The sequence below is a fragment of the Moritella sp. genome (assembly GCF_013215705.1).
Classification (GTDB): Bacteria; Pseudomonadota; Gammaproteobacteria; order Enterobacterales; family Moritellaceae; genus Moritella.
Map to the genome: position 1 here is coordinate 115,343 of NZ_JABSQR010000011.1, position 51,331 is coordinate 166,673.

43 protein-coding genes (1 of these 43 only partly in view) are annotated in these 51,331 nt (G+C 41.6%); 17 read left to right on the top strand and 26 right to left on the bottom strand.

The features are described from left to right. Together HRT96_RS09240 and HRT96_RS09245 are read left to right on the top strand one after the other, a co-directional pair. Positions 1 to 36 carry the 3' end of a hydroxymethylglutaryl-CoA lyase gene (locus HRT96_RS09240; protein ID WP_293155327.1) on the top strand. 933 nt of this gene lie to the left of the window's left edge, so the window shows 36 of its 969 coding nt (coding positions 934-969); the start codon falls outside the window, past its left edge; its stop codon occupies positions 34 to 36. A gap of 7 nt (positions 37 to 43) precedes the next feature. Further along, positions 44 to 2,179, top strand: a complete 2,136-nt coding sequence (locus HRT96_RS09245) for an acetoacetate--CoA ligase (protein ID WP_293155330.1) — start codon at positions 44 to 46, stop codon at positions 2,177 to 2,179. A 346-nt stretch (positions 2,180 to 2,525) separates the two neighbouring features. Here the strand turns inward: HRT96_RS09245 and HRT96_RS09250 are convergent, their stop codons facing one another. Next, positions 2,526 to 3,977, bottom strand: a complete 1,452-nt coding sequence (locus tag HRT96_RS09250) for a catalase (protein ID WP_293155333.1) — start codon at positions 3,975 to 3,977, stop codon at positions 2,526 to 2,528. 379 nt (positions 3,978 to 4,356) lie between these two features. Between HRT96_RS09250 and glgC the strand changes: the two genes are divergently transcribed. Next, a complete protein-coding gene (gene glgC, locus HRT96_RS09255) occupies positions 4,357 to 5,574 on the top strand; it encodes a glucose-1-phosphate adenylyltransferase (protein WP_293155337.1) in 1,218 nt (405 codons plus the stop codon). A gap of 109 nt (positions 5,575 to 5,683) precedes the next feature. Here the strand turns inward: glgC and HRT96_RS09260 are convergent, their stop codons facing one another. Both HRT96_RS09260 and HRT96_RS09265 read right to left on the bottom strand, forming a co-directional pair. Beyond that, positions 5,684 to 6,703 carry an FAD-binding protein gene (locus HRT96_RS09260; RefSeq protein ID WP_293155340.1) on the bottom strand — a complete coding sequence of 340 codons (1,020 nt, stop codon included), beginning with the start codon at positions 6,701 to 6,703 and terminating at the stop codon, positions 5,684 to 5,686. Then, positions 6,704 to 7,456, bottom strand: coding sequence for an electron transfer flavoprotein subunit beta/FixA family protein (locus tag HRT96_RS09265; protein ID WP_293155343.1), 753 nt, complete (start codon positions 7,454 to 7,456; stop codon positions 6,704 to 6,706). It abuts the gene before it with no gap. A 237-nt stretch (positions 7,457 to 7,693) separates the two neighbouring features. On the opposite strand from HRT96_RS09265, the gene HRT96_RS09270 reads away from it, so the two are divergent. After that, a complete protein-coding gene (locus HRT96_RS09270; protein WP_293155346.1) occupies positions 7,694 to 7,942 on the top strand; it encodes a hypothetical protein in 249 nt (82 codons plus the stop codon). A gap of 228 nt (positions 7,943 to 8,170) precedes the next feature. Here HRT96_RS09270 and HRT96_RS09275 read toward each other — a convergent pair whose 3' ends face one another. Next, positions 8,171 to 9,067, bottom strand: coding sequence for a LysR family transcriptional regulator (locus tag HRT96_RS09275; protein WP_293155349.1), 897 nt, complete (start codon positions 9,065 to 9,067; stop codon positions 8,171 to 8,173). 103 nt (positions 9,068 to 9,170) lie between these two features. Between HRT96_RS09275 and HRT96_RS09280 the strand changes: the two genes are divergently transcribed. Continuing rightward, entirely contained in the window at positions 9,171 to 9,455 is a 285-nt protein-coding gene (locus HRT96_RS09280; protein WP_293155352.1) for an antibiotic biosynthesis monooxygenase, read from the top strand. An 85-nt stretch (positions 9,456 to 9,540) separates the two neighbouring features. Here HRT96_RS09280 and HRT96_RS09285 read toward each other — a convergent pair whose 3' ends face one another. Next, a complete protein-coding gene (locus tag HRT96_RS09285) occupies positions 9,541 to 9,981 on the bottom strand; it encodes a pseudoazurin (protein WP_293155354.1) in 441 nt (146 codons plus the stop codon). 245 nt (positions 9,982 to 10,226) lie between these two features. Between HRT96_RS09285 and HRT96_RS09290 the strand changes: the two genes are divergently transcribed. Continuing rightward, positions 10,227 to 10,739 carry a methylated-DNA--[protein]-cysteine S-methyltransferase gene (locus tag HRT96_RS09290; RefSeq protein WP_293155357.1) on the top strand — a complete coding sequence of 171 codons (513 nt, stop codon included), beginning with the start codon at positions 10,227 to 10,229 and terminating at the stop codon, positions 10,737 to 10,739. Between the two features lie 8 nt (positions 10,740 to 10,747). Here HRT96_RS09290 and HRT96_RS09295 read toward each other — a convergent pair whose 3' ends face one another. Beyond that, positions 10,748 to 11,350 carry a uracil-DNA glycosylase family protein gene (locus HRT96_RS09295; RefSeq protein WP_293155360.1) on the bottom strand — a complete coding sequence of 201 codons (603 nt, stop codon included), beginning with the start codon at positions 11,348 to 11,350 and terminating at the stop codon, positions 10,748 to 10,750. 283 nt (positions 11,351 to 11,633) lie between these two features. Here HRT96_RS09295 and HRT96_RS09300 point away from each other — a divergent pair, with 283 nt between their 5' ends. From HRT96_RS09300 to HRT96_RS09330, 7 genes are all read left to right on the top strand, one after another. Next, positions 11,634 to 12,185 carry a hypothetical protein gene (locus HRT96_RS09300; RefSeq protein ID WP_293155363.1) on the top strand — a complete coding sequence of 184 codons (552 nt, stop codon included), beginning with the start codon at positions 11,634 to 11,636 and terminating at the stop codon, positions 12,183 to 12,185. 63 nt (positions 12,186 to 12,248) lie between these two features. Beyond that, on the top strand, positions 12,249 to 12,644 hold the full coding sequence (locus HRT96_RS09305; protein WP_293155366.1) for a hypothetical protein: 396 nt from the start codon (positions 12,249 to 12,251) through the stop codon (positions 12,642 to 12,644). Between the two features lie 650 nt (positions 12,645 to 13,294). Beyond that, positions 13,295 to 13,702, top strand: coding sequence for a hypothetical protein (locus HRT96_RS09310; RefSeq protein WP_293155369.1), 408 nt, complete (start codon positions 13,295 to 13,297; stop codon positions 13,700 to 13,702). A 103-nt stretch (positions 13,703 to 13,805) separates the two neighbouring features. Further along, positions 13,806 to 14,270, top strand: coding sequence for a hypothetical protein (locus HRT96_RS09315; protein ID WP_293155372.1), 465 nt, complete (start codon positions 13,806 to 13,808; stop codon positions 14,268 to 14,270). Positions 14,271 to 14,347: 77 nt separating this feature from the next. Further along, positions 14,348 to 14,641, top strand: coding sequence for an immunity 53 family protein (locus HRT96_RS09320; protein ID WP_293155375.1), 294 nt, complete (start codon positions 14,348 to 14,350; stop codon positions 14,639 to 14,641). A gap of 137 nt (positions 14,642 to 14,778) precedes the next feature. Continuing rightward, positions 14,779 to 15,246, top strand: a complete 468-nt coding sequence (locus tag HRT96_RS09325; protein ID WP_293155377.1) for a thioredoxin family protein — start codon at positions 14,779 to 14,781, stop codon at positions 15,244 to 15,246. Between the two features lie 130 nt (positions 15,247 to 15,376). Continuing rightward, positions 15,377 to 15,709 (top strand): YnfA family protein, encoded by a 333-nt coding sequence (locus HRT96_RS09330; protein WP_293155380.1) that lies wholly within the window; start codon positions 15,377 to 15,379, stop codon positions 15,707 to 15,709. Here the strand turns inward: HRT96_RS09330 and HRT96_RS09335 are convergent. From HRT96_RS09335 to HRT96_RS09360, 6 genes are all read right to left on the bottom strand, one after another. After that, the gene (locus HRT96_RS09335) at positions 15,684 to 16,415 is read right to left on the bottom strand and encodes a GMP synthase (protein ID WP_293155383.1); all 732 of its coding nucleotides are present in this window, start codon (positions 16,413 to 16,415) and stop codon (positions 15,684 to 15,686) included. The two genes, HRT96_RS09330 and HRT96_RS09335, sit on opposite strands and share 26 nt — an antisense overlap. A gap of 26 nt (positions 16,416 to 16,441) precedes the next feature. Continuing rightward, entirely contained in the window at positions 16,442 to 17,611 is a 1,170-nt protein-coding gene (locus HRT96_RS09340; RefSeq protein ID WP_293155386.1) for an iron-containing alcohol dehydrogenase, read from the bottom strand. Between the two features lie 57 nt (positions 17,612 to 17,668). After that, the gene (locus HRT96_RS09345) at positions 17,669 to 19,066 is read right to left on the bottom strand and encodes an aldehyde dehydrogenase family protein (protein ID WP_293155389.1); all 1,398 of its coding nucleotides are present in this window, start codon (positions 19,064 to 19,066) and stop codon (positions 17,669 to 17,671) included. A gap of 14 nt (positions 19,067 to 19,080) precedes the next feature. Beyond that, entirely contained in the window at positions 19,081 to 20,451 is a 1,371-nt protein-coding gene (locus tag HRT96_RS09350) for a glutamine synthetase (RefSeq protein ID WP_293155392.1), read from the bottom strand. A gap of 377 nt (positions 20,452 to 20,828) precedes the next feature. Then, a complete protein-coding gene (locus HRT96_RS09355) occupies positions 20,829 to 21,035 on the bottom strand; it encodes a cold-shock protein (protein WP_293155395.1) in 207 nt (68 codons plus the stop codon). Positions 21,036 to 21,328: 293 nt separating this feature from the next. Further along, the gene (locus HRT96_RS09360; protein WP_293155398.1) at positions 21,329 to 22,213 is read right to left on the bottom strand and encodes an AraC family transcriptional regulator; all 885 of its coding nucleotides are present in this window, start codon (positions 22,211 to 22,213) and stop codon (positions 21,329 to 21,331) included. A 157-nt stretch (positions 22,214 to 22,370) separates the two neighbouring features. On the opposite strand from HRT96_RS09360, the gene HRT96_RS09365 reads away from it, so the two are divergent. Then, positions 22,371 to 23,519, top strand: a complete 1,149-nt coding sequence (locus HRT96_RS09365; RefSeq protein ID WP_293155401.1) for an iron-containing alcohol dehydrogenase — start codon at positions 22,371 to 22,373, stop codon at positions 23,517 to 23,519. A 432-nt stretch (positions 23,520 to 23,951) separates the two neighbouring features. Further along, positions 23,952 to 27,050, top strand: coding sequence for an ABC transporter transmembrane domain-containing protein (locus HRT96_RS09370; protein ID WP_293155404.1), 3,099 nt, complete (start codon positions 23,952 to 23,954; stop codon positions 27,048 to 27,050). A gap of 231 nt (positions 27,051 to 27,281) precedes the next feature. Here HRT96_RS09370 and HRT96_RS09375 read toward each other — a convergent pair whose 3' ends face one another. Next, positions 27,282 to 28,298: an ABC transporter substrate-binding protein gene (locus tag HRT96_RS09375; RefSeq protein WP_293155407.1), complete on the bottom strand. Its 1,017-nt coding sequence runs from the start codon at positions 28,296 to 28,298 to the stop codon at positions 27,282 to 27,284. Between the two features lie 220 nt (positions 28,299 to 28,518). Here HRT96_RS09375 and HRT96_RS09380 point away from each other — a divergent pair, with 220 nt between their 5' ends. Further along, positions 28,519 to 30,231, top strand: coding sequence for an electron transfer flavoprotein-ubiquinone oxidoreductase (locus tag HRT96_RS09380; protein ID WP_293155452.1), 1,713 nt, complete (start codon positions 28,519 to 28,521; stop codon positions 30,229 to 30,231). Positions 30,232 to 30,351: 120 nt separating this feature from the next. Here the strand turns inward: HRT96_RS09380 and glpD are convergent, their stop codons facing one another. The 13 genes from glpD to HRT96_RS09445 form a co-directional block, all read right to left on the bottom strand. Then, positions 30,352 to 31,911, bottom strand: coding sequence for a glycerol-3-phosphate dehydrogenase (glpD, locus tag HRT96_RS09385; protein WP_293155410.1), 1,560 nt, complete (start codon positions 31,909 to 31,911; stop codon positions 30,352 to 30,354). Positions 31,912 to 32,258: 347 nt separating this feature from the next. Then, positions 32,259 to 33,791, bottom strand: coding sequence for a glycerol kinase GlpK (gene glpK, locus HRT96_RS09390; protein ID WP_293155413.1), 1,533 nt, complete (start codon positions 33,789 to 33,791; stop codon positions 32,259 to 32,261). 233 nt (positions 33,792 to 34,024) lie between these two features. Continuing rightward, on the bottom strand, positions 34,025 to 34,882 hold the full coding sequence (locus HRT96_RS09395) for an MIP/aquaporin family protein (protein WP_293155416.1): 858 nt from the start codon (positions 34,880 to 34,882) through the stop codon (positions 34,025 to 34,027). A gap of 424 nt (positions 34,883 to 35,306) precedes the next feature. Further along, the gene (locus tag HRT96_RS09400) at positions 35,307 to 36,476 is read right to left on the bottom strand and encodes an MFS transporter (RefSeq protein WP_293155419.1); all 1,170 of its coding nucleotides are present in this window, start codon (positions 36,474 to 36,476) and stop codon (positions 35,307 to 35,309) included. Positions 36,477 to 36,887: 411 nt separating this feature from the next. Beyond that, the gene (locus HRT96_RS09405) at positions 36,888 to 38,363 is read right to left on the bottom strand and encodes a diguanylate cyclase (RefSeq protein WP_293155422.1); all 1,476 of its coding nucleotides are present in this window, start codon (positions 38,361 to 38,363) and stop codon (positions 36,888 to 36,890) included. Positions 38,364 to 38,805: 442 nt separating this feature from the next. Continuing rightward, entirely contained in the window at positions 38,806 to 39,741 is a 936-nt protein-coding gene (locus HRT96_RS09410; protein WP_293155425.1) for a DUF5692 family protein, read from the bottom strand. Between the two features lie 602 nt (positions 39,742 to 40,343). Then, positions 40,344 to 40,916, bottom strand: a complete 573-nt coding sequence (gene yeiP / locus HRT96_RS09415) for an elongation factor P-like protein YeiP (RefSeq protein WP_006032209.1) — start codon at positions 40,914 to 40,916, stop codon at positions 40,344 to 40,346. A gap of 200 nt (positions 40,917 to 41,116) precedes the next feature. Next, positions 41,117 to 41,713, bottom strand: a complete 597-nt coding sequence (locus HRT96_RS09420) for a GNAT family protein (RefSeq protein ID WP_293155427.1) — start codon at positions 41,711 to 41,713, stop codon at positions 41,117 to 41,119. A gap of 187 nt (positions 41,714 to 41,900) precedes the next feature. Further along, positions 41,901 to 42,296 carry a hypothetical protein gene (locus tag HRT96_RS09425; RefSeq protein WP_293155429.1) on the bottom strand — a complete coding sequence of 132 codons (396 nt, stop codon included), beginning with the start codon at positions 42,294 to 42,296 and terminating at the stop codon, positions 41,901 to 41,903. Between the two features lie 6 nt (positions 42,297 to 42,302). Beyond that, a complete protein-coding gene (locus HRT96_RS09430; protein ID WP_293155431.1) occupies positions 42,303 to 42,926 on the bottom strand; it encodes a glutathione S-transferase in 624 nt (207 codons plus the stop codon). 201 nt (positions 42,927 to 43,127) lie between these two features. Then, positions 43,128 to 47,792: a hemagglutinin repeat-containing protein gene (locus tag HRT96_RS09435; protein WP_293155433.1), complete on the bottom strand. Its 4,665-nt coding sequence runs from the start codon at positions 47,790 to 47,792 to the stop codon at positions 43,128 to 43,130. A 17-nt stretch (positions 47,793 to 47,809) separates the two neighbouring features. After that, positions 47,810 to 49,468: a ShlB/FhaC/HecB family hemolysin secretion/activation protein gene (locus HRT96_RS09440; RefSeq protein ID WP_293155435.1), complete on the bottom strand. Its 1,659-nt coding sequence runs from the start codon at positions 49,466 to 49,468 to the stop codon at positions 47,810 to 47,812. Positions 49,469 to 50,042: 574 nt separating this feature from the next. Further along, positions 50,043 to 50,501 (bottom strand): HPP family protein, encoded by a 459-nt coding sequence (locus HRT96_RS09445; RefSeq protein ID WP_293155437.1) that lies wholly within the window; start codon positions 50,499 to 50,501, stop codon positions 50,043 to 50,045. Between the two features lie 93 nt (positions 50,502 to 50,594). Here HRT96_RS09445 and HRT96_RS09450 point away from each other — a divergent pair, with 93 nt between their 5' ends. Further along, positions 50,595 to 51,167, top strand: a complete 573-nt coding sequence (locus HRT96_RS09450) for a TetR/AcrR family transcriptional regulator (protein ID WP_293155440.1) — start codon at positions 50,595 to 50,597, stop codon at positions 51,165 to 51,167. Positions 51,168 to 51,331: the final 164 nt, after the last annotated feature.

Below are 51,331 nucleotides of genomic sequence, written 5' to 3' on the forward strand. Positions count from 1 at the left end.
CCAGCCGCACAAGCGCGGTTTCAATCATTAATATGAGGTGGTAATGGCAGCACAATCAACAGATCCAATTTGGACACCAAGCCAAGCGCGCATTGATGGCAGTAACATGGCGCGTTATCTACAGTTTCTACGCGATGAATACAGCCTTAAATTTTCCCATTATCAACAATTACACCTATGGAGTATCAATAACACGGCTATTTTTTGGGGCTCGTTAGTGCGTTTTTTCAAACTCAAAGGCAGCTTCAATCTTAATCGTATTTTTGTCGAAAAGGACTGTTTTTATCATTGCCAATGGTTTCCAGATTCGACATTAAACTTTGCCGAAAATCTGCTATATCCCGACAACATTTCAGCTAATGAAAACAATATCTCGACTGATAACAACAATAATGCCAATCCAGACAAGCTTGCCATCATCAGCTGTGGCGAAGATGGTCGGCGAGCGCAGCTTAGCTATCGACAACTACGTGAGGAAGTCACCCGTATTGCTGCGGCTATGCGTGAGTTAGGTATTGTAAAAGGCGATCGTGTTGCGGGGTTATTACCCAATTGCAGCGAGGCAATTGTGGCCATGCTAGCGACAACCAGCATTGGCGCAATCTGGTCATCCTGCTCGCCCGACTTTGGTCATCAAGGCGTGCTCGACAGGTTTATTCAGATCCAGCCTAAATTATTATTCGCCTGTAACGGTTACCACTACGCCGGTAAGCAAATTGATATTAACGAAAAAATGCATTCGATTGCGAATGCCCTGCCAGACTTATCAAAGCTCGTCATCATTCCCTATTTAAAATTAGATACACAAGTACCAACGAACACGACACCCTCTTCATTAAACAAAACCACTGCCTGTCACTGGCAGCATTTTTGTGCGGCGATCCCACGCTCTTTAATCTTCGAGCCTGTGGCCTTTTCTGATCCGCTGTATATTCTTTATTCCTCAGGCACAACAGGCATGCCTAAATGTATTGTGCACAGTGTTGGCGGGACTTTATTACAACATGTAAAAGAATTGGCATTACATACCGATGTGCAAGTTGATGATCGTATTTTTTATTACACGACTTGCGGCTGGATGATGTGGAATTGGTTAATAAGCAGTTTATCTCAGGGCGCTACCTTAGTGCTATTCGACGGTTCGCCTTTCCATCCTCATCAACAAATACTGTTTGAACTGGCTGACACAGAAAACGTGTCTATTTTTGGCGCCAGTGCCAAGTATTATTCAACCTGTGATAAAGCTCAATTACGCCCTGCACAGTCCTATGAATTCAGTAATTTAAAAACCATATTATCCACTGGTTCTACCTTATCCCATGAAAGCTATGATTATATTTATCAATATATTAAACAAGATATTTGTCTATCTAGCATCTCTGGCGGTACCGACATTATTTCCTGTTTCATGCTCGGCATGCCAACCTTACCTGTGTACCGTGGTGAACTGCAATGCATAGGTTTAGGTATGGACGTTGCGTTTATTCAAAACCAGGATGTTACAGCAACAAACATAACAAACACGCAATCGCTAACACCACTTATCCATGGCAAAGGCGACCTTGTATGCCGACAACCCTTTCCCTCTATGCCAACTGGATTTTGGCAAGACCCGGAAGATCGAAAATACCACAATGCGTACTTTACGCGCTTCCACAATATCTGGGCGCACGGTGATTATGGAGAACTGACTTACCATTATATTAATACACCAGATATCGCGATTAATAACATAACAAACATCTGTATCAATCAAGTAGGTGTGATTATCCACGGCCGTTCTGATGCGGTATTAAACCCCGGCGGAGTACGCATTGGCACTGCCGAAATATACCGACAAGTCGAGAAACTAGCCGCTATTCAAGAATCCATCGCCATTGGTCAAAAATGGCATGATGATGTACGAGTGATCTTGTTTGTCCGTTTATCAGAGGGTGTTGAGTTAGATCCCCCCTTAATCAGCCAAATAAAACAGGTCATTCGCACCAATACCACACCCAGGCACGTACCTGCTAAAATCATCGCCGTGACAGATATTCCCAAAACCATCAGCGGTAAGATTGTCGAATTAGCCGTGCGTAACGTGGTGCATGATATTCCTGTCACCAATCAAGATTCGCTAGCCAATCCTGAAGCATTAACCTTGTTTGCTGACTTAGCTGAACTACGATGTGAGTAATTACAGTCCAACACCGCTATAACTGAATTGGGTGCATATACCCATGGCCATTCAAAATGCTAATTCAGAGGCCAGCTTGAACACCAGAATAAGGCGCAATATGCAGAGAATGGTTATTCCCTTTTCAAATATTGCAACGCAGTGCTGGTTTTCAAGCTGGTCTCCCGCAGGGCAAGGCGAGAGGTAACCATCTTCGGTGTTATGAAGTCTTGATTTAGAATAACTAGATCATCAACTTCATGCCTTGAATCTGGTCACCTCTCGACTTGCTGATTTCTACATTTTTAATGGTCATGGGTATATACATGCACCCAACGTTTATTTTCACTCTCGTTATTGCTACCAGCTAGTTTTGATATTTACTCACATCAATCCCCAGCAATTTGGCAATGCCATGGCCATAATCAGGGTCTGCTTTGAAACAATGTCTTAAATGCCTGATTTGAATTTCTTCTGGTACGCCACCTAAGTTACGCGCGGTATTATCGAACAAAATAGCTTGTTTCTCTGGCGTCATCAATCGGAACAGATCACCGGGTTGACTAAAGTAATCATCATCTTCGCGGTGATCCCAATGTGCTGCTGCGCCATCTAAACTTAACGGTGGCTCAGAAAAATCAGGTTGTTCCGCCCATTCACCTTGATCATTTGGCTCATAACCCAGCGTACCGCCATAGTTACCATCAACACGCATAGCCCCATCTCGGTGATAACTGTGTACTGGACATCGTGGCGCATTAACCGGAATACTGTGATGATTAACCCCTAAACGATAACGTTGTGCATCGCCATATGAAAATAAACGCCCTTGCAACATTTTATCCGGTGAGAAACTAATACCCGGCACCACACTCGCAGGGTTAAAAGCAGACTGTTCTACTTCAGCAAAGAAGTTTTCTGGGTTACGATTTAGTTCTAATTCACCGACTTCAATCAGTGGATAATCGCTATGCGGCCAAATTTTAGTCAGGTCGAACGGGTTATAAGGTACTTTCGATGCATCGTCTTCTGGCATGATTTGCACTTGCAGCGTCCACTTAGGGAAATCGCGGTTATCAATGCTTTCTAACAAATCACGGTGATGACTTTCTCGGTCTTTACCTATCAATGCTTCTGCTTCAGCATCGGATAAGTTCTTAATACCCTGCTGAGATTTAAAGTGGAACTTCACCCAGAAACGTTCGTTATCACTGTTGATAAAGCTATAGGTGTGACTACCAAATCCGTGCATATGTCGATACGTTGCCGGAATACCACGGTCGCTCATTACGATGGTGATTTGATGCAACGCTTCAGGTAATGATGTCCAGAAATCCCAGTTGTTTTTTGCACTGCGCATATTCGTTCTAGGGTCGCGTTTTACCGCATGATTCAGATCGGGAAATTTCAGCGGATCGCGTAAGAAGAATACCGGGGTATTATTACCCACTAAGTCCCAGTTGCCTTCTTCGGTGTAGAACTTCATGGCAAAACCACGGATATCACGCTCTGCATCGGCGGCGCCACGCTCACCTGCTACTGTGGTAAAACGCGTGAATAGTTCGGTTTTTTTACCGATGGCAGAGAATATCTTCGCTTTAGTAAATCGAGTAATATCATGAGTCACGGTAAAGGTGCCATAAGCGCCAGAGCCTTTGGCGTGCATCCGGCGTTCAGGGATCACCTCTCGATCAAAGTGGGCGAGTTTTTCCAGAAACCACACATCTTGTAGCAGCTGAGGCCCTCTTTTACCCGCGGTCTGAACATTTTGATTGTGTGCAACAGGGCAACCTGCTGCTGTCGTTAGTTTTTTACTCATCGCAAATTCCTTCTCTAAGGTTATTTATTATTTTAGAAATGAACTTCTATACTTTTATTACATCTATTACTTCAGTGTGTAAACTTAGTAGTAAAACAATAAGTCCAGATTACCGCGGTCTGAATACAAATGAAAAAGGGTTTAACCGAAATGTTTAATAGCCTTTAACTATCAACATGAGCTATCAAGATAAACAAACATCTGTATCAATTTGGTGCAACTTAAATTAACAGTGCATTAATCTGGTGACATATTAGTCTACCCCTTTATAAATAATTTCATATATCAAACATTTAACTTTTGGCTCGATTTTTGATATAAAAACTACATACCTACCTCGTAACTATTTGAATAAAAACAATTAGGGAATGATTGACATATGCAAGATACATTAACGGTAATCCTCGCAGGTGGCATGGGAGCACGCCTTGCCCCACTCACTGATAACAGAGCAAAACCTGCGGTGCCTTTCGGTGGAAAATATCGAATCATCGACTTTACCTTAACCAATTGCCTTCACTCCGGTCTAAGACGTATTCTGGTGCTTACCCAATATAAATCGCATTCATTGCAAAAACATCTACGCGATGGTTGGTCTATCTTCAACCCTGAACTCGGTGAATACATTACCGTTGTCCCACCACAAATGCGTAAAGGAGATAAATGGTATAGTGGTACTGCAGATGCTATTTATCAAAACCTGTGGCTGTTATCACGTAGCGATGCTAAATATGTCGTGGTACTCTCAGGCGATCATATCTATCGAATGGATTATGCGCCCATGCTACAACGTCATAAGGAAACAGGCGCAGACTTAAGCATAGCTTGTATGGAAGTACCTGTTGCAGAAGCGCCAAATTTCGGGGTGATGGCAATCGACGAAAACCAACGCATTGTCGAATTTACTGAAAAACCGACACAGCCATCGCCGTTATCCAATGATCCAGAAAAGAGTTTAGCGTCAATGGGGATCTATATTTTTACTACGGATGCCCTAATCGATGCGTTAGAACAAGACGCTGACAACCCCGGTTCTAACCATGATTTCGGTCAAGATATTATTCCAAAACTGATTGATAAAGAGAAAGTCTACGCACATCAATTTGGCGGTTCGACAGGACGGGTGTCGGAGGATGATTACTGGCGTGATGTGGGTACTATCGACTCGTTATATCAAGCCAATATGGATTTGCTACAACCCGTTTCACCCATCGATTTATATCAACGCGACTGGGGAATTAGAACCTACGAACCACAACTGCCACCAGCAAGAACAACGTCATCAGATACCGGTAATGAAGGGATATTTATCAATTCGCTTATTTCTAACGGTGTACTTATTGCAGGTGGTTCTGTGCAGAACTCGGTTTTATCATCGAATGTAAAAATCAACGACGGCGCAACTGTTTCGGCCAGTATCCTGTTTGATGATGTTGAAGTCGGTGAATACAGCCAGCTACTGAATTGCATTATTGATAAACATGTAAAAATCCCACCAAGAACAAAAATAGGGGTGAACAGAGCAGAAGACGCTGCGCGATTCACCATTTCAGATCGCGGTATTGTTGTCGTACCTGAATCTTATAAATTCGAGTGAGCGCATTACATAAGTAACAAGTGTTATTCCAGCTGACCACAGCACTTGTTCATATGTAACCACCATTATTGTTCATCAAAATCTTAGCTATCGTTTATAAAAATGATAGCTAATTTTTCACCTTCAAGACAGCAGTTAACTCTGGTAGCACATCAAATAAGTCTGCCACTAAACCATAGTCTGCGACATCAAAAATGGGCGCATCGGCATCATTATTAATGGCAACAATCACCTTGCTGCCAGTGATACCCGCTATGTGTTGGATCGCACCAGATATACCTACGGCAATATACAGATCGGGGGCAATTATTTTACCTGTTTGCCCTATTTGTAAATCATTCGCCACAAACCCGGCATCAACCGCCGCACGACTCGCGCCTACTGCCGCATTAAGCTGATCGGCGAGAGTGTAAAGCAGCTCAAAGTTATCGGCGTTTTGCATCCCTCGTCCACCCGAAATAACAACCTTAGCCGTGGTTAATTCTGGCCGAGTTGATTGCGTTAATTCCGCTTTAATAAATTCAGATTTGCCACTGTCCGCTTGCGCAGCTAACTCAACAACAGGCACTTGACTCTCTAATGCTAATGGCTCTGTTGTTAACGACTCTTTATTTAACGAATCGGCAGTTAATGACGCTGCTGTAAACGCACTAGTACGCACAGTTAAAACCTTGATTGCATCGCTCGATTGCACCGTCGCAATGGCTTTACCCGCATAGATAGGTCGTTTAAAGGTATCTGCAGATTCAACACTGATGATATCTGAGATCTGCGCCACATCTAACAAGGCCGCCACTCTGGGCTGATAGTCTTTACCTGTAGTGCCTGCAGACGTCAGTATATGGCTATATTGATACTGTGCTTGGTCTTGCACTAACGACACAATTAACGGGGCAATATTCTCAGCTAAGGGATATTGATGAATATGATGATCGGCTACCAATATTTTACTCAAACCTGTTATGCCCTGTGCTATAGCAACAACAGGCTGACATTCATGGCCAATAATAAGCAAGTGCAACTCCCCATCGCGAGTATGCGCCGCGATCGTGGATGCCGCAGTCAATACACTTAACGTCGCAGGTTGAATGGAATGGTTATCATGCTCTGCTACTATCAGTATCGCCATTTAGGTCACCTTCGCTTGCAGCTGTAATTTTTCTACTAGGTCTGCGACATCAGCCACTTTAACCCCAGCTTGCCGTACTGGTGGCGATTCAACTTTAAGCGTAGTCAGTCGCGGGGATAAGTTCACTCCGAGCTTTACAGGCGCAGTCATGGTGATGACTTTACGTTTGGCTTTCATAATATTAGGCAGTGAGGTATATCGAGGAGTGTTTAAACGTAAATCGACAGTAATAACAGCGGGTAAGTTTAAGACTAGCGTGACTAAACCACCGTCTACTTCGCGGGTTACTTGGACTTTATTCGGGACGGTAAAGACGATATCAGAAGCAAATGAGCCTTGTGGCATACCAGTGAGTGCCGCTAGCATTTGCCCGGTTTGATTATTGTCGGTATCAATCGCTTGTTTCCCCAGTAGCACGAGATCGGGTAGTTGTTGTTGCACGACTTTATGCAGTAATTTAGCGACATCAAGGGATTGAACTTCTTCATCGGTTCTAATCAGAATGGCGCGATCTGCACCTAATGCAAGCCCTGCCCGTAATTGCACTTCCGCCGCTTTGGGACCAATGCAAACCAAGACAACTTCGTCGGCCAAGCCCTGCTCTTTAAAACGTACGGCTTGTTCAATCGCGATCTCACAAAATGGATTAATCACCATTTTTACATTCGCGGTTTCAATGCCCGTTTCATCCGTTTTAACCCTGACGTTGACCTTATGATCGACAACCCGCTTCACCGCGACCAATATCTTCATAACTTCCCCACCACCTGCTTATGTTTATTGCATCAGCCTGTTTGTGTTTAATTAATCAAACAGTTATGCATTAATAATAGTGGTGTTATGGGGTATGGCAACTTACTTGCTCACTGCTTAAACATCAATAAACCACAGCGAGGGTTTAAATCATCGGTTATAATCTGTAAAGTACGCTGCATATTATAACGAGTGACTTTGCTCCCTGTGAGCAGCTAGAAATAAGAGTATTAAACTATGAATAACGAACTTGATATCATTGATAATTTAGCCGAACTAAAACGCTTTTTATTAAGCGTTGAACTTGGTGGTTTAGGCCTGCAAGGTGTTGCTGGCATAGGCATGGCAACAAATAACAAAGATGGTCGCCACTTTATCGCCGTATTTGATGATAACCAAAAACTACTGTTATCGCGTTATGTGACTGACGACGTTTATGAAAACGGTAAAGACATGGTACGTAACGGTGTGCAAAAGAAACACTAAGATCTTGCCATTCAAAGCATAGCTATTTATTACCGCACGATCGTAACGGGGGCTGAACGAATAGTTTAGACCCTGCTATTATTTCTCTCATGCATGTATAAAGCCGATGAGCTCACTACCGTACACAATACCAACCACCTTACCTAGCATTTCGCGGTATCAGTGAATGACTCCTTCGATCGTTCAGCCGTGACTATACGCTAATGATTCTGACTATAATTAAGTGCTTCAACAAGCTAATTCATTTAACGCAACTTTCATATATCGCTGAATATGTTCTTTCAAACACTTTGCTTTCGCACTTAATAACTTACCTGAGGGCCAAATCAAAAAAATATCTCTAGCTGGACCTTGCCAATCAGGTAATGGCATGAATAGTTGTTCACGGTGTAAATATTCAAGTACTTCACTTGGTGGCAATAATGCAACGCCATGGCCATCTTTAGCAAACTTACTTGCAATACTAATATCGTTTACTTTTAAAGAGGCCTCTGGGTTAATTGTTTGTTTTAATTTGGATTTAGTATGTTGGAATTTCCAAGTCGGCATATGGGAAACGGTTATACACTTATGATGTTTTAAATCCTCTAAACTATTTAATGGCGCTGACTGTGCTAAATAGTTATGGGAGGCGACTAATACACTAGGTATAGAGCCCACTTTGATTTGATACAAACTAGAATCTCTCTGAGGGCCGATCCTTAAGGCTATATCTGCATGCTCCTCCACCATATCTTTATTATCGTTATTTAATTTTAAATTCAGCTGAATCTCAGGATGATCACCAATAAATTGTGACCACATTGGCTGAAGATAGCCAATAGAGATATTGGTGGGCGCTAATACGGTCAAGCTGCCTTCTAACGAATTGGCCTCAAAACTTAGTTCCTTCGATACCGATTCAAAACGCTCGACCAAATTAGCAAAGGATTCAAAATAAACCAGCCCTTCCGCCGTTAACCTAAACTGCCTCGCTGAACGGTGAATTAGCTGGCATCCTACTTTTCCCTCTAATTTTTTTAAACGACGAGTCACAGTCGCGGCAGGAATTTTCAGTTGCTTAGCAGCGCCTGACAATCCCTGAGATTTCACTATATGGATGAATAATGCGATGTCGTCAATCATGATCTCATTAATGGAATTATTAATTGTGTTATTAACCATATAAAAAAAACATAAAATTATCTATTCTTTTCTGGTATTCAATATCACTCTAATAAGGATCATCATGACTATTTTATTCATTAGTGCCGGATTAAAATTAACTAACAACTCTGACCGTTCATATACAATTGAACAATTAAACAAATTAGTGAAAGAAACGGTTAAAGAAAAAGGATGTCAGCATTTTCAAATTCTTGCGAACAAAGAAAACCCAAACCATTTCACGCTATGGGAACGTTGGGATAACGAAGATTACTTAAAATCCCACTTTGAAAAACCTCACACCAAAGCCTATTTAGCTAAGAAACTAACCGAGATCATGTACATCGAAAAATTAGAAGCTATGTAAGGATATTGGGATGGTAAAGGACTAGCTCCAGCGGGGGCAAAGTAACGTTACCTCTCCCCCGTTAACGCCTGATTAAATACCTTGGTTATTTGATCTGCGCAATATAACTAGCTAAACGCTCTTTATTCATCACAATTTTTGTTGATAGCTGAGCTACTGCGGTAGTCGTTTGTTCGATATTAACAGCTGAACCAACTTGAATAACCCCAACCATCCCAAGCGCCAAATGAGGAGTACAATTATAAATATAGACACCTTCATTTTTAAAATTAACGGTTTCTGTTTTACCCATTGGCGTATTAAACTTTGCAGCTCCGGCTGGAACTGAATAAGCACTCGCATTATGGCTTGCATCCGAAGGCACAAATTTCACGCTGTCGCCTGACGCGATTTTAAGATAGCCAGGTTCCATAACCATCATGCCATTAGCAGATGAAGTGAGTAGTTTGACAGTATGTTCAGCGGCTTGCAGTGCGGTACTACATGCCATTAATGCTACGACAGCAAGAATTTTTCGGTTAATCATATTAAAGAAACTCCAGTAATTAAGTGTGGTAAAAGATTAGATTCTAAATATAAGACGCTCAAACATAGTAAAGGCGAATACAAATAATATATTACGAATGATAATCATTATCAACTGATAGTTTGCAAGTGTCACATCGAGTTTTCACCTTAACTCACTAATAATCTAGATATATAATGCTAAGATAGGTGTGCAATTTAAGCTTTCAAAGCTATGTTATGACCAACTCAAAACAAGGATACGTGATGACGAATATCAACATTCAATACTTTAAACACCCTTATGCCGAATTTGTACTTGGCTCGTATGAAGGCAAACTGTGTTTGTGTGATTTTCGTTATCGGAAAATGAGAGAGTCGGTTGATAACCGTATTCAGCGAGGCCTTAATGCTACCTTTGTCGAACAAAATGACGACGTTTTAGAGCAAACAAAAGTCCAACTAGAAGAGTATTTCCTTGGTGAACGCAGTGTGTTTGATATTCCGCTGTTATTGGTCGGCACTGATTTTCAGAAGTCGATATGGCACGCACTAGAAGGGATAAAGTACGGTGAAACGGCGACATATTTAGATTTGGCATTATCCATTGGCAATAAAAATGCAGTCAGGGCGGTTGGCAATGCGAATGGTGCGAATGGATTAGCGATTATCATTCCTTGCCATCGTATTATCGGAAGCCAAGGTGAACTTGTTGGCTACGGTGGTGGTTTGTCATTAAAGAAACGCCTATTAGAATTAGAACAAAATCTATTTATCTAATACGTTTACTATTCGCTAACCAACTGTGCCACCCGTGCTTGTAGATGCGGGAGTACATCTAGTTCGAACCAAGGATTTTTCTTCAACCAAATATTGTTACGTGGGCTAGGATGCGGCAGAGGTAAACGTTCTGGCCAATTTTTTTGCCAATAGTCTCGCCAGTTTTTCACTGTTTCAGTCAAGTTTTTCTGCTTTACGTCACCCATATGCCATTTCTGCGCATAAATACCGATAACCAATATCAACTCAATATTCGGCATTGCAGCTAATATTTCAGCTCTCCATGTTCGAGCGCATTCGGGTCTTGGTGGCAGGTCGCCTGACTTACCTTTTCCCGGATAACAAAAGCCCATCGGTAAAATAGCTATTTTAGTCGCATCATAAAATGTGCCTTTATCAATACCCATCCATTGACGTAAACGATCACCACTGGGATCGGTAAACGGGATACCCGATTCATGCACGCGAATACCAGGCGCCTGCCCTGCTATTAATATTTTGGCTTTATCATCGACTTGCAATACAGGTCTAGCGCCCAGTGGAAGGTCAGGTTCACACAAGGTACATTTTTTAACATCGGAAACAATGACATCTAGATCATGTTTGTTCATACAGTCATTCCAGAAGGGTCTGTTTATACGGAAAAATAGGCTTTATTTTCCCGTAATCAAATTTATAATCATCTGAAGTATAACGAGTATATTGATTGTTCGTCTGCTTATATGGGTCCGTATAAATAAAATTCTTGTTTTTGTCTCTCGTTTTTTGATTAAGAATCAGTAATTACCACTTATCTATTTGTTAAGTATAATAAATTTGATATTATTTAAGTTAAATAGGAATTCGCGTTATACGAATTCCGTATAATAAGCTGTATACGCGATCGGAGATGTTGTGGAAGTAAGAATTAATAGCAAGAAGGAAATCTTAAAGTCCTTTGTAGGCTGGCTTCCTCTTGCGCTTTTTTGTGTTGTGTTTTATGGAATGATCTTTGTCTTGGTAATAATGTATCTCCTTTCAAATGTACTTAGCATCGAAGAAGTATTGGCAAGGCAAATAGGTTGGGTGATTGGTGGTGCTCTTTTAGTCTTTTTAGGCTATCTATATATTAATTGGCTAACAAAATCACTTTCCTCTTATCACCTGTCAATTAGCAATAGTACTTTAAGAGTCAAAGGCAAGACTGGGTGGAAATCTCTCGATATAGAGGTTCCTTTAAATACGATACGCGAAATTAATATTGGTCAAAGCGCCAGCATGGCAGAGAAGCTTTCCGGTGGGCACGGAGCTATCCAAGATCAAGTGGCCTCCAGGCTTAGTTTTATCCCATCATCAGGTAAGCCGTTCAAGCTAGATTTTGCCGCAAAAGCATTTGATAATGAGTCTTTGTTTGAATTTCTTATCTTTGCTAAAAGCAAGGGACTACAAACCAATGTCAGCGTATAACAAGTTGCTCAATTTGACGCCTGACGCGCAAATTAGCAAAGCGTTAGTGCTCAGGGAGAGTCGATGAAATTTACCATTTCATTAAAAACATCGATGTTTGATCTATCTAAAGAAGATGAGAATCCAATAAACCCCATATTCGGGCAATCCTTACTAGTATGGCTAAAGGATAAAGTCTCTGACTCTGTAGAAATTGAAGCCCCTGATGCAGAAGATTCGGGTTGGTATAGCTATATCGACTGGAATGGAAGAAAATATCTTCTCGGTTCTACTACGTACTTTGAAGAAGGGGATAATCCTTCTGCAGAGATAGAGTACATATTTCAGGTTGATAAAGTTCGCTCATTAAAAGAGAAGCTTCTTGGTCGTGAAAAAATGTCCTTAAAAGACGAATGTTTCACGTATATGAAATCAGTGTTTGAATCAGAACATGAGATTAATAGTGTTGTTGTTGAATAAAGCACTAACAAAAGCAATCAGTCGGAACGGTTTAAATATGTCAAACGAGAGTATAAAAAAAGAATTTAAGAATGTCTCACTAAATTTACACTTGGTGAGTTAAATCTTAATGCCTTGAAAGATTGTATTGAGTTAAATGGTCAGGCACTAGAATCAATGCCATATAAGTTAATCAAGGATATAGACGAAATAGAGTATCAACTTACACAGTGCTTCTTCGCAGATGAAGAAGATTGTGAGTACGACATAGAGTCTACTATTTCATTTATTAAAAGCTGGTTAGCAAAGGTTCCAAACTAATATGGCGAGATGATGCTGTTGCGAAAATAGATAGTGTTGATGCTTTTGACTCCATTTTGCCAGCACTTGAATTGGCAAGAGATCAAGCAGATGGTTACACATTTGAATCATGTTGCAGTTTAGCTCTTCAACTAGCAAGTGTTGCACAAACAACAGAACACCCCCAAAATTTGGTATCTATTTTACAATCACTAAGAAAACACGAATTACAATTAGCTCTAAATAGTAGTAAAGTTAAAGAGTTAGCAAAGTGGTTTCGTATATCAAGTGCCATATAACAAGCCAATTAATCAGGACAAATAACAGTTGGTTTTTGCCCATTATTGGGGCGTTATAACCTAAGGTAGATTATGGAAGATTTCCCGATTGAACTAATTTCAGCTACCAAGGCAAAAATGAAAGGGCCAAGCGGCGATGTTTCGCTTGAAATTGAACTAGCGCCGTTTGAACTGAAAATAGATGATGACTATGAGTCTGTAAAAACTAGCATTAGGCTTGATGGCATCAAAATACCTAGCGCCTATTCAGAGTTAGAAGGTAGGGAGTTCTTATTTCCTACAAATCCTGAAAATGGTTACATCGATGGCTCGGTTTATTTCTTTGCTGCACATAGCCCCGTGGATGTTACAAAAATTTCCTTTGGTAAAACTGAATCAGGGAAGCTTTCTGCAATTATCCAATCTGAATGGATTTTAGAATTTGAACGTACTGGCTATAAGAATTTCAGCCATATCTTTGAGGTGACAGTTGAGTTATAACAAATACATGTTGCCTCAGCCGCTACGTGGCTTGGACAGTTTTCCCGCTCGAGCCTCGCTACAAAACCGCCGTAAATATAAGCATTAGCTGCTTTAAGAGGGGTTGAAAATTAATATTGCATATGAGATCACAGTTACGAACTTTGATGATGTAGTTTCATCTTTAGCTTTATTCGGGGTTATAGGATTCGTCATTTTTTTTGTGGCTTGGAAGTTCAAGAAGCTGAAGCATCGTATTTTTTTGCTGTTATGGGGTGTTTGCGCGGGAATAGGCTGCTTTCTTTTGGTGGGCTTTAAAATTGTTGAGCATTTGCATGCTTATATGCAATATTCAAATGGTAATTATGAAACCTTTGAGGGGATAGTTCTTGTTTTAAGGCAGCAGCCCCAGCATGGCCATGCACCCGGTGATTTGATCGAAATTGATGGGCACAAATTTGAGTTAGACTACTTCACATCTTTTCCGGGGTATCACGTATCTATAGCCAATAAAGGCGTACTCCGTGAAGGCGTTTATGCTCGAGTTCTTGTGCATGGCAGGCTGCTACTCAAAGTAGAGTACAGGTGAGATACTATTCTCTGTTTAAGCCAAGCAGCTAACAATCGCATCAAGTCGCCCACTGAAAAACGCGGGCTAGGAAAACTATGAGTAATTTTACAAATCTTCAAGAGTGGTACTTATCTCAATGTGACGACAGTTGGGAACATTCTTTCGGTATTAAAATCGATACTCTAGATAACCCGGGCTGGAATATTGAAATAGATCTAGAAGGTACATCTCTAGAAAACATCCCATTTAACCAAACTGAAATTGGCTACAATTCAGATAGTAACTGGGTAATATGTAAAGTAGAAGATAATAAATTTAAAGGTGCTAGTGGACCTATGATGTTAGAACAAATGATTACCATTTTTCTAGACTGGGCTAATGGCACTTAGCAAGCTCGTGCACAGGACTAAATTTCTGCAACACCTTTTGCCATTGCTTCGCAATTATATGCCAAAAGTCTTCGCTACAATTTAGCCAGTGACAAGGGCGTTAGCTTTATCGAACATAACTGAACTTAGGGAAGTAAATGAAAAATTTAATTATAGCTTTAAGCTTGATAGTAAGTTTGGATGCTTTTGCCTTCAATGGTAAGCCATATAATCAGAATTATGATCCCCAAAGAAATCCATTTTCAGATTTTAAACTTGCCCAGCAGGATGCAGCTCCAGACAATAAACTAATCTTAATAGTCCTCGGTGGAGATTGGTGTAGCTGGTGTCATCGTTTAGGCTCTTTCATCAAGAAAAATGAGTCAATTAAAAAGAATTTGGAAGATACATTTGTTGTAATGAAGCTAAATGTTAGTGAAGAAAATAGTAATCAAGAGTTTCTAAGTTATCTCCCAGAACCAAAAGGTTATCCATATTTCGTTATTATCGATTCAGAAGGTAAAGTCGTAGGGGATCAAAATACGGGCGGTTTAGAGCAAGGTGGATCTTATTCGTCTACAGAGTTTGCTGGGTTTATCTCAAAATGGAGCAAAGCTAACAAGTAGCAGCAACGGATTTTTAAACCTGTCCTTTTGCATAAAACCCGCAAAACAAGCGCCACGCTGTGCAGGCGTTAGCTCACAATTATTGCCTCTAACTGAGGTATTTCACTTTACTTAGAAATAAACGGATACCATGTTTGAATTAAAAACAATCGCACTTTTTTTCGTCACGGCTATTGCTGAAATCATTGGCTGTTATTTACCTTATCTTTGGCTTAAACAAGATAAGAGTATATTACTGCTAATCCCTGCTGCTGCAAGTCTTGCACTGTTTGCATGGTTACTATCACTGCACCCAGACGCTGCAGGTCGTGTTTATGCCGCATATGGTGGTGTCTACATTTTCGTCGCCATGCTCTGGCTCTGGGGCGTAGATGGTATTAAACCTACCATGTGGGATATGATTGGCGCTTCAGTCGCGCTTGTTGGCATGGCTATTATTATGTTCGCACCAAGAGCCTCGTAACCATAGTCTGCCTTAAAAATGCTAAGATCCACTTGGTGATCAGCTTATCATCTGCTTGATAGCTGAGTGACGTCACCGCCAACTCGATTGTATCAGCAGGGATAATATCGCGACGCTGCTCCATCAGTGCTTCGGAATATAGCGCTGTAAACTCTGGATGTCCTTGCAAACCAAGAAAGTGAGAGTCCACTTGGAACATACTGTACGGACAAAAATCATTGCTCATCAATACGGTTGCACTATGGGGTAATTTACAGACTTGGTCTTGGTGGCAAACAACCAGCGCGATATTAGCTTGCTTCGGCTGCATCCAGCTAGGCTCAGCTAGCACATTAGCATGAGCAATACCGACTCCCCATCCCAGTGGGCTTTTTTCAACTTCCCCGCCCAGTGCTTTAGCGATGAGTTGATGACCAAAACAAATACCGACTAAACCTTTACGAGCCGTATAAAGCGCACGAATAAAATCTTCCAGTTGTCGGACCCAAAGGTCGTCATCATTAGCCCCCCATTTACTACCACTGCAAATGTAAGCGTCACATTCATCAATATGTTGTGGAAACTGACCATTTATCACCAAATAAAAACGAAGTTCTAATGCTTTATCTACTTGCTGGAATAGCGCCTCAAACATAGACGCATAATTACCAAAATCAGGCTGCAAACTACTGCGTACATCGTCACATTGTAAGATACCGAGTTTCATAATCTTGTCTCTATTATTGCAGATATTTACAGATCGCCATGTATCGCTGACAAGTAAATATCAGCGTATTGCTGCGCATCAAATTTAATAGGATTACCGCCTGCCGATGGGTCCTGCTCTGCCATGATGCCGATTTCAGTGACACGCTCAGCATCAATACCTATCTCACCCAGAGAATGGGGAATATCAAGTTGTTTACGCAACGTTAATACCCAGTCTAAAAAGCTATCAAAGTCCGTATCCTCCAACTCCAGGTAACGGCTTAAGCGCGTTAGTTTGGCCTCAATGGCACTGCGGTTGGCCTTTAATACATATGGCATTAAGATAGCGTTCAATAAACCATGATGACTATCGTAAAGTGCACCGATAGGATGAGCGAGCGCGTGCATACCACCAAGACCACGTTGGAAAGCAGTTGAGCCCATCGTCGACGCAGTCATCATTTGCGCCCTCGCTTCAAGATCGCTCCCCTCTTCTACTGCACGTGGTAGATATGCTTTAATCAGACGAATAGCCTCTAACGCAATGCCTTCCGCCATAGGATGATAACCATTCGTACAATACGCTTCTAAGGCGTGGGATAGTGCATCCATACCCGTTGCAGCGGTTAACTTAGCAGGTAAGCCGACGCTCAGCTGTGGATCTAAAATCACAATAGCGGGCAACATATTCGGATGAAAAATAATGCGTTTAATGTGATGTTTACTATCCGTGATCACCGAAGCACGCCCGACTTCTGAACCTGTGCCGGATGTGGTTGGTACTGCGACCACAGCAGCCATACCTTCAGTACGCACGTTTAACCAGTTATCACCCACATCTTCAAAATCCCAGAGAGGACGATCTTGACCTACCATCAAGGCCACAGCTTTAGCGGCATCAAGTGCAGACCCGCCACCAAATGCAATGATACCGTCATGTTTACCACGCCTGTATGCATGCACCCCTTCGGTGACGTTCTCACCAGTTGGATTCCCCTTAATCTGTGAAAAAAGACCACACTTTAAACCGGCTTGTTGGCAGTTGGCTAACGCAGCTTGCACCATAGGTAGGTCAACTAGCCCCGGATCGGTAATTAATAACGGCGATGCCATGCCCAATTCTTGACAAGTGATGGGTAGCTCTTGAATGCGGCCAATACCTGCGCGGATAGCAGTGGGATAATGCCAATTAGCAGTAAATTGATTAAGTTCCATGACTTCTCCTTTACAGTGAAACCTTGCCAAAACCTATTTTTAAAGCGGGTGTGAACACTATTGTAAAATTTTAATGTGGAATGATTTTGGACGCGTTAACGACTCATAACCTAATGTTGATAAAGTACAGCCCCGTCCCGAGTTCTTCACCCCCGTCCACGCCAACGCAGGATCGAGGTAGTCACAACGATTAACAAAGAAAGTCCCTGTATCTAATTGCTCACCAATCGCGATAGCAGAGTCGATATCTTGAGTAAATACCGATGCAGAGAGACCAAACTCAGAATCATTCATTAGTGATATGGCTTCTTCATCACTGTCGACTTTCATAATACCAACGACAGGTCCAAAGCTCTCTTCGGTCATGACCCGCATTTGGTGATCCACATTGGTTAATAGTTGCGGAGCCAGATAAGGTGTGCCGACTTCATCCAGCGGAAAATCAACTGACTTTATATGCGCAATAGCTCCTTTAGAAATTGCATCTTGTATTTGTGAACGCACAAAGTCAGCCGCTGACGCTTTTACCATCGGACCTAATGTAGTGCAGACATCATCAGGTCGTCCAAGCTGATAACCTTTAACTAGATCGACAGACTTGCGGACAAATTCGTCAAACACGCGGCTATCTACATAGATACGCTCGATGCCACAGCAAGACTGTCCAGAATTGAAGAATGCACCATCAATGCAAGTTGCGACCGCATGTTCGATATCGGCATCGGCACGGACATAAGCCGGATCTTTCCCTCCGAGCTCTAAACCAACACCAATAAAACGCCCGCAACTGGCGCTTTCAACCATGGATCCACCAGCGACCGAGCCAGTAAAAGCCACATAATCAATGCGGCTATCCTTGATCGCCGCTTCGGTATCAGCATGACTAAGATGTAAATATTGGAATACGCCAGCCGGTAAACCGGCTTTTTGAAAGGCATTGAATAATTGCTCAGCACATAATGGCGTCTGTGCGGAAGGCTTTAATACCACGCTATTCCCCGCCATGATGGCAGGTATGATGGCATTAATCGACGTGAGATAAGGATAATTCCACGGCGCAATAACAAAGACAGTTCCTAATGCTTCGCGTTTAATGTAACGCAGAAAACCGGTTTTATCTGGCAGTTTAATTCGTGCTAGAGCGTCATCCGCAGCGTCAATCATATAACGAGCGCGTTCTGCTAAACCCGCGACTTCACCGCGTGCATATTGAATCGGACGCCCCATCATCCAGCATAATTCGTCCGCAATTTCATCTTCATTGGCAACGAAAGCATCGACCATTTTATGGCAGATCACAGCACGTTCTTGCAGCGCGACATGATGCCAATTAGCTTGAGCTACAACCGCCTTTTGTAAAGTATCATTAACCTCTTCACTACTGGCGAGAGCACGCTCAACGTAAACAGAGTTATCGATGGGTGAATAAGTTTGCTGCTGCCTGTTGCTCGTCATTATCGATGTGCTCCCTAGATGATCTCAAAATAACGTTCTAATTCCCAATCAGTCACCTGTTTTCTAAATTCACGATCTTCCCACTCGCGGGTAGCGGCATAATGTGCAACAAACGCTTGGCCAAATAGTTCTTTGGCCGCTTCGGAACGTTTTAATTTACGCGCAGCATCAAACAGGGTTCGTGGTAGCGATAGCGCTTCGGGGTGGTCTTGCTCATAGGCATTACCTTTCACTTGCGCATGTGGTTCTAGTTTCAGCTCTATGCCCATCAGACCTGACGCTAATGCAGCAGCAAGTGCGAGATAAGGATTGGCATCCGCAGAACCTAGACGATATTCAATACGCTGAGATGTCGCAGATCCCGGAATAACCCGCAGTGCAGTGGTCCGGTTTTCGACACCCCAAGTAGCATCAAGCGGTGCCCACAATCCCGGCACCATACGGCTATAACTGTTCACCGTCGGTGCGATCATCGATAAGAATTCCGGCATGTATTTTTGCTGGCCAGCCAGGAAGTGACGTTGAGTATCACTCATGTTGTAATCATTATTCGGGTCGTGGAACAGCGCCCTGCCATTTTTGTCTTTTAACGAAATATGCATGTGACCACTTTGCCCCGGCCAATCACTTGACCATTTCGCCATGAAGGTAGCCATTAGGTTATTACGTTGTGCCCAGACTTTAATGAAGGTTTTGAATAGTGCCGCTTTATCTGCTGCGTCTTGCGCGCCATCATAAGCAATAGCCGCTTCTAATACCCCAGGGCCAGTTTCGGTATGCAGGCTCTCTAGTGGAAAGTCCATCTCTTCACCTAGGGCCATGATTTGATGATGTAGATCGGCATGCACTGAATTACGGATCATGGAGTAGCCAAAATAATCTGGGGTCAGTGGCGTTAGATTTTTATAGCCTTTTTCTCGTACTGATTCTGGCGTTTCTTTAAACATGAAGAATTCATATTCAAAAGCAGCGGTGACATCAAAGCCCATACGATCGGCACGCTCTAATACCCGCCGTAACGTACCACGAGGACAAATCGCTTCGGCTTGATCGCAGAACTCGGCAATAAATAACAACATATCGCCTTCGGCAGGCAAATTGCGACAAGTCTCAGGTAAAATACGCACGGGAGCATCGGGATAACCAGTATGCCATCCTGTGTATTCAATATTATCGTAGAGCTGATCTTTTGCATCCCAGCCTAAAACCACATCACAAAATGAAAAACCACGATCAAGAGAAGAGAAAAATTTATTTTTACTCATATACTTACCACGCATAATACCGTCAATATCAAACAAACCTACTTTGATATGGCTTAAACCACGTTGTACTATAATATGTTTGGCATCGGCAACGGTCTTCACTTCTCTTGGATTGAGCATAATACATCCTTATATTACAGCGCCTATTCCGACTACGCTTAATAATGTGTGACAGCATCATTCTTAGTATAGGGAGTGTAAGTGTATTGTGATGAATAAAGTCTACTGCAGCGATAAAATAAAACAAAAAAAGTGAGTAGAATCAGATTAGGATAGGTTGATAACCGTATTCAACGCGGTCTTAATGGCATATTTTTTTGGTGAACGAGTCGCTACGGTGGTGGATTGTCATTAAAAACGTTTGTTAGAATTTGAGCAGAATCTATTCATTTAATAAGCATGTTGTGATTGAACAGGCAAAAAAAATGGCAAACCCGCAAAGGTTCACCATTCTTTAATATTTGTTCAGCTCATATCAGAACTGAATACATAGCAAACTAGATAGCTACGATGTTTTCTGCATTCGGGCCTTTTTGACCTTCGCCTACAGTGAATTCTACTTTTTGGCCTTCAGCTAAAGTTTTGAAACCTTCGCTAGCGATTGCGCTGAAATGTGCGAATACATCTGGGCCATTTTCTTGCTCGATGAAACCAAAACCTTTAGCTTCGTTAAACCACTTAACCGTACCTTGAACTTTAGACATAATAATACCTGTATTTTAATTTGATTTGCCTTAATAGGCTTGAATAGCGTACAAAAAACTGGAACTTAAAAACTACAGAGCGAGGTATTATTAATAAAACAACGAAATGGAGAATGTAAACAAAAGGCTTTCTTGCTGAGGCACACTCTATAGAATCTAAAATAAAAGTCAAAGTTATTTATTAAAAAAATTTCTGCTATCTGTAAACATATAGTTGCAGTTTAGTGCACTATGCTAAATTTTAAGTTGATCAAGCAATTACTGGTCTCTATTTAAGACAAGTAATTACCACATTAATGAGTGCTGCCTTTTGGTGTCATATTAAAATGACGCTTAAACTCACGGCTGAACTGCGAAGAACTGGAATACCCCACTAATCTTGCGGCATCACTCACTCTTAAACCCTCTCGTTGGATCAGCTCTTTGGCTTTATTTAAACGCACTTTCTTTAAATATTGCAGTGGTGATTCTAAAGTCACTTTGCGAAATGCTAAATGAAATGCAGAGACACTCATGTTGGCTTCTTCGGCCAGATGTTGAACCGTGAGTCCTTCTGAATAATTTTGGTGCATTTTAGTCAGGACTTTCGCCACCCTTGCGTATTGCCCATCGTGATGGGCTAAATCAAACAATACATGCCCCTCTGATCCTACAAGTGCTCGATATACGATTTCCATTACCAATGACTCACCCAACATTTTAGTATCTAGGTCAGAATGTAATGCCACCATTAAGCGCTTACAACTGTCTAGCATAGGTGTTGCCATTTTGACTGAGCTTAATCCGCATGTTTCTTGTTTACTTCTCGGTGCATGCTCAAAAGATGCTGCTTCCAATTCATTCACCAAACGGTGTAACAACGTTGGATCCACATTAATGGTTAAGCCTAACAATGGCACGCCATTCTCAGGTAACGCTTCGCACTCCAATGGCATTGGCACACCAACCACCAGATAGTCTTCAGGCCCATAATGCACCGGCTGATTACCTATGTGTATATGCTTGCGTCCCTGCCCCATGACGATTATTCCCGACTGGTACACAAAAGGCTGACGCTGATTGCCTTGGCTACTGCGATAAAACCACACCCCAGGAATAGCGGTTTCTTTCATGCCTTCCAAATCATTAAGATCATATTTATCCGCATATATTTGCATCAAATTGCCAAGAGAATTCATAGTAGCCCTTAAAATATCAAGTCATCACCTATATGTTAAAATACGCAACATTAGAGTAATAGGCAATAAAAATGGAGGAAACCGCCTTTTTTAATCTAATTTAAAATAGTAATATGCACTTATTGAACAAATAAAAATAAAAATAAAAGGACATACAATGAAATTCTCTTATGTTAACCCAACTCAAATCCATTTTGGCCAAGGTCAAATTGAGACTATCGCAACGTCTATCCCAAAAGATAAAAAAGTACTTGTGATTTACGGTGGTGGGTCTATTAAGAAAAATGGCGTTTATGACCAAGTTTCTGACGCACTGAAAGAGCACACATGGACAGAATTTCCCGGTGTTGAAGCAAACCCAACAGTAGAAACCCTAGACAAGGCCGTTGTTATCGCCAAAGAACAAGCAATTGATTACATTCTTGCTGTGGGTGGTGGTTCGGTCATTGATGGTGCAAAATACGTAGCAGCAGCAGCTAAGTACGACGGTAATGGTTGGGATATTTTGATTGGCAAACACCAAGTAACGGATGCGATCCCGCTTGGCGCAATTCTGACATTGCCAGCAACAGGGTCTGAATCAAATTCAGCTTCCGTTATTACTCAAAAATCAACGCAAACTAAACTGCCATTTATGTCTCCGGCTGTGCAACCTAAGTTTGCTGTACTTGATCCAGATTCAATGAAAACATTACCAGAGCGTCAATTAGTGAATGGTATTGTCGATGCATGGGTACACGTTTGTGAGCAATATCTAACACAACCAACGGGTGCGATGGTTCAAGACGGTTATGCTGAAACATTACTTAAAAACTTACTAAAATTAGCTGAGCAATACGGTGATCGTGATAACAACGAATGGCGCTCTAACCTGATGTGGACAGCAAACCAAGCACTAAATGGTTTAATTGGTTCTGGCGTAACGCATGACTGGGCAACGCACATGATTGGTCATGAATTAACCGCCTTATACAATGTTGATCATGCGCGTTCGTTATCTATCATCCAACCATCTTTACTGCGTAATCAAATTGAAGCAAAACGCGCTAAATTGGAACAACTAGGTAAAAATGTATTTGGCTTAGCAGCGTCTTCGGATCTCGCTGAGCGTACGATTGTAGAAATAGAAACCTTCTACCATAGCGTACAACTACCAACACAATTAACTGAACACGGCGATGATAAAGCTTCTGCTATCGATACCATCATCAAACAACTTGAAACTCACGGCATGGTTGCGCTAGGTGAAAACCAAGCGATTACCCTAGACGTTTCTCGTCAAATATTAGAAGACGCAGTGAAGTAATAACACCCTCGATAAAACACGTTCTAATAGCAAAAGCCAATACCATTAATATGGTATTGGCTTTTTGGGGTTGTAGATTGCTAACGCGCCGTTGAAGGCCTTAGCCCAGTACCAGTAAGTGCTGTTAGATGTGGTATATACATATTCAATAAGTTCTTCTGTTCCAATACTGGTTCCGTTTCTTCGCTATTGAACATAATTTTAGGCGCTAAGGCTAGTCTAAATATCTTGTTTAATAAGCAACACTGTCATTTCCACTCGCGTACAAGTGCCTATACTTGGGCTAACATTGGTTATTCGACCAGCAATACATCGCATTCATTAATCGTGTGCGTTGATATTAAACAGTGTGAAAATTTTGATTGAATTGGTGTATATAAACCATTAAAGTTACGATTTTTTTACAACTCAGCCAGCAGAGGAATACTCATAATGGAAAAGAGCATTTTTCAGTATATCTGGAAATATTCTAAAAAAAATCAGTTGGTTCTAACAGCTATCACACTCCTGACTTTCCCCATTCTGTACGTTTCGCTAGAGTTACCTAAGCGCATTATCAACGATGCTATTGGCGGAACGGGTGAAGATGTGTCATTGCTGGGCATGACATTAAGTCAGACCGAATTTTTGATGGTGCTTTGTATTGCTTTTCTATTCGCGGTATTAGCCAATGGGCTGTTGAAAATGCGCCTAAACACCATGAAAGGTGTGTTGTCGGAACGATTATTACGTCGATTTCGTTTTCAACTGGTCACCCGAATATTGAGATTTCCACGTTCGTATTTCCGCACTACCAGCCAAGGTGAATTGGTTTCGATGGTGACGTCTGAAGCAGAACCTATGGGTGGATTTATGGGCGATATGCTGTCACAGCCGGTGTTTCAGGCTGGGCAGATGTTGACAATTCTGACGTTTCTATTTGCCCAGAGCTTCTGGTTTGGGGTTGCGTCCATCGCACTTATTCCGTTGCAGGCATGGATCATCCCCAAATTACAGCGCCAGATTAATGTGTTGAATAAAGCAAGAATACAAGAAATTCGCAAATTAGCAGCTGATATTGGCGAAACAGCAGCAGGTGTCAGCGATATTCGTATGAACGGCGGGATGCGTCACAGACTGTCACTGTTTTCTAATCGTTTGGGTAACCTGTTCGGCATTCGTTTTCAGATTTATCAAAAGAAATTTTTTATGAAGTTCCTGAACAACTTCATCAACCAATTAACACCGTTCTTTTTCTATTCTGTTGGTGGCTATTTAGCGATCAAAGGAGAGATCACAGTTGGTGCCTTGGTTGCCGCGCTCGCAGCCTACAAAGACCTGTCTTCGCCTTGGAAAGAGCTGTTGACTTATTACAACCAAACCCAAGATATGGCGCTGCGCTGGGAAGTGGTGATCGAACGTTTCGCGCCAAATACACTGGTAAGAGACGAGTTATTTGATGGCGAGCCTGATACGGTGACCAGCCTTAATGGCGATATCGAACTGAAGCGTGTGACGGTATCCGATGAAGACGGACATTCGGTACTGGAAGATATTAGCTTAACCATTCCCAAAGGCGCACGCGTTGCAATCAAGACAAATAATGAGGCTACGGCACTTGCGTTTGCTGATTTATTAACACGTGAGGTGATTCCACAAAGAGGAACAGTGCAGATAGCAGGGTATGAGATGAATGATTTGCATCAAACAGTGATCGCCAATCGCATCGGATATGCCAGCTCCAAACCTCATATTTTTCAAGGGACACTCGGTGAAAACCTGTTAATGCCATTTAATTATGCGCCTATCTTACGCGAGAATATTTCGGTTGATGTGGCCGATTGGCAACAAGAGTCCGCGCGCGCAGGTAACAGTGTTGATCCATTTGAATCTGACTGGGTTGCGCCCCAAATGGCTGGATTTAAATCCTATGATGAGATCAAAGACTGGTGGTTCCAGTTGGTTGAAGCCATGGGTACCGACGACATGATGGTGCGCAGGGGGTTACGATCACGCCTTGATCCAGACACTCAGCAAGAACTGATAGCAGCGATTGTACAATTGCGTCCCGAAATAGCCAAACGCTTAGCAACAGCGGGTGTGGATGATATTGTGCATGCCTTTCACCCTGAGAAATTCAACCCTGTATCACCCTTGGGTAGCAACCTACTTTATGCTGTGCCTACAAAAATGCTGACACAAGTCACCCTGTCACAAGAAGACAATTTCGTACAGATGTTGGAGGATGAAGGGATTGCCGATTACCTTGCACACATGTCTGCCAATCTAATCGAAGGACTGACCGAAACATTTGGAATAGATGGTACTGATCATCCGTTATTTCGCCGTTTGAATATAAATGAAGATCTTTATCATCGGCTTAGAGTGATCGTAGCAAAAAGACGCTTAGTTGGTCAAAGTGGTTTGTCGCACGAAGATTTTGCATTGATGTTGACGGTACCCTTTGCGTTTTCTGCCGAACAGATTGGACCCTCTTTCACTGATGAGTTCAAAGCGCGGATTGTGCAAATTAGGATGAAAAGTGCCGCGGAGATGGTTGTAAAGTTAGATGGCTTGTTTAAGCCAATTGATCCACAACAATATTTTCCTGTTATGTCGGTGCTTGGCAATGCGATTTTTGGCCGTATTTCAAGTTTGGCTGGTGCCCGTGAGAAGTTGATTGAAGATACGATTGTTGATGTCCTGACGGAGCATGGTCTAAGGCGACTGGTCGCGCAATCCCTATATGATGTTGCGACCACCCAAGGGGGAGAAAATCTTCCCGCAGTGTTCAGGGAACGTTTAGCATTCAGCCGTGCCGGGATCAAGAAGCCTGATATTCTGATCCTTCGAAATGCATTAGCTAGTCACGACGGTGAGGCTCGTGCGTTGACGCGCGAACGTATTAGTGAATTGATGCCTGACACCACCCAGATTTTCATTGAAAACCACTTCCCCAATCCAGAAAGTTATGATTTGTTTGTCGATATTGTGGATGGGCGCATTGATGGTATTGCACGTCAAGATGAACTTCAAGATGAAGATGCGCGTCAGGATCTGAACCGTAAATTACGCGTGGTCGCACAGACAGAATTATTTGCAGGGCTTGATCGAAAACAACAACGCCTACTCGCATTTAGTGCCCAATGGCACAAAGTAAAAGCGGGAACCGTGATTTTCAAAGCAGGTCAAGAAGCAGATGCATCCTATCTGTGTGTTAAGGGTTTATCAGGGTTATATTGGCCAGAAAGTGAAGGCGAGAAACACTTGGTATCAGAAATTCTACCTGGGCGGTTGATCGGAGATTTGGCCCTCATCAATAACGAGCCACGTCTATTAGACTTAATTTCGATAGAAGACAGTGTATTTCTACGTATTGGTGCTACTGAGTTACTGGCTGTGATCGAAAATGACGCGATGGTAGCGACAAGCTTGTTACGCTCAGTTGCTGGACACTTATCAGAGACTGCGACAAGTCTACGGGCAATGCGAGCATTTGCAGCTGAACGAGGGATCGATTTCACTGAATTTGACGAAAGGGATGAGGGTTAAGTGTTGAATGGCGTTCAAGTTTCGAGTCAGCGAATAGCAAAGAAGTCGCTGAGTTCTGTGACCCGATTTACCAAGCGCTATTATCTGCACTGCAAGAAACATACTCTTAGCTACAAAAATGTAACCTTTAACAAAATAGTCGTTAAAAAGGAAGCATTTCAGCTTCCTTTGATTATTAATTTGTCAGTCATTACTAACCAACAATTCCACATGAGTAAGGCGTGTTAGCGATTATAAATCAGCTAACGCAATCTCAACTTTTTTAACCACGTTCTTCGGCACCCACTGACTCCACATCGCTTTATTGTTCAATAAGAAGTGTTCTGCGGCATAGTCACCATCAGCTTGCTCTTCTTGTATCCATGCCAACTGCTGATTCATTTGCATATTAGTAAATGAACGTTTAGACAGGTACTGCATCACCTCAGGCTCTCTTTTTGAAAAGCTGGTTGTGACAATCGTCTGTACAGGAGCGGCAGGATAATCCGTCACTTTCGGGTTTTCACAATCTTCGATGATGGTACAGTTTTCAAATTCTTCACGATTAAAACCAGTGCCAAAATCAACGCGTACCATATCGTACTTATCCATGATCGCGGTTGGCGACCAATAATAGCCAAACCATGCTTCTTTATTTTCGTACGCTTTAACCATAGAGCCCGCTAATCCAGCACCGGACCCTGGATCAACTAAGTCAAAGCCGTAATCAGCCAGATCCATCGCGTTGAATAAGTTGGTGGTTGAGATCTGACAAGTCCAGCCTGCTGGGCAAGCCATGAAAGCAGAACGACTTGGATCTTCGGGGTGTTTGAATAATTTAGCATTAGCCTTGATACCCGCTAACGTAGCCAAAGATGGATCTTTCGCTACCATATAGGCTGGGACCCAAAAACCAGAAACCGCACCGTCAGACAGTAAATCACCAGCAACAACAATACGACCTTCTTCGCCACCTTTAACTAATGTCGCTCGGATCTGGTTTGTCCAAAATTCGGGCGCAATATCAGGCGTATTTTTTTCAATCATTGACGCTGCTGTTATTGTCGAATTACCCGGCACTATTTCAACATCACAATCATAGCCATGCTCTAAAATAAAAGCATCAATATTGGCGACTAAGGTTGCACTACCCAAATTCATATCTGCAATAGTCACTGAACCACACTCAGCTGTGAACGTATTCTCTGCTGCAAACGAACTAAAAGATGCCATGGTTAACAGCATTGCTAAAGGCGCTTTTTTAAACATAATAAAACCTCAAATTAAACTAGGTATATTGATTAAATACATTTAACGATATTGTACTCATTATTTTCCACTAAACCTTCATTTTCACTAAAATATGTGAATTTACCAGTCAAATTCAGAAAGTTAGTTGCAAACGATAATATGATTGGCGCTTATTCAAACATACACAATACTTAATATAAATGAGTGGATAAGGATGCCAAGCGTGAAACGTGAATCAATGGAATTTGATGTTGTCATTGTCGGTGCGGGTCCAGCGGGATTGTCTGCGGCCTGTCGCTTGCGTCAACTTGCGCTAGGATCTGACACCGAACTGAGCGTTTGCGTTCTCGAAAAAGCGGCCGATATCGGTGGCCATATCCTTGCGGGTACTATCTTTGAAACCCACGCATTAGACGAACTTTTCCCCGACTGGAAAAACTTAAACACACCAGTGACTAACACAGTCAAACAAGATGATACCTGGTTACTCAAAAATGCAACCACAGCCCGCCGCGTCCCTCGTATGTTAGTGCCATCAAGCTTAGACAACAAACATAACTATATCATCAGTCTTGGCGATTTATGTATTTGGTTAGCCAAGCAAGCTGAAGATTTGGGTGTTGAGATATTCACTGGTTTTGCCGCTAATGAATTTACATTTGATAACGATGGCAGCGTCAAAGGAGTGATCACGGGGGACATGGGGCGAGACAAACACGGTAATAAAAAAGACAATTTTATGCCGGGCATGGAACTCATTGGCAAATATACTTTAGTCACCGAAGGATCTCGCGGTCATTTAGGCAAACAATTAATCGAAAAATACCAGTTAGATAAAGACGCCGATCCACAGCATTACGGACTGGGCATTAAAGAACTGTGGCAAATAGACCCAGCCCTTCATAATCCGGGATTAGTCATGCACAGCATCGGCTGGCCACTAGCTGAACACGGAGCCACTGGTGGTGCGTTTCTCTATCACGTTGACAAAGATCAGGTTTATGTCGGTCTCATCACCGATTTAAACTACCAAAATCCCTACCTCAGTCCTTTCGAAGAATTTCAACGCCTTAAATTACACCCCACGTTCAGCCGCTATCTAAAAGGTGGCAAACGCCTTGCTTACGGCGCAAGAACCATCACCAAGGGTGGTTATAACAGCCTCCCTAAGATGGTGTTCCCCGGTGGCCTATTACTGGGTTGTGATGCGGGTACTTTGAATGTAGCTAAATTAAAGGGCACGCATACCGCAATGAAAACGGGCATGATAGGTGCTGAAGCTGTGTTTGCAGCAATGGCGTTAAATAGCGATAAAGCCAACGAAAAACGAGAGCAAGAACAAGACTTAAATAAAGCGTTAAACAAGAATACAAAATTGAATGAAGAGATCGGTGCAGGCAACAGCCTCGAACATTTCACCTTATTGTATAAAGCGTCATGGGTGTATCAAGAGTTATACCAATCCCGTAATTTTGCCCCCATCACCCACAGATGTAATGCCATGTTAGGCGTGACTTGGTTTGAACAGAACATACTGCATAAAAGCTTACCCTTTACCCTACACGATTCAAAACCAGACCATTGCCAATTACAAAACGTCACTCGATCTTCAGCAATCACTTACCCTAAACCAGATAACCTTTTAACCTTTGACCGCCTAAGTTCGGTGTTTTTAGCTAATATACAACACGATGCCGAGCAGCCATGCCATCTTAAACTTACCGACCCCAGTATACCTATGTGTACTAACCTACCCAACTTTGCAGAGCCTGCGCAACGTTATTGCCCTGCTGCAGTTTATGAAATAGTCATGATAGATAAAGAAGTAAAGTTCCAAATCAATGCTGAAAACTGCATCCACTGTAAAGCTTGCGACATAAAAGATCCGTCACAAAACATCGTGTGGACACCACCGGAAGGCGGCAGCGGGCCCAATTATTCAGGCATGTAATAAGCCCCTCCCTTATGATCGTACCCTACTATTCATAAACGTCAGATATAAAAAAACGCCACTAATCAATGATTAGTGGCGCTTAATTAAGCTGTTTAATTAGCGCCGTGAATTACGCAATTAACCAACTTTATCTAGCTTTACTGGGTTTTGCTTTACCACTTTTGCATTGACGTAGTCAGCAACAGCCGCTTGCTGTTCTTTGCTTAAGTACAGCCCAAGCTTAGTACGACGCCATAAAACGTCTTCCGCTTTCTTAGCAAATTCATTTTCAATTAAGTAATCAATTTCACGGCTATAAACACCTTGGCCAAAGTGAATACCGAAATCAGCTTCAGATGTACAACCCGCGAATAAGTCCCAAGAATCTGTACCAAACTGATTAACATAACGCTTTGCTGTTTCAGGGTTTAACCATAAATGCTGTGAACAGATGTTTTCAACTAACTGTGTACGTGGGTAGTTAAAATCACCGCCAGGAAGCGCTGTATCAGCTGTCCATGAATCACCCATTTTATCGAAGTACGGTGAAATTAGTTTCATTGCCGACTCCGCCAGTTTACGGTAAGTCGTTAACTTGCCACCGAAGATAGATAACAATGGCGCTTGTGTGCCTTCTTGCTCAATTTCCAATGTGTAATCACGGGTGATTGCTTGTGGAGATGAAGATTCGTCATCACACAGTGGACGCACGCCGCTGTAAGTCCAAACCACATCACTTGGGTTAAGTTGCTTAACAAAATGCTCGTTTACCACTTCAATCAGGTAATCAACCTCGTCATCAGAGATCGCGACTTTACGTGGGTCGCCAACATATTCAACATCTGTCGTACCGATAATAGAAAAGTCTTCCATGTAAGGAATAACAAAAACAATACGGTTATCTTTGTTTTGTAGAATGTAAGCTTGCTCTTCGTCATGAATACGCGGTACAACGATATGTGAACCTTTCACCAAACGAATGTTACGTGGGGACTCTTCTTCCATACTGTCATCGAAGAATTGTTTAACCCAAGGACCCGCTGCGTTCACTAATGCACGCGCAGTACGCTCAAAACGGACATTGGTTTGCTCGTTTAACATAGTGACTTGCCATAAACCATCTTTACGAACGGCTTTTTCTACACGGCAATAGTTTTCAACTTCGGCGCCGTTACGTTGTGCGGCCATGGCATTTAGGATCACTAAACGCGCATCATCAACCCAGCAATCTGAATATTCAAAACCTTTGGTAATTTCTTTTTTAAGTAAGCCTGATTTAGCTAAATTTATTTGTTTACTGCCTTCTAACGTTGTACGTTTACCCAAGTTGTCATACAAGAACAAGCCAGCACGAATGAGTAATGCAGGACGTAAAAAAGGACGATGTGGTAAACGGAAACGCATTGGTTTAACAATATGTGGCGCTTTCTTAAGTAATACTTCACGTTCTGCTAGTGCTTCAGATACCAGGCGAAACTCGTAATGTTCAAGGTAACGTAAACCACCATGAATTAATTTAGAGCTTGCTGATGACGTGGCTGAAGCAAAATCGGCGGCTTCATATAAACCAACAGTTAGGCCTCTGCCTGCAGCATCTGCAGCAATACCAGCACCATTAATACCGCCGCCTACCACGATCAGGTCTAACACTTTATTGTTTACGTCATTGGTCATTACTTTCTGATTTCCATTATTCATACTAAACTCACTTTAATACATTCTTGTTTGAGCGAACGACCGCTATCGAACATCTGCAACTAATATAGAACACTTTTCTATTAAAATCACCACTTACTTTCGAATTCGCGCATTAAACCTTACAATTCGAACATTTAATTTTGAATTTAATCGACCATAAACGCTCGAATGACTATTAACATTAAAACTATGTCCACGTGATGACAAAAATAGACCAAATAATGCTAAAAAACATAAAAAATCCAAAAAAAAGAGCGCCACTATATAAACACTTTCTATTTATATAACCGGCACTCTTTCTATTTAGACTAGGATGATGGCCTACTGGCAATCAAACTCAAACACTATTACAGTAAATCATCTTCTTCGTCATGACCTTCAGACCATGATTGTGCTGCTTTAACAGCACGTTTCCAACCACGGTAACGACGTTGACGTTTCACTTCATCATCGTGCGGTACAAATGATTTTTCGATAACAGCTTTATCAGAAAGTTCATCTAGACTATCCCAGAAACCAACAGCCAGACCAGCAAGATATGCAGCACCTAGCGCAGTTACTTCTGTTACAGCCGGACGTAATACCGTTGTATTTAGTACATCAGCTTGGAATTGCATTAGGAAGTTATTCGCTACTGCGCCACCATCTACACGTAATTCAGCCAACTTAATACCTGAATCTGCTTGCATTGCATCTAATACATCACGTGTTTGATAGGCAATACTTTCTAGTGTTGCACGGATAATGTGATTGGCACCCACACCACGTGTTAGACCAACGATCGTACCACGTGCATATGCATCCCAGTACGGAGCGCCTAAACCAGTAAATGCAGGAACAACATAAACACCATTCGAAGTCTCAACTTTAGTCGCAAAGTATTCAGAATCTTTTGCATCTGAAAGTAATTTCATTTCGTCACGTAGCCATTGGATAGAAGCACCACCCATGAATACCGCGCCTTCAAGTGCGTATGCAACTTCACCGCGTGGACCACATGCTAACGTAGTTAATAGACCATTCTGAGATGTTACTTTTTCTTTACCCGTGTTCATTAATAAGAAACAACCAGTACCATAAGTGTTTTTCGCTTGACCTTGCTCTACACACATTTGACCATAAAGTGCAGCTTGTTGATCACCGGCAATACCAGCTAGAGGGATACGCGTACCGCCCTTACCACCGATGTTCATTTGACCGTACACTTCTGAAGAAGATTTCACTTCAGCCATCATTGATAATGGAATATCAAGAATTTTAAGTAATTTCTCATCCCACTGTAGTGTATTGATGTTAAACAACATTGTACGAGATGCGTTAGTGTGGTCTGTTACATGAACTTTGCCTTGTGACATTTTCCAAACTAACCAAGTATCAACGGTACCGAACAGTAGTTTACCTGCTTCAGCGTCTTCACGTGCACCCTCTACATTATCAAGGATCCATTTAATTTTTGTACCTGAGAAGTACGGGTCAACAACCAGACCAGTATTTTCACGAACATATTCTTCAAAACCTGCATCTTGTGCTTTTAATTTATCGCACATATCTGCAGTACGACGACACTGCCATACGATTGCGTTATAAACTGGCTTGCCTGTTTCTTTATTCCAAACAATGGTGGTTTCACGTTGGTTAGTAATACCGATAGCGGCGATTTCATCGCTGGTGATACCTGTTTTCGCTAACACTTCAACTAATACTGAACTCTGAGTTGCATAAATTTCAAGTGGATCATGTTCAACCCAACCGGCTTGCGGATAGATTTGCGTAAATTCACGTTGAGAAACGCTGACAATATTTGCATCGTGGTCAAGAATAACGGCACGAGAACTAGTTGTACCTTGGTCTAAAGCAATAATGTATTTTTTCTCAGTCATTATGAAGTCCTTTTAATTTCATTTGGTAGAGTACTTTATACTTAGTGTTTAAAGTAATAGGTCTTATTTTATTATTTATTTATCTATATATTTAAATATACACCCAAGCAAATTTATGATGTTACGTATTGATTTTACTTATTTATTTTAGTTATTCGTTGTAAATAATATCGTATTCAAAGTTGCTTAGGTATTATTCAACATTTATTAAACAATGATTCATCGTTGCCAAATTATACTTTAGCAGCTTCACCTTCAGCGGATTCGTCATCACACTGGTTTGGGATAGTACAACCGTGACCTGCTGATGGTAGATATTGACCAATCACTTTTGGATACAACCAACCACCAAAACATGCACCTACAATTGGACCTAAAATTGGTACGATGAAGTAAGGAATATCTTTAGCGCCTGTTAATGCGTAGTCCCAACCCGCAAAGTAAGCGAACAGTTTAGGACCAAAGTCACGTGCAGGGTTCATTGCAAAACCAGTTAGTGGACCTAAAGAGCCACCAATGACCGCAATTAACACACCGATAAGTATAGGATTCATTGCACCGCGAGGTTCGCCGTTGCTTTCATCACCCAATGCTAAAATAGCAAACATTAATACTGCAGTAATTACAAATTCAACCGAAAATGCACCAATGAATGAGAGTGATGGGTGTGGATAAGTAGAGAAAATACCCGCTGTCGATAATGCCGCTTCACTGTTACGTAGGAAACCGTTTGCAATTTCGTAGTCCGTGAATAAATTACTATATAGACCGTATACTAAAGCTGCTGAGCAGAAAGCACCGGATAATTGCGCGAAAATATAAGGTAATACTTTGCTCTTATCAAATCCATGAAAAGCTGCTAAGGCAATCGTCACAGCAGGGTTAATGTGAGCTCCAGATACACCGGCTGTACAGTAAATAGCAATAGCTACCCCCATACCCCATATAATACTGATTTCCCATTGACCAAAACTAGCGCCAGTTAATACTAATGCAGCTACGCAGCCGACACCAAAAAAAATTAGCAGTCCAGTGCCAATAAACTCAGCCAGGCATTCGCCCATCAGAGTATGCTGTTTATTGTTAGCCATGATTCATTCCTTTGTTATATTTTTATGTAGGGTGTACACAATGTTCGTGTGGTTTTGAATTTACACTTTTAACACATAATTAAAACAATTAAAGAATAAAAGTGAGCGTTCGAACACAAAAATACGCTCAAATGAGACACGTTGAGCTATTTCAATATACAAAACACGCAAATATGAGCTGGTTTGACCAGAATAATATCATATATGGGTGGAATTATAGCGCATACTCGTCATAAAAATTAACACTTTATAAGTACTTAAGTAGCATAAATACTTAATACTGTAGAGTCAAGAATGGTCGAAAAAGATAAAATGTAAATAAACGAACATATTGACGATAGTATGAATACAACGAGTAAAATACGGTTAAACCATCAACCGGCTTAACCGTATCAACACTGTGCTCACAAGGCTACCTGTAATCCTATTGCGAGATAGCAGAATGATCGCTTGGCTTTGATGTCGCACTTTTAATAAGCATGTAAATGCACATCGTTAACATGCAAACACCAAGGTATGTAATTAAGCCATTGTTATAATGCTTAAAGCCTTGTACAGCAACAGGGCCAACAACGGAACCCACGCTATAACTTAATAGCATGATCTCCGTTGCCGACACAATTTTGCTAACGCTTAAGTTATCGCACGCTAGCGAGATCGCAATCGGATATATCGAGAATACACTCGCGCCCAATAACATATAGCTTGAACTTAATAACACTGAGTCATGGGTCGTTAATATCCCGATAATCCCTAGCACACCAACTAAGCAGAATAATGACATTAGCAATGTCTTACTCATTTTTGGTGATAAATAGCTGACTAATGGTTGCACTAACATGCCGCCCAAAATAATGATCGCCATTAACATCCCCGTTTGCTCCGCACTGCCAGTTTGCGCTTTAATATACAAAGGCATCAAACCATAAACCGGTGCCATTAACAAACCCGACACGAAACAACCTAAAATTGCAGGTCGGCTGAGTGTTTTTAGTTCTGCTAACTTGATCTTTTGATGGCCAGTACGATCAGGCTGCCCTACTTTGATTAATAATGGCGGTAGTATCGCAATCAACAATACAGCAATCACCATGCTATAAGGAAAAACACCCTCTACGCCGATTGGTACAAGTCCTAGCTGACCAAGTGAATTACCACCGTATAAAGACGTCATATATAAGCCAAGGCGCTTTGCACGTTGCTTTGCTGTATCGGCCATTAATAGCCAAGATTCAACAACAACAAATACGCCAGCTACAGCAATACCCGCAATAAAGCGAGACGCTAACCACGTGGCAGCAGTTGGCACTGCGATCATCAAAAAGATTGATAATAACAACACACTTAAAAATAAAATAAACGCAAGACGATGACCTATGCTTGTGACTACTCTTTCTATCTGTAATGAACCAATTAATAGTCCCAGATAAAAGATACTTACTAACCAAGGCGTTAGTGTCAGACTTAGACCAAATGATGGTAGTGATAGCGGAATTAGGCTCATTAAAAAGCCAGATGCAATAGCAAAAAATGACAAACCGACAACAGGTACGAAAATACTGCTTCGTGGGTTTGTCCAGGCGAATGTTCTCACCTTGTATCCTTAAGTTAAATTGTTTAAATGTAGGTTATGCGACTATATGTGTACCAGTTGCTGGTTACTGCATATTTCGGCGAGACTTTAATCCTAAATGATTCAGAAGTAAAGATCATTTTTATACAATTTAAAATAATTTATAAACGATATAAATCTTATTTATTCACCTTATTTCATAAGGTTACTGTCATGTTAATATTTATAACGTCATTTTTCCAATACTTGACCCTAAATGAAATACAAATAAAATATAGAAAACAACCAAAGCTCTATTTAAGTAACAATAACGCTCTAAAATATGGTTTAAAAACATCATTAACACTTACTTATAGCTATTTGGTTAATAATAATTAATTCAGCCATCATGGTGTAGATATCGGTCGATAACACAATTTTGTAGCCACTGAATTAGGGTTCCAGTGGGTTACTGCGATTAAAGTCGCCATATAACACACGGTTTTTACCCGCGATCTTGGCTTCATACAAGAGTGCATCGGCTTGCTTCATAATACTTTCGATTGATTTAATCTGATCAATTGATGACGTTGTCACTGCTCCACCAGACATGGTCACGTGAAACTCAATATCTTCACTGTAATGTGGTAAGTGCGCTACCGCTTCACAGATACGTTCAAATATATTAATTTGTTTATTATCTTTGTTATAAGCGATCAATAAACCAAATTCTTCTCCACCGAGACGTAATAATATGTCCTTTTCACGGATTTGTTGCTGAATAACAGTTGCAACTCGGACCAATACGCCATCACCAACCGGGTGACCATACGTATCGTTAACGTGCTTAAAATTATCGAGATCAATAATCATAAAAGAATAATATTGATGGCGTTCTACACTTTTCAGTGCCACCATAAAACCACGGCGATTTAATAAGCCCGTTAGTGGATCATGATGTGATTCAGTGGCTAATTTTTGCGATACCATACGTAAGTTCAAGGTATATAGCACCCAGCCAGCCAGTACAATCGCAATGAAATAGAAAGCGATATCAACAAGACTATTTTTAATTAAATAGGTAAGTTGATCACTCGCTGTATTAGGCATAACTAAACGTAAATCGCTGGGCAAACCATCAAAACTGAGCGGTTCACTGAGTAGTGAATCACCTGGTATCGGCTTCGGATCATTAATAATGTGAAAATCTGAGTCTATTCCGGCAACTAGCTCCTCCCATAAAATATCCATATTAAGCACACCATAGAACTCTTTATTCATAAAAATAGCAATGGAGAAAGTAATAACGTCTTTATTTAAACTAAAATCTGCATACGGTCCCGAAATAAAAATATTATTGCCCAGATTTTCAATACCCACACTGAATACCTTTTGCATATAAGGTCGTGTAAATAGTTTACTTTCAAATTCACTGGGCTTGATTACCAACGCATTATATTTTGGTGAGGTGATCACAAATTTATCCATAGAGATAAAATAAAGACTAATCACATCTTCTGCGCGGCCTGCCAAAAATGTCATCATTGGTGCGATCTTAATGGTCTCAGTGATCTTATCGTGTAATACCGAATTTGGCTCACAACCGGAACCATCACTTACCACTAAAAAATTGGTTTCAAAGTCGTACATTTGCTCCCGACTCGGATTTTTTGATATTTGACAGGTATTATCTTCGGTACGTTTGAAGTTTAAGTTTGCCTCATTCGCTAATGGATTACTTAAGCTGCTCAGTTGTGACATGCCATATTGGATAGCTTGAAGTTGATAGAAAAGCTCACCTAAACGCCCCTCTACCACCTGAAATGATTGTTGAAATTTATCTAGCTGTTTGCTCTCAGAACGGTTGATCTGATAAATAATAATAACACTGATAATAACAACTAAGTAAATAGCAACTCTATATTTCAAAACACACCTGTTCTTAGTATAATTTGGGCTAAGGATAATATACCGATTACATCTCAATGACTATATACAATATAGTATTAATAAGTAATTTAAACATTATGTTACGCTGGCACATAAATTAAAAGCGTAATCTAACGCCTGTTATCACATTACCAACACAAATGAAGAATAAAAACTAATCATAAAGGAATAATTTATTAGACAAAAAAGGCCGCATCAAGCGACCGTTTCATTTATTGGTGAGAATCGTCTTCGTTCAGAGCTTGTCGACCTATGACCAGAATAACCACGCCACTATCGACAATACAAAGATACAAAGATACAAATTAAGTTGAGGTAGATACCTACACGCATCATTTCAGATTGGTTAACCTTGCAGGGGATCACAGTTGGTTCTGTTACCCCCTAAACACACCTTAAATGATCAATCCCAATACTTTAATTAAGTATTTTCTTTAATGACAAGTTTATAAGCGGCTGTGTCTGTATATATTTCATCTTTTAATGGATTCAGTTTAAGTTTACGGATCTTTTTAAACTGGTATACCACAAGTGCAACATTTGCTAGTAGTGCAACCAAACTTACAATGAAGAATGCTTTTGGATCATGCGTAGTTGGCACTGGTGCAATTTTATCTGCGAATTGAGGAACGGACATCACAAACATAATCCACAAGGCTAATGTTGAAGCGCGATGTTGTAGCCAAGCACCTTTCTTGATGATGAATGCAGGAATAGTACAAGAAAGTAGCAGTATAACACCCGCATAGAAAGAATGATCAGAGATACAGTTATAGGTATAAGCGAAGTTCCAGAAATCGTACGCGAGGATCCAAGGCCAGATCATATCAGGCCAGATCATATCCTTAGACTTGTCTTTAGAAATAATAATGCCAGTCCAACCACAGATAGCGACGATGTTAAGTAGCCCTGCGATACCGTTCATGATATTCCAAGATCCAGACATCATCCACAAGTTGTTGATGACTTCGCCATCCCATGCACCAAAGCTGAATACCTGAAAATCACGGAGACAGGCTTCGAAGATATTAATAGCAAGAATAGCGGCCGGGAAGATTAATGCATACTTGTTTTTAGCAAGACGAGGAATAAAACGAATGGCCATAAAACCAAGCGCACCAGCAAGTGCTGAGTATGTTTTAACCCAGTTAAACCAGTTACCGGTACCGTATTCATTACCCGGAGCCGCTGTTGTAGGCCAAACAAAAATTGTCAAGACAACAGGAAGCAGAACAAACATCGCGATCCCACCCCATCGTGTGGTACGAGCAAGTTCATTGAAAGCCATTAAGGTAAAGAGAACGGCAATTGCAATCCCCCAGCCTTCAATGTTTGGCATATTATATAAAAAACCCATAGTGTTTCATTTCCTTAAAATTTTAAAAGAATCAAAGTTGTTTTTACTTAACGTCATTCTGTTTATTAACTGGAAATTCAATTGGCTTGAATATTAGTAACATCAAATCGCTTAATTCGAACAATATAAACTTGGATTTTTTCGCAATTGAGCAACGGCACGTTTTATTTTTAGATAGTGCCAAACTTACTAATCTTAAGTATCGATAATAACCATTAATAGGTAGGTAATTTACACCTATAATCAACGACTTTCAATAATCAAAACTAACAATTGGTGCAATTACTCTAAAAAATATATGAGAATTGTGCTGCGTGACAGCTATAGTCTATATTTCTGACCTATTTTGAAGTGATTTACACTGTAACGAACCATGCTACAGCTAACTTATCGTCAGTGACTCACCATAATAGAAATTGTAAATCACCAAAAAACATTTCCAGAAGTACATTCAAGAAGTGTTGCGGGATTCAAGTAATAAGTGCAGCACGTTGCACCAAGGTAAAGCGGCTCTTTCGATCAGAAACAGATAAATAGTAACAGAAATAAAAAAACCCGTTATCTGCTTTAGATAACGGGTTTTTCGCTAATAGACTAAGCTATTATTTATCTGCACGACTCATGAACTTGTGGTCAGTCGTGTTGATCTTGATTTTTTCGCCGCTAGCTATGTATTCAGGTACTTGTACCGTAAGGCCAGTAGAAAGGATCGCTGGTTTAGTACGCGCACTTGCCGACGCACCTTTAATTGATGGGTCAGTTTCTACAATCACCATTTCAACCGCAGAAGGCAGTTCGATAGATACCGGCTTACCGTCAACGATAAGTACTTGAAGGCCTTGCGTGTCTTCTGTGATGAATAGTAACTCATCAGCAATTGTTGCTTTATCTAGGCTGTAAGGTGTGTAGTCTTCTGTATCCATGAATACATATTCGTCACCGTCAGAGTAAGAGAATATAACTTGGCTACGTGTAAGATCAGCAAGGTTAAGGTTGTCGCTGTCTTTAAATACTACATCAATTTTTGACCCTGTAACGACATCGTACAAGCGCATGCGGTAGATACTGCCACCGGCACGGCCTTGTGGTACTGAGCGCTCGATATCACGGATGATGTATACGCCGTTATTATATTCAACAGCGGTATTCTTTTTAACGTCACTTGCCTTTGGCATTTTAGGTATTCCCTATAATAAATTGTGTATAGAAAATAGCATAAAGGCTAAATCAGACCAAGCACTGCAACAAGGAAGCGCCGACTTCTTCACCATTTTTAACAACTTTATTGTATTACTAAACAAATATCTATTTAAGCATACCTTGGCTCACCGCCTTTTCCATGTTTTCCAAACCAGCGCCTTGGTTAATTATGCATTTACCGATTCATCTTATAATTTAAACTGTGTTTCACCATTGGCCATTCGTGATCAATAATTGAAAATACCACCGTATCGCGGTAGTGACCGTCTTTGTCTTTTTTATGATTACGTAGTACCCCATCCTGTTTCGCCCCTAAACGCGCGATTGCAGCACGTGAAACATGGTTATGCCAATGCGTTCTGAACTCAGCCGCAATCACATTTAACTGTTCAAAAGCATGTTGTAATAACAAGTACTTACATTCTATATTAACATCGGTTTCTTGATGACGTTTTGCATACCAAGTATAACCGATTTCAACACGGTCATTTTCAGGGCTTATTTCACATAAACGTGTCGAGCCGATGATATCGCCCGTTGCATTATCAACAACGACGAAAGGTAATGCGAGACCCAATGAATGATCATTTAATGCTTTTTCAATATACATATCGATTGTTTCAGGCGTTGGTATACTGGTAAACCATAACTCCCACAAGTTGCCATCAGATGCCGCTTCGATCAATGCATCCGCATGCTTTCGCTGCAATGGCATTAACGTCACTATAGTACCAACCAGTTTGGTTTCTTCTAACCAAGTATGATTATCCATGTTTAACAGTTCCTCAGATTGACACAATGACAATACACCTTATAAATGAGATAAAGTAATTTATAAAAATAGAAACAACAACTAAGTACCTATAAATGGGTGCCAGCATACTTTAACATCACTCATCTAATTAATATACTTACGATTTCCGACAGTATTAGAATATTTAAAGTTACGGTCACTATATTTATATAGTTATATGTAACGACTTAAAGTGCGATGACCAGCTCGAATAATAGATAAAATCAATTCGATCTTCTAGGTTATACAATGAAAAGAAATGTAAAAATGGATAGAAGAAAAAGCTTGATTGCACATGGGCGATATAATCATTACGTAATGCTTTGATGGCGGTATTGTTATTGATTAATGCGATGTATTTATTTTTCTGTGCTTGGTGTTCAGGAATAATAGCGTTAAGTATTTGCCCATATTTTGCCGTAAATCCAACGTATTTACGGCAATTTATTACAGTCGAAGAAAAACACAGGCGATAAACACACTGGCGAAATTCCTTTTTAGATTCGAGATGAAATGAAGGTTGCTTTTCGTAGTCTTTAATCACTTCAACCGCAACACTCATTCCACCTTAGACAACAAGCCCAACCGCAGTAACTTGCATAGGCACAAAGCCTTTAAGTTCCTCAACGCGAGATAACCAACGCCTAACATGCGGGTAGTCTTGTAACGATACCCCTCCTTCCGGCGCGTGTGCGATATAGGTATAATTGGCAATATCTGCAATGGTGGGTTGATGTCCCACCAACCAAGGGTGGTGTTCTAAATGCGGATCTAATTGTTTTAACATCGCATGTGCGATGTCTAAGGCTCTTTGGTGATCAAATTTCGCGTGAAAGATGGTAATTAAACGCGCCGTCGCGGGGCCATAAGCAACACTACTCGCAGCAATAGTAAGAAAACCTTGTACTTGGGCGGCGATTACAGGCTCAATTGGCAACCAAGTATGCGCATCATCGTATTTACTGGCGAGGTAAATCAAAATAGCATTGGAGTCTGACAAGGTCACATCACCGTCTTCAATAACAGGCACCTGCCCTGCACTATTTTTTTTCAAAAATGCAGGCTGTTTGTGCTCACCTTTCAACAAGTCGACATCGATAAGTTCGGTTTCCAATCCCAGTAATGATAACAGCAGTTCGACACGATGGGCATGTCCAGATAATGGATGGCGGTATAGTTTTATTGCTGACATGATGTTTTCCCAATTATTATTTATGTATATAAATAATAGCTGGTGCAGAGATAAGTATCCTTAGTCGCACTTACTTAATTGTAACGGTTATCTTTATATCTTCATTGTTCACGGGGATATATCCAATTCAAGTTACAAAAAAGCCATCACCGGAAAATATTCCGACGATGGCTTATGCTGCAGATTTCTGCTTCCTAAACTCTAGCTTTTGTCTTGATTTAGGCTAAAAAATCCGCGTATCATTCTGCCAAGATCGCCACCAAATTTGCCATTTTTCTGGTTTTCTTGCAGTTCCTGAGTGGTTTGATGACGAGTATTTAACGCCACCTTACCCATTTCAGAACTGATATCGCTGCTGGTCAACAGGGTATCGCCAGCGACATTCAGGGTAACCCCCTGCTCACCGGATATTGAACTTGCTTCTGTCACCCTATCACTGTCAGCGTATTCATACACACCCTTGAGTTGGATATCTTTCGCAATGTTCTTCATCACACTGTTTTTATTCGGTACTGCATCGGCCTTTTTCTCAATACCTATTTGCAGACCGACTTTGTAACTGCTGTCATGGGTTAGCTGGCTATCAAGCTGCAACCCACCACCCACATTAGCGGTCACCTGCTGGCCACTTATATTCGCACCAGTGAGTGTGAGCTCTTTCGCGCTGTCAATGTTCACGTCAGTCCCGCTGATGCGGCTATTATCATAATCGAGACTATCCTGTTTTTCATAACCCCCTTTAAGACCTATTGTATCGCCCAGTTTCGACGCTGCTGATGTCATGTCACCGCTGAATTTCAACCCAAAGTTCCAGCCGCTGCCGTGTGTTTTCTCATCTGCACTGGCGATAACAACACCGCCACTTTCTGATTCAATATCAACACGTTGACCTTTAATATGAGTACCTTTAAGCGATACAGCCTGCTCATGTTCAGCCCCCGCTGTCACCGACACATCTCCCTGACTGGTGATCGCGGCACCTGTTTCAGTCATTTGCGTATTCGCCGAGTGACTTAAATCCACGCCAACGCCTAAGCTACCTTTATTTGACGATGATTTTTCGCCCTGGGTGCGGCCACCTCCGATATTAAGGTTACCGGCATAGCTTCCCTTCTCATGACTTTCAGTTGCCGTTGCCGCACTGATATCAACCTGACCGTTAGCCGCAATAGTGACCGAACCGGCTTGCTGATCTGTACTGCCAATCTGACTACCCTGCAGAGTGAGATCTCGACCGGCATTTAATTCAACACCGCCCTGACCATTAAGCTCACTAACAACGCCTTCGGTAGTGCTGTCGACATTATTGGCATAACCGCCTTTGATACTGCCACCCAGATCTTTCGAATTTGGAGTAACACCGACTTTGGCTGTAATCGCCAGATCAAAGTCACGGCCGGTATCTGATGATGAGTTTGTAGCCTGTTCAATAGTCAGATCATTGCCTGCACTGACCTGTGCTTTACCCAGGCCGCCGTCAAAATGAGTGCCCTGATAACTGGCATCCTCTTCAACCTGAATATTGACCCCGTTTTTCGCAGTGAGATGACCCACCTGCGCAGTTTTACTCTGCTGCTGGTGCTGTTTATTACTACCATAACCCTGTGCCCCGACCTTAATATCGTGGCCTGTTGAGGTCGCAACCTGCACAGAACCGCCACCGCTGATCTCACTGCTGTTCACTTCAGTGGTATTAAAGGCTGCTTCACTTTGGTGTTCACGAGCGCGGATCTCAATACTGCCGTCACTGGTTTCATAATCAGTGCCCTGATCATGAAGTTTGTTAGCCACATTGATCTCGATATTACCGGCCTTGATCTGAGTTACCTTGGCCTGAGTGCTGTGACTGTCAGATTGATTATTGGCCACTTTAACAGCAATATCAACGCCCGCCTCCGGCATGGTAAAATCAGCCTTCGCGAGATCTTTGATAGCACCACCGATCTCTTTGATCGCACCAGCGGCTTTTACTACCTTACCAGGGAGATCCTGATCGAGCACAGTATTAACCGCATCACCGACTGTTGTTGCCTGTGACCAGCTTGGTTTACCTTTATTATCGATCAATTCTTTTCCGACACCCACAACATCTGTCACAGCACCTTTAATGGCCTCAGTACTACCTTTGACATCCAACTGAATTAAGGTTTTGATCGCACCTTCAATTGGTTTAGTCACACTGGCATAGTTGGCTTCGACACCGACTTCGACGCCGACATTAAGCTTTTTGTTATTCTCGATCAGCGAATCTTCCGCCGCCAAATTTTCAAGTTCATTAGCACTGACCCGATAAGTACCCGCCACATCATGTTGAGTCCCCTGCTGAGTCACCTTTTCAGTCGCGTGCACGTTCAAGTCACCGGCAACGCTGGTATGGCTAACTTTCGCGATACTCTGGCTTGAATTTGCCTGTTCCTCTGCATAATCGACTTTAACGGCCACTCGACCTTTCTCTAAGCCGCCCGAGAAATATAAACCACCACCGACGGAGGTATTTTCATGATCGGTCACACTTGTGTCTTCACCGGCCAGGAATTCCACGTTTTTCGCGCTGATATTGGCATCGCCAGCGGTTGTGTTCAGATCAGATCCTATCACTGTTACCGTATCTGCCGCGTGCAGATTAACATCACCGCCAGTGACACTTGAACCAACCAACTCAGTACTGGTTAGATCAGTTTTATCACTGTTATGGGTAATTTCAAAGCCGACTTTATACTGTTTGTTGCCGTCTTTTCCGGCATAACCCTTAACGGTGAGCGAGGTTTTTTCCTCTACAACATGCGTCAGATCTACAGCGCCGTCAATATTGATATCACCGTCTGATGTGATATTCAGACTGCCGTTGGTATCGACAGAACTGGCCCGGACATTCACATCCTTACCACTGACGATATCAAGAGAGGTTTCAGCGACGACTTCACTGCCGGAAACCTTATCAATCTGCTGATAACTTTTAGCTGATCGGTTGGTAATATTAAAGATAGTGCCATTGCGGGAGCTATTGCTGTCAGTGCGGGTATTAACGGCGTTGTTAATGTTGATTTCCCCCTCATTGGCATGGATAACGCCACCCTGCTCAGATTTTATCTGGCTTCCGGTGATCTGAACCCCGGCATCTGCAGCTATTATGATCTCGCCACCAGCTTGAAAGACAGAAGCATGGCTATTTTGTTCACTGTGTTTATCACTGTTGTTTGATCCGCCTCCAATGCCGCCCCAGTATTTTTTATTATCCGAATTCAGCTGTTCGGTAACGGTTTGTTGCACACCAGCTGTTAATGTCTGCTCGGTCAGAAATGTTAAATCGTCACCCGCATTGATCTGCGTCGCCTGCGCCTTAATATTGCCACCCGCGATAATTTTAACGGTACCCGCAGTAGAGATCTCACTCGCTGTCAGCGTCTGCTTACTGTCTTTGCTTTCCTGCGTACCTGTCAGCAACTTTGCCGTATGATTTTTGTGATAGGTTTTCTGATTATGGCTATCATCCGCTACCAGACCGTCTAATATAATATCTTGTTGCGATGATAAGCTTATACCATCTTGCGCTATGAGCTGCGCACCACTGACACTCAGATCACCCTGTTCTGAGGTTATTGTAATGTTCTTCGTCGCGTTCAACCGAGTGCCGTGCTGCTGTTCCTGAACATCTTTTTGAGATTTATTCTGCACCCAAGAATAAAACCAACGGTCGTCCGTATGCTCTACCGTTTGCGTTGTTTTCTGACCGTCTAACACGAGACTGCCACCAGTGAGGTTGATCGTGTCACCACTGATATCTGTTGCCGAAATACGATTTTCATGCACGGCTACCAAGGTGATATTTTTCCCCTCGATCTCGGTCTGGATCAGATTTTCATGGGTTTCTTTCTGATTAACATAGATAGCGCCACGGTAGTTTGTATAGTTTTCACCGCCATCTTTGTCGATCTGCTCACTGACGATCTTACCCTTGGCATGCAAAGTATCTGCGGTGAGATTGATGTCGTCACCACGCAGTTTTGCGGCTTCAATGCCCAGATAACCTGCGGCATCAACATCAATGCCCTCACGGGTCGTCAAGCTACCACCAAGATTAACACCACTCCCTGCAGCAGTATTAACAATCTTGATTTTACCGGCCTGCATGCTGCCAAGGTAGTAACTGTCGAGTTCAGAATCCGTAAACGTATCGGCTTTTACCAACTCTGCATCTTTATCCACGATATTTTGACCAGTGATAGCCGTAATACTTTGCTGCGCAGTGATCGCGCCGCGGCTATTGATAGTGGGAGCGATCAGTTGCAGGATCTGATTAGCATACAAACCTGCATTGCCAATGCTCAGCGAGTTTGAGTTATTGGTAGTGCTATAACCGTCAATAGTGCCCCGCTTTACTAACGGTGTGGCGACAGCCAATGTGGTGGTATTGGTATTGATAAAACCACAGCCATCACAGGTAATGCCGTTAGGGTTAGCGAGTACATAATCAGCCGCCATGCCAAAAACTTCCTGCGCCCCCAGCAATAACGAGGGGTTGCGGCTAATAACTTCATTCAAAATAATGGAGGCTGCCTGGCCATGTAAAAAGCCATTAGCCTGCAGTTGACCGGCTAACACGGATTGACCCGCTGACGTTGAATTATTTAACACTGCCCCCGGTGTATTCACATTATAGCTTTGATACTGATTATGGGATAAACCAGAAGCGTTAGGCGCGACAATATTGACAACTAATGCACCGTTCCTGGCTGTACTGACGCCTGGTAAGTGCTGCGAATCACCTGCAGCAACGATACCCGGCGCCGCTATTACTGCCGAAGACGTTAATGCAATAATTAGCGTGATGGTCATTTTACCTGATGCGGAAAGTTTAAAATTCATATATGCTCCATTTAACATTAAAATACTACTGATATACGCCCTAATAGCTGTACATTTTCTTCTGGTACATCACCTTCGGATAATACCCAGCCCTGACTAGCGTCAAGCCCCAGACTGAGCCATTGATAGCTATAATTAATTCCCGCAGACAAACCTATAGCTGTTTGTTGTGCATATAAATGCCCAGCATCTGCACTAATATGTGCGGTAAATATTCCTTCTAGTCCTAGAAATCGATGAGATAACGTATTACGAAGATACCAACCACCGTCGCTTGACAACGATGTGTGACTAAAACCACGCACCGCTGCGGAATCAGATATACTTAGCCACTCAACACCCGGTAAATAATCTGGGCTGTATTGGGTATACCAGAGCGCGTTATATAAATAATTCCGCTCAAACAGACTAAAATATTGATTGAAGTTTACCAATAATTTACCCTTAACAAACTCAGGCTCAGTATCAGAAGCGCTGAACTTATCACGGCTATTGTCAGCCCCGAACCAGGGGAGCCCCTGCTCAACACTTACATTAAAATTAAGCTGACCTGCTGGTAAAATCTGCATATGGCTAATACCTATTTCAGCAACAGTTAACGTCGGGCTGCTGATATCTAGGCGTACCGTCTCAAAATAGTTATCTGCCTGCTTATACGACAACTGGGTAAAGACACTGTCTAGCTGATCTTGATCACGATAAAACACATAATCTGCTTTTATCCCTGCTTGTTGGGTTTTACCGTGTAAAGCAACACGATGAATTTTTAACTGCTGGTTATTCAAATATTCCGAAAAACTGGCAAATCCATTAACCGTAAAATACCCAAATGGCACTGAATACAATAATGAATAACTGCGGTTGTACCTTTCGTCATACTCTGTCAGTGATGAACTGGCACTAAAATTAACAAAATCAGAGAGATTGAATGGGTTATCCAATGTTACGCCAACCCGGGTTATCCATTTACCGGTACTTTCCTGGCCGTAATTATCCATCGATGCTGACAGGTGCCACTGCTTAGAACTGTCATTATGTAATTTGATCCGCGACCCTCCTAGTTTACGCCCGGGAGTGATATCGAGTTGAACCCGATTTGACTGCAGTCTATTTGCCTGATCCAGACCTTGTTCCAGATCCCGCAAATTTAATGGCTGCTCGATTACACCGGGAAATAATTTGGTTAAGTTAAGTCGTAGGCTTGGGTCATCTATACCTTCGACAAATCCTTCTATTATTTGCAACCCTAATCTGCCCTGCTGATCCGGTGGTATAAATTTAACCCGGGTCGTGATGTATCCTCTGCTTACGTATAACAGGGTTATTTCTCTCACCAGCACATTTAGTTGTGTACTGGTAATACAGTATTTAGGAAGCGCTGTTAGCCCACCCAGATCCTGACTCGTAAATAGCGTTATGCCCTGTAAATACACATTCTTAATGGGTAAACATTGAGTTGTATCCGGCAATAAGGGTTTGGTTTCATCCCGAGCCTGTAGTTTGCTGCCATTTAATTGCTGATAACGACCCTGTTCAATTAATTGTTCAATATTGCGCTGATTTGTCTGTAACGCCTGACGCGCGTCATTGACGGGAGAGAGCGTGTTTAGCGCATTTTTTTGAGCACTATAAGCCTGGACACTTATAATGATAGAAAAAACAAATAATAACTGCATGTATGTTCTGCTCAATAATCACCTTCTTTAATTCTTACAATAATCCCAATTAAGAAAATCGAGCTTATTTAATAGAGAGCGACTATTTTCATTAAAAAATTAAATTTTATTAATACAAATGATTATCAATCGTATAAAGTACGTTAATTGACCAACGCGGCCGATTGAATGAACGTGTGACACCTAGATTTTGAAGCGTTCCCTGTAACGTCGCAGTTAGCGATAGACACGGGTGAATACAGCCGTTTATTTCAGACAGGTTTAGGGTTTAGGGCTTATCGTCGACGCGACAGGGCCAAATCGCCATCAGTGTATTAGCCACCAGATCTATGCCTATAAGCATCAGTCATGTGGCTAAAATCCTCGCTTTTGGCTTCATTGGGTTTGCATTTTTTGAACATGCAACTTTACTCATGTATATGATACTTGGCTCAATCATCGGTTGCTGTTTACCATCCAATGATTACTAAGCCTGTTAGCTATAAAATGATTGTTACCGTTATTACATAGCCTTTCACTATCAATCAAAGTACCGTCACAATCAAAAAATAGACATTTTTTTCATGAAATTCCTTTATTTAATACTTTCGAAATACGATATTCTCAATTTATTTAATACCAAACCTAAACAAACAATCACACATGATCCAATCAACACCGGAGTAAATAAAAATGCCCAGCTTTGTCCCGATAACATGATAACCATGGGATTTGCTCCAGCGGGTGGATGAGTTGTATTTGTAAGTAACATAATAGTCACCGCTAAACCTGTCGCAAGAGCCAGTGACCAAGGTTCAACACCAACATATTCAACAAATAACACACCGATAAACGCTGTTAATAAGTGCCCAAGAATAACATTTTTAGGCTGAGCAAGCGGACTTTTAGGTACACCAAATACCAAGACAACAGTAGCGCCAAAGGGCGCCATTAACCACAGTACAGAATTTGTAGCACTACCTAAATAGGCCAAAACACCGATAGTTAGCGTTGCAAAAACACCCGCAATAACCGGAAAAACAAATTTTTTCATATAACCTCCTTTAGTGTAGACCACTCTGTCTACCTAGCGATAGTAGACAGAGTGGTCTACATGTGTCAACATATTTCATAACAGGAGCTATTCATGAATGAAAAAAAATTAGTATTAATTCAAACAGCCTTACAACTTTTTTATAGCAAGGGTGTTAATTCTGTCGGTATTAATGAAATATTGAAGCAGTCTGGCATAGCTAAAAAAACGCTATATAGTCATTTTTCTAGTAAGGATGATCTTGTATTAGCAACTCTTGAATATCGAGATGGTATTTTTAATCAATGGTTTAAGGATATTCTTGATAGTGAAAAGTCTGGCGAAAAATCCATACTTGCACTCTTTTATGGTTTAGACGATTGGTTTAATAACAAGGTGCCAGAGCTTAGCCCATTTAGAGGTTGTTTTTTTATCAATACCGCAGCCGAATACAGCGTAACCGACTCTCCTATACGTCAGTACTGTCGTTCGCATAAACAAGCAATCAGATCATTAATAAAGAACCAACTTAGTTTATTTATAGATAATCCAGAAGACGTAAACGCGCTTACGGACATGATTTTCATGCTTAAAGAAGGGGCTATTGTTTCAGCTTTAGTCGAAGGGAACAAAAACGCAGGAAAGGAATGTATCCCTGCTGTGACTCGATTCCTGAATCTAAAATAGAGCAATGATTGTATTTGCCATTATTACCGCCAAAATCTACAAGGCTAAAGATTATGTGCTAACTAACAGTCGTTCAGCACCCTCCAACGGCGTTGTTGACTAAATCAGGGAACCTTTCGTAAACTTTGTGATCAGATCATTATCACGGATTTTAAAAGGTTCAC

What these genes read in the sequence shown, in the direction of transcription:
- HRT96_RS09245 (WP_293155330.1), top strand. Translation starts at nt 44, where the DNA reads ATGGCAGCACAATCAACAGATCCAATTTGGACACCAAGCCAAGCGCGC.
- HRT96_RS09250 (WP_293155333.1), bottom strand. Translation starts at nt 3,977, where the DNA reads ATGAGTAAAAAACTAACGACAGCAGCAGGTTGCCCTGTTGCACACAAT.
- glgC (WP_293155337.1), top strand. Translation starts at nt 4,357, where the DNA reads ATGCAAGATACATTAACGGTAATCCTCGCAGGTGGCATGGGAGCACGC.
- HRT96_RS09260 (WP_293155340.1), bottom strand. Translation starts at nt 6,703, where the DNA reads ATGGCGATACTGATAGTAGCAGAGCATGATAACCATTCCATTCAACCT.
- HRT96_RS09265 (WP_293155343.1), bottom strand. Translation starts at nt 7,456, where the DNA reads ATGAAGATATTGGTCGCGGTGAAGCGGGTTGTCGATCATAAGGTCAAC.
- HRT96_RS09270 (WP_293155346.1), top strand. Translation starts at nt 7,694, where the DNA reads ATGAATAACGAACTTGATATCATTGATAATTTAGCCGAACTAAAACGC.
- HRT96_RS09275 (WP_293155349.1), bottom strand. Translation starts at nt 9,067, where the DNA reads ATGATTGACGACATCGCATTATTCATCCATATAGTGAAATCTCAGGGA.
- HRT96_RS09280 (WP_293155352.1), top strand. Translation starts at nt 9,171, where the DNA reads ATGACTATTTTATTCATTAGTGCCGGATTAAAATTAACTAACAACTCT.
- HRT96_RS09285 (WP_293155354.1), bottom strand. Translation starts at nt 9,981, where the DNA reads ATGATTAACCGAAAAATTCTTGCTGTCGTAGCATTAATGGCATGTAGT.
- HRT96_RS09290 (WP_293155357.1), top strand. Translation starts at nt 10,227, where the DNA reads ATGACGAATATCAACATTCAATACTTTAAACACCCTTATGCCGAATTT.
- HRT96_RS09295 (WP_293155360.1), bottom strand. Translation starts at nt 11,350, where the DNA reads ATGAACAAACATGATCTAGATGTCATTGTTTCCGATGTTAAAAAATGT.
- HRT96_RS09305 (WP_293155366.1), top strand. Translation starts at nt 12,249, where the DNA reads ATGAAATTTACCATTTCATTAAAAACATCGATGTTTGATCTATCTAAA.
- HRT96_RS09310 (WP_293155369.1), top strand. Translation starts at nt 13,295, where the DNA reads ATGGAAGATTTCCCGATTGAACTAATTTCAGCTACCAAGGCAAAAATG.
- HRT96_RS09320 (WP_293155375.1), top strand. Translation starts at nt 14,348, where the DNA reads ATGAGTAATTTTACAAATCTTCAAGAGTGGTACTTATCTCAATGTGAC.
- HRT96_RS09325 (WP_293155377.1), top strand. Translation starts at nt 14,779, where the DNA reads ATGAAAAATTTAATTATAGCTTTAAGCTTGATAGTAAGTTTGGATGCT.
- HRT96_RS09330 (WP_293155380.1), top strand. Translation starts at nt 15,377, where the DNA reads ATGTTTGAATTAAAAACAATCGCACTTTTTTTCGTCACGGCTATTGCT.
- HRT96_RS09335 (WP_293155383.1), bottom strand. Translation starts at nt 16,415, where the DNA reads ATGAAACTCGGTATCTTACAATGTGACGATGTACGCAGTAGTTTGCAG.
- HRT96_RS09340 (WP_293155386.1), bottom strand. Translation starts at nt 17,611, where the DNA reads ATGGAACTTAATCAATTTACTGCTAATTGGCATTATCCCACTGCTATC.
- HRT96_RS09345 (WP_293155389.1), bottom strand. Translation starts at nt 19,066, where the DNA reads ATGACGAGCAACAGGCAGCAGCAAACTTATTCACCCATCGATAACTCT.
- HRT96_RS09350 (WP_293155392.1), bottom strand. Translation starts at nt 20,451, where the DNA reads ATGCTCAATCCAAGAGAAGTGAAGACCGTTGCCGATGCCAAACATATT.
- HRT96_RS09355 (WP_293155395.1), bottom strand. Translation starts at nt 21,035, where the DNA reads ATGTCTAAAGTTCAAGGTACGGTTAAGTGGTTTAACGAAGCTAAAGGT.
- HRT96_RS09360 (WP_293155398.1), bottom strand. Translation starts at nt 22,213, where the DNA reads ATGAATTCTCTTGGCAATTTGATGCAAATATATGCGGATAAATATGAT.
- HRT96_RS09365 (WP_293155401.1), top strand. Translation starts at nt 22,371, where the DNA reads ATGAAATTCTCTTATGTTAACCCAACTCAAATCCATTTTGGCCAAGGT.
- HRT96_RS09370 (WP_293155404.1), top strand. Translation starts at nt 23,952, where the DNA reads ATGGAAAAGAGCATTTTTCAGTATATCTGGAAATATTCTAAAAAAAAT.
- HRT96_RS09375 (WP_293155407.1), bottom strand. Translation starts at nt 28,298, where the DNA reads ATGTTTAAAAAAGCGCCTTTAGCAATGCTGTTAACCATGGCATCTTTT.
- HRT96_RS09380 (WP_293155452.1), top strand. Translation starts at nt 28,519, where the DNA reads ATGGAATTTGATGTTGTCATTGTCGGTGCGGGTCCAGCGGGATTGTCT.
- glpD (WP_293155410.1), bottom strand. Translation starts at nt 31,911, where the DNA reads ATGAATAATGGAAATCAGAAAGTAATGACCAATGACGTAAACAATAAA.
- glpK (WP_293155413.1), bottom strand. Translation starts at nt 33,791, where the DNA reads ATGACTGAGAAAAAATACATTATTGCTTTAGACCAAGGTACAACTAGT.
- HRT96_RS09395 (WP_293155416.1), bottom strand. Translation starts at nt 34,882, where the DNA reads ATGGCTAACAATAAACAGCATACTCTGATGGGCGAATGCCTGGCTGAG.
- HRT96_RS09410 (WP_293155425.1), bottom strand. Translation starts at nt 39,741, where the DNA reads ATGGGTTTTTTATATAATATGCCAAACATTGAAGGCTGGGGGATTGCA.
- yeiP (WP_006032209.1), bottom strand. Translation starts at nt 40,916, where the DNA reads ATGCCAAAGGCAAGTGACGTTAAAAAGAATACCGCTGTTGAATATAAT.
- HRT96_RS09420 (WP_293155427.1), bottom strand. Translation starts at nt 41,713, where the DNA reads ATGGATAATCATACTTGGTTAGAAGAAACCAAACTGGTTGGTACTATA.
- HRT96_RS09425 (WP_293155429.1), bottom strand. Translation starts at nt 42,296, where the DNA reads ATGAGTGTTGCGGTTGAAGTGATTAAAGACTACGAAAAGCAACCTTCA.
- HRT96_RS09430 (WP_293155431.1), bottom strand. Translation starts at nt 42,926, where the DNA reads ATGTCAGCAATAAAACTATACCGCCATCCATTATCTGGACATGCCCAT.
- HRT96_RS09435 (WP_293155433.1), bottom strand. Translation starts at nt 47,792, where the DNA reads ATGAATTTTAAACTTTCCGCATCAGGTAAAATGACCATCACGCTAATT.
- HRT96_RS09440 (WP_293155435.1), bottom strand. Translation starts at nt 49,468, where the DNA reads ATGCAGTTATTATTTGTTTTTTCTATCATTATAAGTGTCCAGGCTTAT.
- HRT96_RS09445 (WP_293155437.1), bottom strand. Translation starts at nt 50,501, where the DNA reads ATGAAAAAATTTGTTTTTCCGGTTATTGCGGGTGTTTTTGCAACGCTA.
- HRT96_RS09450 (WP_293155440.1), top strand. Translation starts at nt 50,595, where the DNA reads ATGAATGAAAAAAAATTAGTATTAATTCAAACAGCCTTACAACTTTTT.